The organism is Streptomyces sp. MUM 2J (genome assembly GCF_022414535.1).
Classification (GTDB): domain Bacteria; phylum Actinomycetota; class Actinomycetes; order Streptomycetales; family Streptomycetaceae; genus Streptomyces.
The window spans coordinates 1-57,671 of record NZ_JADWYM010000032.1 but is presented as its reverse complement, the minus strand read 5'-3'; the positions used below and the strand labels follow the sequence as shown (position 1 = coordinate 57,671).

Genomic DNA, 57,671 nt, shown 5'->3' with positions numbered 1-57,671 from the left:
CGTCAGCGCCGAGGTGCGCGTGGAGTCCAAGGACATCGGCGGCGCGGCGGCGGTGGACGGCTCGCTGGCGAAGCCGCTGGTGCCGGGTATCGCGGTGACCTCGGCGAACGAGGACTCAGGTGACGGCAAGCCGGGCTCCGCGGTGCTGTCGGCGATCGACCCCGAGGACGGCTGGTCCTCCGGCTGGTGGACAGACCGCTGGGTGTGGACCGCGATCGGCGGCATGCTGGCCGCGCTCGCGGGCATCGGGGGGTACGTGCTGACACGCGGCTCGGGCAGGCCCTCGCGAGTGCCGCCGGCCGGGTGACACCCCGCCGGGCGGCACCCCTTCGGATGCCACTTCGCCGGATGACAACCCGTTGGACGACGTGACGTCATCAGGGCCCGCTGCACCACCGGGTGCGGCGGGAACCGACGCCACGAGGGCCCGCCGCACCGATGGTGCGGCGGGCTCGTCACGTCTCCCGGAGTTCCTTGGCGGGCGCGCCGTCGCCCTGTACCTCGACCCGCCCGTCGCGCACCGCGCCGGCCAGCCCCAGCTCCCCGCGGGCCAGGGCCGTGCACGTCGCCGAATCCAGGACCAGCCGGGCGTCGGGCTCCCCGGGAGCCGGCCCGTCGCCGTAGACCGGCGTGTCCGGGGCGCCGACATGGAGGTGGAAGACCCCTTCCTCCAGCCGGACCTCGACGAGTCCGGCCCAGCCCGCCCTTCGCTCCAGCTCCCTGAGCAGCGGCAGTGCGAACCAGTGCGCGCGCACCGCGTCGGTGGGCCGCCGCTCCGCCAGCTCGGCCTGCCCCCAGACCCCGAGGGCCTGCAGCACGGGCAGCAGCTCCCTGCCGCGCCCGGTGAGTTCGTAGACGTACACGGCGCCGGGCGGCGGCAGCCGGTGTCGCTCCGCGAGCCCGTCGCGCTCCATGTCCTTCAGCCGCGAGGCGAGGACGTCGGTGCTCACCCCCGGCAGGTCCGCGTGCAGGTCGGTGTAGCGGCGCGGCCCGGCGAGCAGCTCCCGGACGATCAGCAGGGTCCAGCGGTCGCCGACGACGTCGAGGGCGCGTGCTGCGGAACAGTACTGGTCGTAGCTTCGGCGAGGAGACATGCGACGCAGTCTAGACATGTTGTTGGACTTTCCAAGCTCCCACTTGGTAAAACCAAGCAACGTCAGATTCCGGAGGGACGGCGCATGGAGTTCCGGCAGTCGAACAAACTCAGCGAGGTCTGCTACGAGATCCGCGGACCGGTGATCGAGCACGCCGACGCCCTGGAGGAGGCCGGCCACAGCGTGCTGCGCCTCAACACGGGGAACCCGGCCCTCTTCGGCTTCGAGGCGCCGGAGGAGATCCTCCAGGACATGATCCGCATGCTCCCCCGGGCACACGGCTACACCGACTCGCGCGGCATCCTCTCCGCCCGCCGCGCGGTCGCCCAGCGCTACCAGAACCTGGGCCTGGAGGTCGGCGTGGACGACGTCTTCCTCGGCAACGGCGTCAGCGAGCTGGTGTCGATGGCGGTGCAGGCGCTGGTGGAGGACGGCGACGAGATCCTCGTGCCCGCGCCGGACTTCCCCCTCTGGACGGCGGTGACGACACTGGCGGGCGGCAAGGCGGTCCACTACCTGTGCGACGAGCAGGCGGAGTGGTATCCGGACCTGGCCGACATGGCCTCGAAGATCACGGACCGCACCAAGGCCGTCGTGATCATCAACCCCAACAACCCCACGGGAGCGGTGTACCCCAGGGAGATCGTCGAGGGCATCCTCGACCTGGCCCGACGGCACGGCCTGATGGTCCTCGCCGACGAGATCTACGACCAGATCCTCTACGACGACGCCGTGCACCACTCGGCCGCCGCCCTCGCCCCCGACCTCGTCGTCCTCACCTTCTGCGGCTTGTCCAAGACGTACCGGGTGGCGGGCTTCCGCTCGGGCTGGCTGGTGGTGACGGGCCCCAAGCAGCACGCGCGCGACTACCTGGAGGGCCTGACCATGCTGGCCTCCATGCGCCTGTGCGCCAACGCGCCCGCCCAGTACGCCATCCAGGCAGCCCTCGGCGGGCGCCAGTCCGTCCGCGAGCTGACCGCGCCCGGCGGCCGGCTGCGCGAACAGCGCGACGTCGCCTGGGAGAAGCTCAACGAGATCCCCGGCGTGTCCTGCGTGAAGCCGAAGGGCGCGCTGTACGCCTTCCCCCGTCTGGACCCCGCCGTCCACCGGATCCACGACGATGAGAGGTTCGTCCTGGACCTGCTGCTGCGCGAGAAGATCCAGGTCGTCCAGGGCACCGGCTTCAACTGGCCGGCCCCCGACCACTTCCGCATCCTGACGCTCCCCCACGCCGACGACCTGGAGGCGGCCATCGGGAGGATCGGGAGATTCCTGGGCGGGTACCGGCAGTAGCGGTCCGCGCGGTCACCTGCGGAGGCCTGGCCGGTACCGCCGGCAGCGGCCGGGCGGGAGCAGTCCGCGGCCCGGCCCGGCGCCCCCGGGCCGTCCCCACCCGGACCCGGCGCGGCGGTGCGATCCGCGGGGTCGTGCACGTGCGCCCCGCCGGCCGCGGTCGGCACCCACCGCCCTTCCTCCGTCCCCCGGTCGCCGGTGCCCGGGCGGTACGTGCCGCGTCGCCGGCCGCGCGCGTGCCGCTCGATCCGTCCGGCACCGACGGGACCCCCACACGGGTGCGACACCGCGAAGCCGGAGGTCAGGACTCGTAGCCTGGGTTCATGAGCGATCTCTTTCTGGTCCGGCACGGCGAGACGGAGTGGTCGCGGTCGGGGCGGCACACCGGCCGGACCGACGTGCCGCTGACCGAGCACGGACGCCAGGAGGCGCGGGGGCTCGTGCCGCTCGTCCGGTCGCACCGGATCGGTGCCGTGTTCGTCAGCCCGCTGCAGCGGGCCCGGGAGACGGCCGAGCTGATCGGGCTGCACGACGTCCGCGTCGACGCGGATCTGCGGGAATGGGACTACGGCGGGTACGAGGGCGTCACCACCGTCGAGATCCAGCGGGAGCGGCCGGACTGGTTCCTCTTCAGGGACGGCGTGGTGCCGGGCCCGCCGGACCGTCCGGGGGAGAGCGTCGAGCAGGTCGGGGAACGGGCCGACCGGATACTGGCGAAGGTCGACGCGGCGTTCGCCAACACCGAGGGGTGCGTGGTGCTCGTCGCCCACGGGCACTTCCTGCGGGTGCTGACCGCGCGGCGACTGGGCCTGCGCCCGTCCGCGGGAGCGCTGTTCCAGCTGGCGACGGGGACACTGTGCCGGCTCGGCACCGAGCACGCGCGGCCGGTGATCGCCGCGTGGAATGTCAGACCCCCGGCGTAGCCTGCGAAGGCAGGGGGAAGCGGGGAGAGCACACCGGGAGGGAGCGCGTCGTGACCCGTCCGCCGACCGCCGCGCAGCGGCGTGTGATCGATGCCGCCGACCCCGTCACCGGACGGGTGCGGGGGACACCGGCGCAGCTCGCCGCGCTGGTGAAGCGGGGGCTGGCCTTCAGGCATCCGCGACCGCCGCACGACCACTTCCTGACCCCGGCCGGACACCGGACCCGGGAGTCCGGTCCGGAGCCGCCCGCACCCGCGGACGGCTCGGACGGCGCCGTGTTCGCCGCGCGCGTCGGTGGGGAGACGGACGCGCCGGCAGCCGCGCCGGCCCGGCTGCGTGAGGTCCACAGCGCCTGGCAGGGGCTGCTGGAGCTGCGCCGGATGACCAACCCGGACGGGGCGACGGACCGGCCGTGCGGCTGGGAGCGCGCGCATCTGGTGCGGGCGGCCGCGCTGGCCCTGGAGTCGGCCGGGCACCGGCCCGCGGGGCCGGAGGGCCCCGGCTACCGGGTGCGGGCGACCGCGCAGCCGGAGGCAGTCGCCGTCCACGACGAGGACACCGCCGCCCTGGGCGCCTGCGCGGCGACGCTCGAACGGGCCGGCTGGCAGACCGGCGAGCACACCGAGCCCCGCTCCCGGGCCCGCTACCTGCTGGCCTCACCGCGCCGGGTGTGAACGGCGTGCCAGGATCGGGGACGACGGGGCCGGTGGCCGCACAGGCCACCGCGTGGAACGAAGGGGAACCAGTGAGCGAGCCGTTTTCCGTCCGGGTCACCGTGCGCGGCTACGAGACCGACGTGCAGGGCCATCTCAATCAGAGCGTCTACCTCAACTACGCCGAGCACGCCCGGTGGTCGCTGCTCCAGGCCGCCGGTATCACCCAGGCCGGACTGATCGCGACCGGGGTCGGTCCGGTCGCCCTGGAGACCACCATCCGCTACCGCCGCGAGCTCCTCGCCGGTGACGAGGTCGACGTGTCGTGCGTCTTCGAGTGGGGCGAGGGCAGGACGTTCCGCATCCGGCAGACCATCAGCAGGACGGACGGAACGGTGTCCGCCGAGATCACCGCGGTCGCCGGCCTGCTCGACCTGGGGGAGCGCAGACTGGTCGCCAACCCGCGGGAGCGGTTCAAGGAACTGGCGCGGGATCCGGGCCTGTTCGGCCTGTAGCCGACGCCGGGCGGATCCCGGTGCCGCCGCCCGCCCGGAGGTGGCACGGAACGTCGGCGGCGCCGCGGCCCGCCGTATGGGCCGCCCGGGTGATACGGCCGCGGGGAGAGACGGCCGGGGAAGGACGGTGTCGCACGGCCGTCCTCCCCCGGGTCAGTCCGCCCGTGCGTCAGTGTGCGGCGGCGATCTCCTCCCCCGCCTCCATCGGATGGGTGACGTCCTGGGCCCCGCTGCTCCTGCCCGGGTGGTTGAAGACCAGGTTGAGCAGGACGGCCGTCACACAGCCGGTCGAGATGCCCGAGTCCAGGATGATCCTCGCGGTCGCGGGGAAGGCGTGGTAGAAGTCCGGCGCGGTGATCGGGATGATCCCGACGGCGAGGGCGACGGCCACGATCAGGACGTTGTTGTCCCGGTCGAGCCCGGCCCGCACCAGGGTCTGGATGCCGCTCGCCGCGACCGAGCCGAACAGGACGACGCCGGCGCCGCCGAGGACGGGGCGCGGCACGACCACGATCAGCGAGGCGGCCATCGGGCACAGGCCCATCAGGACGAGGAAACCGCCACCGGTCGCGACGACGTACCGGCTGCGGATCCTCGTCATCGCCACGAGGCCGATGTTCTGCGCGAAGGCACTGCACATGAAGCCGTTGAACAGCGGGCTGATCGCCGAGCCGAGGGCGTCGGCGCGCAGTCCGGCGGCGATGGTCCGCTCGCCGGAGGGGCGTTCGACGATCTCACCGAGCGCCAGCATGTCCGCAGTCGACTCGGTCATCGAGACCACCATGACCACGCACAGCGAAAGGACGGCGGCGAGCTGGAACTGCGGGGCGCCGAAGTGGAACGGAGTCGGGAAGCCGATCACGTCGGCATCGGTCACCGGGCCGAAGTCGGTGACACCGAACGGGATCGCGATGAGGGTGCCGGCGCCCAGGCCGAGCAGCACGGCGATCTGCTTGACGAAGCCGCGGGTGAAGCGGCGCAGCAGCAGGACGATCACCAGGGTGAGACCGGCCAGGGTGAGGTACGTCGCCGAACCGTAGTCCTCGGCAGCGGGGTCGGGGCCCTGGGCCCAGCCGAAGGCGACCGGGAGCAGGGACACGCCGATGAGGGTGATCACGGATCCGGTGACGACCGGCGGGAAGAAGCGGACCGCCTTGCCGAAGAAGGGTGCGGCGACGAAGCCGAGCACACCGGCGACGATCACCGCCCCGAAGATGATCGGCAGGGCGTCGGTCGGGTCGTCGGTGGAGGCGACGACCGCGGTCATCGGGGCGACGCCGGCGAAGGTGACCCCGTTGACGAACGGCAGCCGTGCACCGATCTTCCAGATGCCCAGGGTCTGCAGCAGGGTGGCGAGACCCGCCGTGAACAGGCAGGCGCCGGTGAGGAAGGTGAGTTCGGCCGCGGACAGGCCCACGGCCGCGCCGACGATCAGGGGTGGGGCGACGACACCGGCGTACATGGCGGCCACGTGCTGCAGGCCGCTGGTCGCCATCTTCAGGGCGGGGAGTTTCTCGTCCACGGGGTGGGTGGCCACGGCGGCTCCTCCGGTCGGTTAGCACGTCGCCGTCGACATGGGTTCAGGGAGGTGGTGCGGGTGGTCATGGGGGGGGACCTCCCCGCCCGGGCGCTGGCCGCCGCGAGCGTGGGGGAGGGACCGTGACGGGGGTGGCACGGGTGAACGGTGGACGGTGACCGTTCCGGGGCGCGCGCGTCCACGCGCGCCCCGGAGACGGCTACCGTGAATCCCGCTCGGATCCACGGGCCCCGGCCGGGAGCCGTCCCTCACGGCCGGAGTTCTCGTCCGGGCCCGCGCTCGGCGGGCCCGGGGACGCGGCGTTCCGCCGCGGATCAGCCCTGGGCGGCGATCCTGGCCAGGCGCTGGGCCTCGGCGCGGGTGGAGCGGGCGACGGCGTCCTCGTCGGCGGTCAGCAGACGGCCGTTCTCGACGATCTGCCGGCCGTTGACGAAGGAGGCGGTGACCGGTGCCGCGGCGCCGAGGACGAGGGCGGTCACCGGGTCGGCGATGGAGGCGTGGGCGAGCGTGTCCATCCTCCAGAGCACCACGTCGGCCAGCTTGCCCGGCTCCAGCGAGCCGATCTGGTCCGCCCGGCCGAGGACCCGCGCGCCGCCGTGGGTGCCGAGCCGCAGCGCCTGGCGGGCGTTCAGCGCGGCCTCGCGGTGGGCACCGAGGCGGTTGATGAGCAGGGCGTTGCGCAGCTCGGTGTGGAGTTCACCGGACTCGTTGGAGGCGGTGCCGTCGACGCCGAGGCCCACGGGCACGCCCGCCGCGAGCATGTCGGGTACGCGGGCGATGCCGGCCGCGAGGCGGGCGTTGGACGACGGGCAGTGGGCGACGCCGGTCCCGGTACGGGCGAACGCGGCGATGTCGGAGTCGGTCATGTGGACGCAGTGCGCCATCCACACGTCCTCTCCGAGCCAGCCGGTCGACTCGAAGTAGTCCGTCGGGCCCATGCCGAACAGCTCGTGGCAGAACTTCTCCTCCTCCACGGTCTCCGAGCCGTGGGTGTGCAGTCGTACACCCAGGCGCCGGGCCAGCTCGGCGCCCTGCCGCATGAGTTCGGTGGATACGGAGAACGGTGAGCAGGGGGCGACGGCCACCTGGGTCATGGCGTCGAAGGAGGCGTCGTGGTGCTCGGCGACGGTGTCCTCGGTCGCGGCGAGCGCGCCCTCCAGCGTCTCGACGGCGAAGTCCGGCGGCAGACCGCCGTCCTTGACGCTGCGGTCCATCGAACCGCGGGCCAGGGTGAAGCGGACGCCCATCTCGGAGGCGGCCCGGATGATGGCGCCGGACAGGTCGCCGGATCCGTGCGGGAAGACGTAGTGGTGGTCCATGGCGGTGGTGACACCGCCGCGCGCCATCATGGCGAGCGATCCCTGCGCCGCCGCGTAGCACATCTGCTCGTCGATGCGGGCCCAGGTCGGATAGAGGGCGACCAGCCAGTCGAACAGGTTGTGGTCGGTGGCCAGGCCGCGGGTGATCCACTGGTAGAAGTGGTGGTGGGTGTTGACCAGACCGGGCGTGGCCAGGTGGCCGCTGGCGTCGATCCGGCGCTCCACGTTCTCCAGGCCCTCGGGGGCGCTGCCCGCGCCGACCGACTCGATCCTGTTGCCGGCGAGGACGATGTACCCCGACGCGTACTCGGTGTCGTTCGCGTCCACGGTCGCGACCGCACAGTTCTCGATGACGGTGCGCTGGGCTGCCGATGGTGCCATGAGGCTTCCTTGTCTTTCAGTGGCGGCCCGTGGACGGGGCGCCGTCCACGGGGAGGGCACGGCAGGACCCTAGGAGGATTTGAGTGCCGGAACCGTGTGCCGGCTCCGGGTGCCGAGATGGTGGAAGAACGGGTTGGTCCCGGCGCTGGTCCCGGTGGTGGCGCGTCCCCGGTCCGGGCGCGGGGGCCGGGGACGCGCGTCCCGCGTCAGAGGTTGGTCATGTCGACCGGGATACGGGCCTCACAGCCGTCCCGCAGCACGGTTCCCTCGATGAGGCCGTAGGGGCGGTCGGCGGCGAAGTAGACTGCTCCGTCGGCGGTTTCGTTCTTCAGTCCGAAGGGCTCCATGTCGACGAGGAAGTGGTGCTTGTTGGGCAGGGAGAAGCGGACCTCGTCGATCTCGCTGCGGTTGTTGATGATGCGCGAGCCCATCTGGTACAGCGTCTGCTGCAGCGAGAGGGAGTACGTCTCGGCGAAGGCCTGGAGCATGTGCTTCCTGACCTGCTCGTAGGACTTCTCCCACTGCGGCATCTTCTGCTCGTCGTCGGTCCAGTTGAAGCGCCACCGGGCCGCGACCGACGTGGCCAGGATGCGGTCGTAGGCCTCCTGGAGCGTGGTGTACTTGTCCTTGATGTAGCCCCAGAACTCGGAGTTGGTCGAGTTCATCACCGTCAGGTCCTTCAGGCCCGAGACGACCTCCCACTTCTCACCGTCGTAGGTGATCTGGGTGAGGCGGGTCTCCTGGCCCTTGCGGACGAAGGAGTGCTTGACCTCGTCGGAGCCGATGAACCGGGAGTTGGCGTCGGAGCTCTCGATCCGTTCCCAGGCGTACTCCTCGATGCGGATGCGCGCCCGGTGGATCACCTCCTGCGAGGTGACGAAGTGGCGTGCGAGGTGGATGCCGAACTGCTCGGCGGACTCGATGCCGTGTTCCTTGGCCTTGGCGAACACCGTGTTCTTGGTGGTGTCGGTGGGCAGGACGTGGGCGTTGGAGCCGGAGTAGTGGACGTCGTCCATGTCGCCGCTCAGCGCGACGGAGACGTTGAGGTCCTTGATGTGGTGGGTGGCGCCGTCCCGCGTGATCTTGACGACTCGGTTCTCGGCCTTGCCGTACTGGTTCTGTCCCAGGATCACAGGGCGGGCAGGGCGGGAATTGACGGTCATTTAGCTAGCTCCCTCGGTAAACGGAGTAGCCGAACGGGTTGAGCAGCAGCGGTACGTGGTAGTGCTCGCCCGGCACGACGGCGAACGTGATCGCCACCTCGGGGAAGAACACGCCCGGTCCGCTGTCCCGATTCGCGGGGGCGTCCTGCTGCGCATCGGCTTGCTTCTTCGCGGTTCTGTCTTCGAAGTACGCCTCGACGGCGAAGTCGAGCCGTACGTGGGTGGTCCCCTCCGGCAGTGCCGGCAGGTCCTTGCACCGCCCGTCCGCGTCGGTCGCCGAACCGCCGAGCGCCTCCCAGTCCGCCTCCCGCCCGCCACGGGCGCTGAGGTGGACGGCGACACCCTCGGCAGGGCGGCCGAGCGAGGTGTCCAGGATGTGCGTGGACACGGAGGCGGTGGTGCTCGTGCTCATGCTGCTGTCAGTCCTCTTCGACGAGTCGTGCCAGACGAATGCGGTTGATCTTGCCGAGCTCGGTGCGGACGATCTCCCGCTCCTGCTCCGGCGAGTTCCCGATCCGCTCCTCGACCGCGTCCCGCATCTGCTCGGCGGTCCTGCCGGTGGCACAGATGAGGAAGACGTGGCCGAACTTCTCCTGGTAGGCCAGGTTCAGTTCCAGCATCCGGGACCTGAGCTCCTCGGAGGCGCCCGCCATGCCGCGCTGTTCGCGCGCCGAGGTCGGGTCGCCCGGCTTGGGGCGGCCGATCGGCGGGTGGCCGGCCATCGCCTCCTCCAGGTCCTGAGCGGTCAGCTCGGCCGTGGCGGCGTCACCGGCGGCGTACAACGCGTCCGCCGTGGCATAGGGGCGGGCCGCCAGCAGCCGCTTCGCCCAGGTGGTGGAGGCGCACACCTCGTGGAGGGCGGCGAGTGCCGCGGGCTCCTCAAGGTCGTTGAGACGGGCCGGGCCCGGGGGTGTGGATGGGGAAGTCACGGGAGCCTCCGTTGCCGCGAACGGCCTGCGTGCTGAACGGGCTGCCGACAGCTAACGCCCTCCGAAAGTCGACGTCAACACTTTGTTGAAAATTCGGTGTTACGAAAAGCCGCCACCCCGGGACGGCGGCCGGCCACGGCGAGGACCCCCGCGACGACGCCTCGGTCAGGCCCCCTTCTCGCGGTTGAGGTAGTTGTAGACGGTGAAGCGACTGACACCGAGCGCGCTCGCCACGGTCTCCACGCCGTGCCGCACGGAGAAGGCACCCCGCGCCTCCAGTATCCGCACGACCTCCTGCTTGGACCTGCGGTCCAGGTCCGCCAGCGGCTCGCCCCTCCTGCGCTCCATGGCGGCCAGGATGTGGTCGAGGGAGTCGGCGAGCTGAGGCAGGCGCACGGCGACCGCGTCGACGCCCTCCCAGGCGAGCACCACGTCCTCGGGCCCGGCCTCGTCGGGCGGCAGCATCTCGCCACCCATGGCATCGACCAGCGGCTTCACGGCGGCGATGAACGGCTCGTCCGCGGCCCCGGTCACGCGCCCTCCTCGACCACGTTGACCTGCAGCGACACCCGGGTGGCACCGGCCTGCAGAGCCTTGCGCAGCAGGGCGTCGACCGCCGTGAGCACCTGATCGGCGCCTCCCTCCGCGGTATTGCCGAAGGGGCCGACGTCCACAGCGTCCAGCCGGGCCGCCTCGACGACCTCGCGGGCCACGAGCGCGTGCGCAGGCGCCTCGTCGAGATCGAAGGGTTCGGTCGTGAACTCCACTCTCAATCGCACGCGGACAACCTAACGCGCGGGACCGCGTTACGCCGACCCCTCTTGACAAGCTCCGACACCCGACGGCAATCTTCCAATAAGCAGAAACTAACTTCCGCAATACGGAATCTCGACACGGAAGGGAGCGCGGCACCCGATGGGATTCGCAGACCAGCGCTTCAACGTCAACCTGTCGATCCTCTTCACGGAACTCCCGCTCCTGGAGCGCCCCGCCGCCGCGGCGGCGGCCGGCTTCACCGCGGTCGAGCTGTGGTGGCCCTGGATCGACACCCCGACGCCCGCGCAGTCCGAACTCGACGACCTGAGGAAGGCGATCGAGGACGCGGGCGTACAGCTGACAGGCCTGAACTTCTACGCCGGGCAGCTGCCCGGCCCGGACCGCGGGGCCCTGTCGGTGCCCGGCGAGGAGTCGGAGCGGTTCCGCGCCAACATCGACGTGGCCGCGGACCTCGCGGCCTCACTCGGCTGCGCGGCGCTCAACGCGCTGTACGGCAACCGCATCGAGGGCGTCGAGCCGGCCGAGCAGGACGCACTCGCGCTGGAGAACCTGGTCCTCGCGGCCCGGGCCGCGAGCCGGATCGGCGCGACCCTGCTGATCGAGGCGCTGAACCAGCCCGAGTCCCCGCGGTACCCGCTGGTGAGCGCCCCGGCAGCGGTCGGCGTCGTGGACCGGGTGAACGAGGCGACCGGCCTCGGGAACGCCGCGTTCCTCATGGACCTCTACCACTTGTCCATGAACGGCGAGGACCTGCCGTCCGTGATCGAGCGGTACGGCGCGAGGACCGGCCACGTCCAGATCGCCGACAACCCCGGCCGCGGCGCCCCGGGCACGGGCTCCCTCCCCCTGGCGGACCTGCTCGACCTGCTCGGGAAGTCCGGCTACGACGGCTGGGTCGGCCTGGAGTACAAGCCCGGCGACCGCCCGAGCGCCGAGGCCTTCGACTGGCTGCCCGTCCGGGCCCGCGCCGCCCGCTGAACACCCCCGCACCGAGAGGCACCCCATCATGAGCAAGACGCTTCCCAAGATCGCCTGGATCGGCCTCGGCATCATGGGCTCCCCCATGTCCGAGAACCTCCTCAAGGCGGGCTACCGGGTCACCGGCTACACCCTGGAGCAGGAGAAGCTGGACCGCCTGACCGCCGCCGGCGGCACCGCGGCCTCCTCCCTCGCCGAGGCGGTGCGCGACGCCGACGTCGTCATCACGATGGTCCCGGCATCCCCGCAGGTCGAGGCCATCGCGTACGGCCCGGACGGCATCCTGGAGAACGCCCGGTCCGGCGCGCTGCTGATCGACATGTCGTCGATCACCCCGCAGACCTCGATCGACCTGGCCAGGGCCGCCGAGGGCAAGGGCATCCGCGTCCTGGACGCCCCCGTCTCCGGCGGTGAGGCGGGCGCCGTGGAGGCCGTGCTGTCCATCATGGCCGGCGGCGCGCAGGCCGACTTCGACGAGGCCGAGCCGATCTTCGAGGCCCTCGGCAAGACCATCGTGCTGTGCGGGCCGCACGGTTCGGGCCAGACGGTGAAGGCGGCCAACCAGCTCATCGTCGCCGTCAACATCCAGGCGTGCGCCGAAGCCGTGGTCTTCCTGGAGAAGTCCGGCGTCGACCTGAAGGCTGCGCTGGACGTCCTCAACGGCGGCCTGGCCGGCTCGACCGTGCTGACGCGGAAGAAGGACAACTTCCTCGCGCGCGACTTCAAGCCCGGCTTCCGCATCGACCTGCACCACAAGGACATGGGCATCGTCACCGACGCCGCCCGCAGCGTCGGCGCCGCCCTGCCCGTCGGCGCCGTGGTCGCCCAGCTGGTCGCCTCCCTGCGCGCGCAGGGCGACGGAGGCCTGGACCACTCGGCACTGCTGCGCGCGGTCGAGCGCCTCTCGGGCGCCCGGCTCTGAGATCCCGCCGAGGCGGGACCCCGTCGAGCCCCGGACCGCCGCCGGTCCCCGGCTGCGGCTCGGCACCGGGCCCCCGCCCGGTTCCCGACTTCCGGGTCGCGGTGCCGCTGACACCTGTCCCGTCGCGCCCCTTGCGGTGCCGTGACCCGGAATCCACTTCAACAAACTGTTGACGCTCAGATCACCCCACTTCTAGGCTCCACGAAGCGGAAACAGGTTTCCGCTGACACCCGCACGGAAGGTCCACATGTCGAAGCGCGTGCTCACCACCGAGTCCGGCGCCCCGGTCGCCGACAACCAGAATTCCGCTTCCGCCGGCGTCGGCGGCCCGCTCCTGATCCAGGACCAGCACCTCCTGGAGAAGCTCGCGCGCTTCAACCGCGAGCGCATCCCGGAGCGCGTGGTGCACGCGCGGGGCTCCGGCGCGTACGGCCACTTCGAGGTGACCGACGACGTCACCGGCCTCACCCGTGCCGGCTTCCTGAGCACGGTGGGCCGCCGCACCGAGGTGTTCGTGCGCTTCTCCACGGTCGCCGACTCGCTCGGCGGCGCGGACGCCGTGCGCGACCCGCGCGGCTTCGCGGTGAAGTTCTACACCGAGGAGGGCAACTACGACCTCGTCGGCAACAACACCCCGGTGTTCTTCATCAAGGACCCGATCAAGTTCCCGGACTTCATCCACTCGCAGAAGCGCGACCCGTTCACCGGCAAGCAGGAACCCGACAACGTCTGGGACTTCTGGGCCCACTCCCCCGAGGCCACCCACCAGGTCACCTGGCTCATGGGCGACCGCGGCATCCCGGCGTCGTACCGCCACATGAACGGCTACGGCTCGCACACCTACCAGTGGACCAACGGTCGGGGCGAGGCCTTCTTCGTCAAGTACCACTTCAAGACGAACCAGGGCGTCCGCTGCCTGTCCACCGAGCAGGCCCAGGAGGCCGCGGGCCAGGACCCCAACACCCACCAGACGGACCTGCTGCAGGCCATCGAACGCGGGGTGCACCCGTCCTGGACCCTGTACGTCCAGGTCATGCCGGCGGCCGAGGCGGCCGACTACCGCTTCAACCCGTTCGACCTGACCAAGGTGTGGCCGCACAAGGACTACCCGCTGCAGCGCGTGGGCCGCCTGGTGCTCGACCGCAACCCCGACAACGTCTTCGCCGAGGTGGAGCAGGCCGCGTTCTCGCCGAACAACTTCGTGCCCGGCATCGGCCCCTCGCCCGACAAGATGCTCCAGGGCCGGCTGTTCGCCTACGCCGACGCCCACCGCTACCGCCTGGGCGTCAACCACACCCAGCTCGCGGTGAACGCGCCGAAGGCCGTGCCGGGCGGGGCGGACAACTACGGCCGGGACGGCGTCATGGCCGGCAACGGCCAGGGCCGCCACGCCAAGAACTACGAGCCGAACTCCTACGACGGCCCGGCCGAGACCGGCCGCCCGCTGTCGGCCCCGCTGGCGGTGACGGGCTGGTCCGGCACCCACGCGGCGCCGCAGCACACCAAGGACGACGACTTCTTCCAGGCCGGCGAGCTGTTCCGGCTGATGTCGCCGGAGGAGCGGTCCCGTCTGGTCGCGAACATCGCCGGCGGCCTGTCCCAGGTCTCCCGCGACGACGTCGTCGAGAAGAACCTGGCCCACTTCCACGCCGCCGACCCGGAGTACGGCCGGCTGGTGGAGGAGGCGGTCCGCGCCCTGCGCGAGGACTGAGCCCCCGGGCTGCGTCCGGGCCCGGCGGGGAGGCCGGACCCGGACGCACACGACCCGCCGCCGAGCGATCCGGATGAGGGGTGATCGACGGTACGGCGGGCAGGGCGAGGACCGCGGCGGGGTGCGAGCCAGTGCGGTGGTGAAGGACCGGGAACCCCTTCCCGACGTGAGGGGAGGGCTCCCGGATCCGTCGTATCCGCCGCGGTCCCAGCCACAGGCCCCGAGAGGGGAGCAACAGACTCCGTCCGGCGGCGCGAACGTCCTGTCGCGCCCAGCCTCGCGCCGTCGGACGGCCATCAGGCCCCGGCCCCATGGGCCGGCGAGCGCCGGGTACGGACGGTCCCGTACCCGGCGCTCTCCCTTTGCCGCAGGCGCCCCGCCCGGCGCACCGCACCCCTCGGTGCACGCACCCCACCTGCCGCAGGCACCCCGCCCCTGTCCGGTGGAATCCCGCAGGGCGGCGGCCCCCACGGCAGGGCTCCAGCGGTCCCCGCCTTCGGCGCAGGCGCCCCCGCCGACCCCCGCGGCGGGGGCGCCTGCGGTTCTCTGCGGTCGCGAGAAGCGAAGCCGGAACCGTCCGGGGTGCGGATCCGCTGCGCACGCCGCAGCCTGAAGGCATGGCACACCGGACCGGGCATCAGCACGTGGTGGTGCACGCCCCGGCGCTGGACGGCTCGCGGCGCGTCACCGCGGGCACGGAGACGCTCGGGATCGCCACACACGTGGACGACGTGAGCGAGATCCTGCGGCTGGCGGACCTGTACGTGACGGACGTGGCCGCCAGCGACCTCATCGAATGGCAGGGCGGCGGCCCGGACGACTGGCCCGGCCTGTCGGAGCACCACGAACACGGCACGAACGCACCCGGGGGGACGTAGGGACCCAGCCGCCGGCGAGACCCCGCACGGGCATCCGGGCTCCGCCCCGGACACGGCTCCGGCGCGGATACAACCCCGCCCCGGACAGTGCCCCGGCTCGGTCGCGCACGAGGGCGAGGCGCGTGCCCGCGCCCCGTTCCGGTCGCACGGGGCGAGGGCACGGCAACGGGGGCGGTCCCGTACGTCGTACGGGACCGCCCCCTGGGCTGATCGGCGGGTCAGACCTTCAGCGGCCTGATCGCGGTGGGCGCGTGGCCGGGCTCGGTGGCCAGGTCCTCGAACTCGGAGATGTCGCTGATGTCCATGGTGCGGCTCATCGAGATGTTGGTGATCCGCTCCAGGATCGCCTCGACGACGACCGGCACCCGGTACTCGGCGGCCAGCTTCTTCGCCTGTTCGAAGGCAGCCCCCAGCTGCTCCGGCTCGGTGACCCGGATCGCCTTGCAGCCAAGGCCCTCGGCGACCTTGACGTGGTCGACACCGTAGACGCCGATCTCCGGGGAGTTGATGTTCTCGAACTCCAGGTTGACCTGGAAGTTGATGTCGAGGCCGATCTGCGCCTGGCGGATCAGGCCGAGGTAGGCGTTGTTGACCAGGACGTGGACGTAGGGGATCCGGTGCTGCGCGGCCACCGTCAGCTCCTCGATGAGGAACTGGAAGTCGTAGTCGCCGGAGAGCGCGACGACCGGGGCCTCGGGGTCGGCCCTGGCGACCCCGATCGCCGCGGGGATCGTCCAGCCGAGCGGGCCGGCCTGACCGCAGTTGATCCAGTGGCGCGGCTTGTAGACGTGCAGCATCTGAGCGCCGGCGATCTGGGAGAGGCCGATGGTGGTGACGTACCGGGTCTCGGGACCGAAGGCCCTGTTCATCTCCTCGTACACGCGCTGCGGCTTCATCGGCACGTCGTCGAAGTGGGTGCGGCGCAGCAGGGTGGCCTTGCGCTCCTGGGTGGAGGCGACCCACGCGGACCGGTCCGGGAGCCGGCCCGCCGCCTTGAGTTCCCGGGCCACCTCGACGAGGAGTTCCAGGGCGGCCCCGGCGTCGGAGACGACGCCGTAGTCCGGCGGGAAGATCTTGCCGATCTGCGTGGGCTCGATGTCGACGTGCACGAACTTGCGGCCCTGCCGGTAGACGTCCAGCTTGTAGCCGGTGTGGCGGTTGGCCCAGCGGTTGCCGATGCCGAGGACGACGTCGGACTCCAGGAAGTTGGCGTTGCCGTACCGGTGCGAGGTCTGCACGCCGACCATGCCGGCGTTCAGCTCGTGGTCGTCCGGCAGGGTGCCCCAGCCCATCAGGGTGGGGACGACGGGCGTCTGGGTCAGCTCCGCGAACTCGACCAGCAGGTCCGAGGCGTCGGCACTGACGATGCCGCCCCCGGCGACGATGACCGGGCGCTCGGCGGCCAGCAGGAAGGAGAGTGCCTTCTCGATCTGCGCGCGGGTCGCGGCCGGCTTGTAGACGGGCAGCGGCTCGTACGTCTCCGGGTCGAACTCGATCTCGGTGAGCTGGACGTCGATCGGCAGGTCGATCAGGACGGGGCCGGGACGTCCGGAGCGCATCAGGTGGAAGGCCTGCTGGAACACCCCGGGCACCTGTGCGGCCTCCAGCACGGTGACCGCCATCTTGGTGACCGGCTTGGCGATCGACGCGATGTCGACGGCCTGGAAGTCCTCCTTGTGGATGACGTGGGTGGGCGCCTGGCCCGTGATGCACAGGATCGGGATCGAGTCGCCGATGGCCGAGTACAGGCCGGTGATCATGTCGGTGCCGGCAGGACCGGAGGTGCCGATGCAGACCCCGATGTTGCCCGGCGCGGTGCGGGTGTAGCCCTCGGCCATGTGCGAGGCGCCCTCGACGTGGCGGGCGAGGGTGTGCGCGATGCCACCACCCTCCTTCAGCGCCTTGTAGAAGGGGTTGATCGCGGCGCCCGGCACACCGAAGGCGTCCGTGACGCCCTCTCGCTTGAGGATCTCAACTGCCGCGCGGGCAGCGGTCATACGAGCCATCGAGTACTCCTGCTTCGGCTGTCGGATTCGCACTCCCGTCGCGCCCTGCGGTGAGTCCAGATTCCGTATAGCGGAAAGTATCTTCTACTATCTGGAAGCAATGTAGGCGGATGGGCGAACGGCCGTCAAGAGACGGACAAGCGGGGGGCGCGTGGAGCACCATGGGGGGCGCTGACCCGACGCGAAGCCGTCCTGGAGTGGGCCATGACCAAGAGCGTGCCGGTGCGCTGCCCCGCCTGCCGCCGCGAGCACCTGTACGCGGCGCCCGCCTATCCCTGCGCCTGCGGCGCCCCGGTCGCCCCGCCGCTGGACGCAGAAACGGCCCCGACGGCCGTCACCCACCGCGTCTGGGACGAGCAGTGGATCGCGGTGAACTGCCCGGCCTGCGGCCGGCGGGGGCAGTGGCCGCAGCCGGAGCTGGACTGCCCGTGCGGGACGGTGCTCAGGCTTCCGGTCGCCCGCGGGGACGCCGAGCCGGAGGCAGAGACCGTGACGGCGGCGGGCGCGCAGGGCTGGGCCGATGCAGGGCCCGCGGCGCCGGCGCGGCGACCGGAGGCGCGTCCGGACGCCGCGCCGAGGGCCGAGGCGGAGGCAGCCCCGGACCGGATCCCGCGGCCGGCCGGCGCGGCCGCGGGAGCGCCCGGCGCCCCGGCACGAGGGAGCGGCGCGTTCCGGCCGGTGGCGATCCGCACCGCACGGGACGCCGTCCTGGTCGCCGCGCTGTATCTGCGCTGGCTCGGCTACCCGGACGTGCGCCGGGCCGACCAGCGGCCTCCGAACGGCATCGGCCTGGCCGCCCGCGGCATGCTCGCCCAGGTCGACCCGACGGCGTGCCGGGCCTCCCTGCGGGACGTGGAGTGCCTCTGGCTGACGGCGATGACGGAGTCGGCGGGTTGCGTCTACTTCTCGCTGACCGGCTACACCCCCGACGCCCGCGACCGCGCCGACTCGCTGGGCGTCCCACTGTTCGTCCTGGGCCCGGCGGGAACCCCGCTGCCCGTCAACGGCCCGGCCCGCGAGCTGGCCGGCACGGACCCGCACTGATCGGCCGTGCGGCCGGTACCCGCCCGCGACCGGCCGCACGGCGGGGGCGGCCGCCCCGTCCCGCCGAGGCGGATCAGACCGTGTACCTCTCCCGCAGCTCCACCTTGCGCACCTTCCCCGACACCGTCATCGGGAAGGAGTCCAGCACCTGGATCCGGCTGGGGACCTTGTAGTGCGCCAGGCGCCCCGCGCAGTGGTCGCGCACCTCCTCCAGCGTCGGCGGGTCCGCCGGGTCGCGCGGGATGACGCAGGCGAGCACCTCCTCGCCGTACGTCTCGTGCGGCACGCCGACCACCTGTACGTCCTGGATCTTCGGGTGACCGTAGAGGAACTCCTCGACCTCACGGGGGTAGATGTTCTCGCCGCCCCGGATGATCATGTCCTTGATGCGGCCGACGATCTCGACGTAGCCGTCCTCCCGCATCACCGCCAGGTCCCCGGTGTGCATCCATCGCCCGGCGTCGACGGCCTCGGCGGTCTTCCCGGGCTCGTCCCAGTAGCCCAGCATGACGCTGTAGCCGCGGGTGCACAGCTCCCCCGCGCCGCCGCGCGGCAGGGTCACGCCGGTGGCCGGGTCGACGACCTTCACCTCGATGTGCGGCAGGACGCGGCCGACGGTGCCGGTGCGGTGCTCCAGGTCGTCGTCCATCCGTGTCTGCAGCGACACCGGGGACGTCTCCGTCATGCCGTAGCAGATGGAGACCTCCCGCATGTGCATCTCGGCGACCACCCGCTTCATGACCTCCACGGGGCACGGGGAGCCCGCCATGATGCCCGTCCGCAGCGAGGAGAGGTCGTAGGAGGCGAAGTCCGGCAGGTTCAGCTCGGCGATGAACATGGTCGGGACGCCGTACAGCGAGGTGCAGCGCTCCTGCTGGACGGCCTCCAGGGTGGCCTTCGGGTCGAAGGAGGGGGCGGGGACGACGATGCAGGCGCCGTGTGAGGTGGCGGCCAGGTTCCCCATCACCATGCCGAAGCAGTGGTAGAAGGGCACCGGAACGCAGACCCGGTCCTGCTCCGAGTAGCCGATCAGCTCGCCGACGAAGTAGCCGTTGTTGAGGATGTTGTGGTGGGAGAGCGTGGCCCCCTTGGGGAAGCCGGTCGTGCCCGACGTGTACTGGATGTTGATCGGGTCGTCGCAGGACAGCTCCGGGAACGGGGCGGGGGTCCCGCGGGCGACCAGCGCGTCCCAGGTCGGGTCCCCGATGTAGACCGTCTCGCGCAGCGCCCGGCAGCGGGGCCGCACCTGCTCCACCATCGCCCGGTAGTCGCTGCCCTTGTGCCGCAGGGAGGCGAAGAGCAGCGAGACCCCGGCCTGGTTGAGGACGTACTCGACCTCGTGGGTCCGGTAGGCCGGATTGATGTTCACCATGACGGCGCCGATACGGGCCGTGGCGTACTGGACCAGGACCCACTCGGGGCAGTTGACGGCCCAGACGCCCACCCGGTCGCCCTTGGTGATCCCGGCCGCGATCAGCGCGTACGCCAGCCTCTCGACGTCCGCGGCGAACTCGGCGTAGGTCCAGCGCCGCCCGGACGGCACGTCGACCAGCGCCTCGCGGTCCGGCCAGGCGTCCACCGCCCGGTCGAGGTCGGCGCCGATCGTGCCGCCGAGCAGGGCGGTCCCGCTCGTCCCGTGGGTGTACGACAGGTCGCTCACCGGAAGTCCTCCTCGCGGTACTCGGCGCCGGATCCGGCGGCCGTGGCCTCACGCAGCTCGATCCGGCGGATCTTGCCGGAGACGGTCTTGGGCAGCGTGCCGAACTCCAGACGCCGGATGCGCTTGTAGGGGGCGAGGACCTCACGGCTGTGCTCGAAGATCACCTTGGCGGTGTCCGGTCCGGGCTCCCAGCCCTGCGCCAGCACCACGTAGGCCTTCGGCACCGCCAGGCGCAGCTCGTCCGGGGCGGGGACGACGGCGGCCTCGGCGACCGCCCCGTGCTCCAGCAGGGCGCTCTCCAGCTCGAACGGGCTGATCTTGTAGTCGGAGGCCTTGAAGACGTCGTCGGCGCGGCCGACGTAGGTGATGTAGCCGTCCGCGTCACGGGAGCCGATGTCGCCGGTGCGGTAGTAACCGCCGGCCATCGCCTCCGCGGTGCGGTCGGCGTCGCCGTGGTAGCCCGTCATCAGGCCGACCGGGTGGCCGGACAGGTCGAGGGCGATCTCCCCCTCGACCGCGCCCGGCGCGCCGGTGACCGGGTCGAGCAGCTCGACCCGGTAGCCGGGGCTGGGGCGGCCCATGGACCCCGTCTTCAGCGGCTGGCCGGGGCTGTTGGCGACCTGCACGGCCGTCTCCGTCTGCCCGAAACCGTCCCGGATGGTGACCCCCCAGGCCCGCCGGACCTGCTCGATGACCTCCGGGTTGAGCGGCTCACCGGCGGCCACCACCTCCCGCGGCGGTGTGGCGAGCTGCGTGAGGTCAGCCTGGATGAGCATGCGCCAGACGGTCGGCGGTGCGCAGAAGGTGGTCACCCCGGCGCGGTCCATCTCCGCCATGAGCCGGGCGGCGTCGAAGCGGGTGTAGTTGTGGATGAAGACCGTCGCCTCGGCGTTCCACGGGGCGAAGAGGTTGGACCAGGCGTGCTTGGCCCAGCCGGGCGAGGAGATGTTCAGGTGCACGTCGCCGGGGACGAGGCCGATCCAGTACATGGTGGCCAGGTGCCCGATCGGGTACGAGGTGTGGGTGTGCTCCACCAGCTTGGGCCGGGCGGTGGTGCCCGAGGTGAAGTAGAGCATCAGCGGGTCGTCGGCGCGGGTCGGCCCGTCCGGGGTGAAACCGGCCGGGGCGTCGTACGCCTCCTCGTAGGGCTGCCAGTCCCCGCCCGCGCCGCCGACGGCGATACGGGTGTAGGTGCCGGGCACCTCGTCGAACTTGCCGGTGTCGGCCGCCCGCACGACCACGTGCCGCACCCGGCCGCGTTCGACACGGTCACGCAGGTCGGCGGGGCCCAGCAGCGGAGTGGCGGGGATGACGACGGCGCGCAGCTTCATCGCCGCGAGCGCGGTCTCCCACAGTTCGGCCTGGTTGCCGAGCATCACCAGCACCCGGTCCTCGGCGGCCACCCCGCGTTCGCGCAGCCGGTTCGCCACCCGGTCCGAGCGGTCGGACAACTCGGCGAAGGACAGCCGGGTCTCGGTGCCGTCCTCCTCCACGATGTGCAGGGCGGTGCGGTCGTTGCCCTCCGCGATGACGTCGAACCAGTCGAGGGCCCAGTTGAACCGCTCGGGCCGGGGCCAGGCGAAGCCCTCGTGTGCCGCGGTGTAGTCCTCGCGGTGCTGCAGCAGGAAGTCCCTCGCCCTGCGGAAGTCCTCCGTCGCCGTCACAGCCGTCGTCATCCGTCCTCCCTGTTTCTCGGTCCCGCCGCCGGGCGTTCCGGCCGGCGGCGGCCCCCGGGGGCCCCGTCACGGCCGGCCCTCCGGCGCCGGTGCGCCCCTCGGTGCGTTCCGGCGGTTCCGGACCATTGCCGGGCGGCTCTGAGACATCGTGTAATCCGTGATGCAGGTCTCACTACCCCCGAACGGGGGTGGGGGCCGCACAGGAGCCGCGGCAGAGGGGTCGAGCAGGTGACAGCGGACGTGCCCGGGGTGATGGAGATCAGCGGTGCGCTGGCCCGGCTGCGACGGGCGACCGGGCTGCCCGTCGCCTTCGGCGGCCTCGTCGACCCCGGTCGGCGGCAGATGCGCATCAGCGAACTGAGCGGCAACGTCACCGCGGCGCTCCGGGCGCTGGCGGTGGCCTCGGGCAGCGGCCTGGGCGGCAAGGCGGTGGCGCTGGCGCGCCCCTACGCGGTGACGGACTACTCCTCGTCGCGCCAGATCAGCCACGAGTACGACGCGGCCGTGGCCGAGGAGGGGCTGCGGTCGGTGCTGGCGGTGCCGGTGGTGGTGCGGCGCCGGGTGCGCGGCGTGCTCTACGGCGCCCTGCGCACCGCTCAGCCGCTCGGCGACCGCACCCTGAGCGAGGCCGTGGCGGCGGCCAGGGACGTGGAGCAGGCGCTGGTGGCACGGGAGGAGGCGGGCGCCCTGCTCGCGGCGGCGCGTCCCGCCCTCGTCGCGCGGTCCGGGTCGTCCGCCGCCTGGGAGCAGGTCCGGGAGGCCCACGCGGCCTTGCGCGCCCTGGCCCCGCGCATCACCGACCCGTACCTGCGCTCGGAGCTGCTGACCGCCTGCGACCTGCTGACCCCGGCGTCCGGAGCCCCCGCCGTGGCGCTGGCGCCGCGCGAACTGGACGTGCTGTCGTGCGTGGCGGCCGGCGCGACCAACGCGACGACCGCCGAGCGGCTGCGGCTGCGGCCGGAGACGGTCAAGTCCTATCTGCGCTCGGCCATGCGCAAGCTCGGCGCACACACCCGTGGAGAAGCGGTGGCGGAGGCGCGGCGGGCGGGCCTCCTGCCGTAACCTCCGGCTGACAGGGCCTTGCCGGCCGATGACCATTCAGTGGACAGTGGCTTGAATTTTTCTATGCGTCTCGTTGTTATATCCCTCACCACACCGTCCGCCCGAATTGCAGGACCCGTTGCCTAGAATTTGGCCCGAACACGACACTCGGAGGGAGCGGTGACCGTGCCACGGGACTTCCAGGAGCCTGCGAGGTACCGCCCCGACCTGGTCATCGGCAGGGAGGAGCTGTTCACCGCCGCACGGGAGCAGCTCGCCTCGGGCGGCAGCGTGCTGCTCCACGGACCCGCCGGAATTGGAAAGTCGACCGTGCTGCGGGCATTGGCCGCGGATTACGGCCAGGCGGCCCGCACCGTGTTGCGCTGCTCGGCCACCGAGTCCGAATCCCACCTCCCCTTCCTCGCCCTGGCCGACCTCTTCGGCCTGGTCCTCCCGGACATCGCCGACCAGCTCCCCGCAGCCCAGCGCGACGCCCTGGAGTCCGCTCTCACCGGCCGCGGCGAACCCACCCTGCGCCGCGACGGCCTCGCCCTGCGACTGGCGGTGCTCTCCGCCCTGCGCGTGCTCGCCGCCGACGGCCCCGTCCTGATCGTCGCCGACGACCTGCAGTGGCTGGACGCGGCCAGCGCCGAACTACTCGGCTTCGCCGCCCGCCGCCTCGGCGACACCCCCGTGCAGATGGTCTGTGCCGCCCGCACCGAGGACCAGGAGTACGACCGGCACCTGAACGCCTCCCCGCCCGACACCCTCGCCGTCCGGCTCGGCCCCTTCACCCGCACCCAGGTCTCCGCTCTCCTGGACGCCCGCGGCTACACCGGTCTGTCCCGCTCCACGCTCCGCGACATCCACCGCACCAGCGGCGGCAACCCCCTCTTCGCCCTGGAGCTGGGCCGCGCGCTCGGCGAGAACCCCACCCCGCCCCGCCCGGGCGAGCCCCTGCCGGTACCCACCTCGCTGCGGGCACTCGTCCTCAGCCGCCTCGACATGCTCTCCGAAGAAGCCCGGCGCACCCTGCTCGTGGCCAGCGCCGGCGCCCGCCCCACACCGGCCCTCCTGCACGCGGCCGGCCGCGAGAACGCCGAGGCCGAATGCGCCCAGGCCGCAGCACTCGGCCTGCTCACCACCGACCCGGAGGGCCCGACCGTTCGGTTCGCCCATCCCCTGATCTCCGCCGCCCTCTACGCGGAGGCCCCCGCACAGGAACGGCGGGCCGCCCACGCCACACTGTCCACGGCCGCCTCGGACCCCATCGAACGGGCCCGGCACCTCGCCCTCGCCACCATCGGCACCGACCCGAACGTCGCCGCACGGCTCGCCGAGGCCGCCGCCCTCGCCCGCGACCGCGGCGCCCCCTCCGTGGCCGCTGCCCTGGGTCTGCTCGCCGCCCGGCACACCCCCGGCGGAAGCGTGCCCAGCGCGGACGAGCGGCGCCTGCAGGCCGCGGAGGACGCCATCACCGCCGGCGAGGTCGACCTGGCCCGGGACATCGCCCGCGAGGTCCTCACCCGGGCCGCCGCACCCGCCCAGCGGGTACGCGCGTGGATGGTCGTGATCGAGTCCGCCGGACAGGCCCTCGCCGACGTCGACGCCGTCTTCCCGCAGGCCCTCGCGGACGCGGGCGACGACCCGCGCCTGCTCGCCCTCGTCCACTACCAGCTGGCCTGGCGCGGCCTGGTCGTCGAGGGGGACTTCGCCGAAGCCCGCCAGGAGGCCGCCCACGCCGCCGAACTGGCCGCACGCGGCGCTGACCGGCGCACCGAGCTGATGGCACTCGCCCTGCAGGCCTCCACCGAGACCCTGATGGGCCACCCGGACGCCCCCACGACCGTCAGGCAAGCCCTGCGGGAACCGCAGGACCCCTATGTGAGCTGCCACCACAACGGCCCCCGCGCCGCCCGCTTCCGCTGGCTCGTGATGAGCGACCAACTGCCCGAGGCCCGCACCACGATCAGCGGACTGCTCCGCGAGGTCCGCCAGCGCGGCATGGTCGAGAGCGAGGTGCACTTCCTGCGGGCCCTCGCCGAGACCGAACTGCTCACCGGCCACTGCGGACGGGCCCTGGACCTGTCCCGCGAGAGCCTGCGGCTGGCCCGCGACTCCGGCATCGGCGAAGGCGCCTCCGCGATGCTGGCCTCGCTCGCCGAGGCGTCCGGCGGCGACGTCGACCGGGCACTGGCGCTCGCCCGGGAGGCCGCGCGACACGCCGAGGAGGACGGCGACCAGATGTACCTCTCCCGCGCCCTCGCCGCGCTCGGCTACGCCCACCTCGTGGCCGGCGACGCACAGGCGGCGATCGTCGCCCTGCGCCGCGTGCGGGAGCTGGAACAGGGCCTGGGCGTCACCGACCCCGCCCGCGGCCGCTGGCACGGTGACCTGGCCGAGGCACTGGTCGCCGTCGGAGAGGTCGGCGAGGCGCAGGAACTCGTCGACGTCACCCGCGAACACGCCATGCGGCTGGGCCGTGAGAGCGTGCTCGCCGTCCTGGACCGGGCGGAGGCCCTCGTGCGCGCCGCGCGCGGCGACCTGGACGCCGCCGTCGCCCGGCTGACGTCCGTTCAGGACCGGCTGAGCAAACTGGGATACGGCCTGGAGGAGGCCCGGACCGCCTTCGCGACGGCCCGGCTGCGCACCCGGCCCCGCCCCCTCGGCGCCACCCGGACGGCCACCGCTCCGGCACCGGGCCCGACGTCGTACGACGAGGCGGCCCGGCTGTTCCGGCGCTGCCGCGCGGTGCCGTGGGTCCGGCAGGTCGAGGCGGCAGCCACGGCGGGGCCCGCCGCACCGCAGGCACCGGCGCCGGGGAAGGCGTCGGCCCTGGAGGGGCTGGCGTCGATGGAACGTCAGGTCGCCGCACTGGTGATGGAGGGCGCCACCAATCGCGAGATCGCCTCCCGGCTCTTCATCAGCGTCAAGACCGTCGAGGCGACACTGACCCGGGTCTACCGCAAGCTCGGGATCCGGTCACGGGTGGACATCGTCCGGCTGGCTGCGGGACGCCACGCCAAGTGAGACCGGGGGCGGGGCGCCGTGCCCGGCGAGACCGGTCGGGGGGTGACCGCTGCGCCGGTTCCGCACGGCTGCGGTGCGGGCGGGCGGGGAGGTGACCGAGGGTTTTCCCTGCCCAACTCCGTTAGGGGGTTCCCTCATTGGGCGGGGACCGACGCCGCCCTAGTGTAAGGGTGTGCCGCTCGCCGGGGCACACGGGGGCAGGTCCGATCCCCCCGGCTCGAAGCAGCCGGAGGAACCCGAACCCGCCACCGCGACACCCCGTCGAACCCCCCACCGGCAACACCCAGAGGAGACGCATGTCCGGGCCCACCCGCGCACGACGGAATGCAGCGACGGCATTCCTCGGCACCCTGCGCGCAGTGGCCGCCCCCGCCCCCCGGTCGAGCGGCACGCACGTCACCGCGGGCGCGCTCGCCCGCATCCCGGCCCGGGCCGCCGCGCCGGAGCCTTCCCTCTCCTCCCGGATGCGACCGCGACCGTCCCCGTCGTGTCCGACCCCGGTTCCAACAACTCGTACGGCTCCGCCCTCGCGGCGGACGACACGGTGTGCGCCGGACGCCCGTCCGGCGACCTGGACACCTGCCAGGACGACAGCGGCGGTCCCCTGTTCATCGGGGGCGTCCTGGCAGGAATCACTTCCTGGGGGGAGGAGCGTGCGAGGGACGGTCAGCCGGGTGTCCTCACCCGGCTGACCACCCGCCGCGCCTCCGTGACCGCGCAGACGTACCGGTCGCCCCAGAAGGCTCCTGAGTACCCCTCAGGTGAATGCCAGGGGGGCGTTGCGGGCTTCCACGAGCAGCCCGCAACGCCCCCCTCTCCATCCCCGGGAACCCGCCCGGCCCTCCGGGGCTCCGGCGGGGAGGGACCACCGCGGCGCCCGGCGCCCGCTTCCCCGCCCCTCCCCGCCGGGGCGTGACTCCGCTCACGCGGAGGTGTCCCGCCCCCGCTCGGGTGCGCCTGGCCGGGGGGCGAGCCGGATCCGCGCGAGCGGAGGTGCCCCCTCCACATCCACGACCGTCAAACCGGCGTCGCCGTGCGCCCGGGCCCACGACGCCCTCCCCCTCACGGTCCGATCCTCACCGTCCTCTCGACCGTGACCTGGTCGATGTCGGAGGTGCGGACCGTGGCCCGCATCGTCCAGGTCCCGGCGACGGGCAGTTCCAGGGTGTCGCTGCCCCAGTAGCCGCCCTCGTCGGCGAGGTGCGCGTCCAGCGGGCCGACGCGGCGGTCCCGGAGGGTGAGGGTCAGGCGCAGTTCGGGGGCGGTGACGGGGCTGCCGTCGGCGCCGTAGACGACGGCTTCGACGACGTTCCGGCCCACCCGGCCGGGCTCCAGGGTGATCTGGACCCTGCCGTGTCCGGCGAGCGCGGTGCTGCCGGTGTTGAACGGGATCATGGTCAGGTTCACGTCCGGCTGCCCGGGCACCACGGGGCGTACCGCCGCGGCCTCGGTGGCGGCACGTCCCGGTTGACTGCCCGTCAGGACGGTGCTCAGGGCGAGTACCACCACGCCCACGGCCGCCTCGGCCAGTACGCAGCGGCGCAGGCGCCGCCGGTACGTGTGCGGCCCGGGTGCGGGGTTCGGCGCCTCGCCCTCCGGGAGGGGGACGCCGCCGGCTCCGCGGTCCGGTGGCGCGGCCGGTGCGCCGCCGCCCACCGTGACCGGGGTCCTCTCCCGCCCGGGGACGCGAAGCAGACGGCCGGTGTGACGGCGGGAGTGCCACGCGACCGCGAGCATCAGCAGCACCGCCCAGGCCTTGAACGCGAGGATCCGGCCGTAGCCGGTGGTGAACAGCGCCTCGACGGACCCCAGGCCGCGCCAGGACTGGTAGACGCCGGTGACGGCCAGGACGGCCACCGCCGTCATGGCGAGCCGGGAGAAGCGGGCGACGGCGGTGGGCGGGAGCGGTTCCGCGGCGGGTGCCCGGTACAACGCCGTCAGCAGTGCGGCCAGGCCGCCCAGCCACACGGCCATCGCCCCCAGGTGCAGCATCGAGGCGGCCACGGCGACCGGGACCTGGATGCCGACGGCCGCGTGGTCGGCCGCGGCCCAGGTCGCGGCCAGGGCGAGTGCCCACAGGGCGGCTGCGGCGGCCGACCGCCGGGTGAGTGCGGTGACCGGCTGCCGGTTCCGCGCCGGGAGGGCCACCGCGAGCAACAGGGCCAGCCGGGCCAGCAGCGCGATGCCGGGTCTGCTGCTCGCCGTGTGCCCCAACAGGCCGGGGTCCAGTGCCCCGCTCGCGCCGTCGCCGCTGTCGTACGGCCCGCGCAGGAGGAGGAGCAGTGCCGTGGACGCGAGCAGGATCCACCAGCCGGCCGTGGCGAGGCGGTGCGCCGTCCGTGCGGCCGTGGGCGCGGGCCGGCAGGCGAGGACGAACACGGTGGCGCCGATCAGCAGGGCCAGGCCGGCGTAGGCCGCGTAGCGTGCGGTGCCGTGGAGCGCGCGGACGACGGGGTCGACGGCGGGGGTGGTCGCGGAGGCGCGGGTTCCCGAGGGTTCGCCGTAGGAGAAGGTGAACGCGCCCGAGACGGCGTGACCGTCGGCGGACACCACTCGCCAGGACACGGTGTACGTGCCCCGGCCCAGGCCGTCGGTGAGGCGCACGCGGGCGGTGTCGCCCTTGCCGTCCGCGTGGATCGGGTCGCCGGCGGTCACCGGGCGGTTGTCGGGGTCGAGCACGCGCAGCGAGCTCTCGACGAGGGCCACGGGTTCGTCGAACGTCACCGTGACCTGCCGCGGCGCCGTCCTGAGGACCGTGCCCTCGCGGGGGTCGCTGCCCGTCATCACCGCGTGGGCGGCTGCCGGGGCGCCTCCGCCGAGGAGGAACAGGGCGACGAACGCGGCCACCGTCAGCAGCGCGGCGGGGGTGCGTGTCGCGCCGCGGGCCAGTCGTCGTAGCAGCGGTCGTACCGGTCGTCGTCGTACCACTCGTCGTGTCTCCGGGGTCCTGGGTCCTGGGTCCTGGCGGTGCGGGTACGGGGCGGGGCGGGCCGTGGGGGCGGTCAGCCGGTGCCGGAGGACCGGCGGCGGGCGAGCCACCAGCCGCCGCCCAGCGCGGCGAGCACGGCGGCGGCCGAGCCGGCGATGACGGCGGTGGAGGGGCCGCCGTCCTCCGCGGCGGCCTTCCCCTGCGCGGGTGTGGCCCCGGCGGCGGGGACGTTCCGGTCGGCGTCGGTGGAGGGGGCGGTGCCGGGGGCGGAGGCGGTGTCCGCGGACGGGCCGGGCGTGAGCGGGGTCGCGCCGGCGGCCGGGGGCTCCAGTTTCAGCACGGGGGCGGGTTCCTCGGGCTCGGCGCCGCCGGTGGGCAACTCGATCCAGCGGGAGATCTTGCCGTCGGAGTAGGTCTCGACCGTTTTGAACACGAGTAGTTCGGCGTCGGGCAACTGCCGCACCCTGATTCTGTATGCGGCGTCGACCCCGGTCTTCAGGGCGGGGCCGCCGATGGTGTAGCCGTCGGCGGACGCCGTGAGTTTCCAGCCCGCCGGGGCGCCGGCGAGGGCGACGTCGCCCGGGGCGATGCCTTCGGGCAGGACGACGCGCACCCGGGTGAAGCCGCCGCTGTCGGACTCGGCTTCGGAGACGAAGGTCAGGGTGACGTTCTCGGCCAGTGCCCGCGGGGTGTCTGCCTCGACCTCGGCGTGGGCGGCGGCGGGACCGGCGAGGGCGAGAACGGCCGCGGGCGCGCCGGCACCGGCTGCCGCCGCCCGGAGCGCTGCGCGGGCGGTGTGGTGGACGGGCAAGGGTTGCTCCTCACTGGGCGGGCGGGGCGGCCCACAGGGGCCGTCCGGGCGCGGGACGGGTCGGGGCGCGGAGGCGGGGTCCCCCTCGGGGTGTCTGTGCGCCGGTGCAGGTCCGGCGGGCCGTTGGGGCCCGCGCGGGAGGGGCGCAGCATACGGTGCCCGGTGTCGCGGACGGGAGGTGGGGCCGTGCGGGGGTCCGGGGCACCGGGCAGACGTGGGGACGGCGGCGACACGGGCCGGTTCGCCGCGCGTGTGCGGCGGCGTCGGCGACCGTGACGGTGTGGCCGCGCGGCCGGGCCTGCCGGGGACTGGGGATCCGGGGGGGGCCGTGGGGCTTGGGGGTTTGGGGCGCGGCCCCTGAGCCGGCGTCGGCTGCGGGGGCGCGGTGCGGGGGCCGGGCGCGTTCGCGCGCCGGGTGCGCCGCCGGGCGGCGACGGATCCGCCCACCCGGGTAGTGGCCACGGCACGGTCCCGGGGAGTGACCAGGGCACAGCTCGGCCTCGGCCTGCCGGGGTTGGGCGGTCACCGGAGGGAATCGCCTCGTCGCCCCCATCGTTCGCCGTGCCTCCCGCTGTTCGTGCCGTTCGAGCGCGGGCCCCGCGGCCCCGACCGTCGTGGCACACGGCTACCCGCACCGGCCGACGGGGACCGCCGCGGGCGCACTCCGCAAGGGGATACGGCGCGGCTCGCTGCGGTGTTCAACCTGGCTGCGGGTGCCGGCGCCGGCACGGCCGCGCGGTGGACCGGCGCCGCCCCGGACGGAACCTGCGCCCGCCGGGCCGCGCAGGGCCCGGCGGAACGGCCGGGGACGCGTGGCGCACCCGGAACGGTCACGCGGATCGACGCCCGGCCGAACCGCCACGGTGCGTCGTGACAGCGGAAGGGTGCCGCACCGGGTGCGGCACCCCTCGTCGTTTCCGGCGCCGTGCCGCCGGGGGCGGACGGCGTCAGCCGGTGCGGGTCGTGTGGCGGCGGGCCGCGCGTGCCCTGCCGCTGGCGAGGGCGAGGGCCGCCGCCGTCAGGAGTGCGGGAACGGCTGCCACGGTCCAGCCCGGCCAGGTGCCGGGCGTGCCGGTCGCGAGGAGGAGCGCGGTCACCGCCGCGGCGGTCAGGCCGGTGCCGAGGAGGACGGCGAAGCGGGTCCGGGCGTCGTGGGTGCCGCCGCGCGGAGGGGTCCGGCGGAGCTCCGCCCAGTGGCGGGCGGACTCCCGGGCCTCACGCCGGCTCCGCACGGCCGCGCGGATCCGGAGCGCGGCGGTGAGGGCGCTGCCCGTCGCGGCCAGCGCGACCAGGAGCCGCCAGTTCTCCGTCAGGAGCAGGGCCACGGCCAGGCAGGCGAGGGTGGCCCAGCCGCTCAGGCAGGCCGCCGCCGCGCTGCGGCGGGAGTCGGGCCGGTCCGCTCCCGCGCGCACGTCCGCGAGGGCCGGCAGGTACCAGACGCTGCCGGCGAAGGTGAGCAGGGCCGTGCCCAGGGCCAGAGCGGGCTGTGCCACGGCTACACCGCCGCCTTCGCCGCGATCTCCGGGTGGTGCAGGTCGAACGCCGGCGACTCGGAGCGGATCCGCGGCAGCGAGGTGAAGTTGTGCCGCGGGGGCGGGCACGAGGTGGCCCACTCCAGCGAACGGCCGTAGCCCCAGGGGTCGTCGGCATCGACCGGCTTGCCGTACCTGGCGGTCTTCCAGACGTTGTAGCAGAACGGCAGGATCGACAGCCCGAGCAGGAACGACCCGATCGTGGAGAGGGTGTTGAGCGCGGTGAAGCCGTCGGCGGCGAGGTAGTCGGCGTAGCGGCGCGGCATGCCCTCGGCGCCCAGCCAGTGCTGGACCAGGAAGGTGAGGTGGAAGCCGACCGTGAGGGTCCAGAAGGTGATCTTCCCGAGGCGTTCGTCCAGGAGCTTGCCGGTGAACTTCGGCCACCAGAAGTGGAATCCGGCGAACATCGCGTACACGACCGTGCCGAACACCGTGTAGTGGAAGTGCGCGACGACGAAGTACGAGTCGGAGAGGTGGAAGTCCATGGGCGGAGCGGCCAGGATGACGCCGGTCAGACCGCCGAAGACGAACGTCACCAGGAAGCCCGTGGTCCACAGCATCGGCGTCTCGAAGGAGAGGCTCCCCTTCCACATGGTGCCGATCCAGTTGAAGAACTTCACGCCCGTGGGGACGGCGATCAGGAAGGTCATGAAGGAGAAGAAGGGCAGGAGGACGCCGCCGGTGACGTACATGTGGTGCGCCCAGACGGTCACCGACAGGCCGGCGATCGCGATCGTCGCGCCGATGAGGCCCATGTAGCCGAACATGGGCTTGCGGGCGAAGACCGGGACGACCTCGGAGACGATCCCGAAGAACGGCAGGGCCAGGATGTAGACCTCGGGATGGCCGAAGAACCAGAACAGGTGCTGCCACAGCAGCGCACCGCCGTTCGCGGCGTCGAAGACGTGGCTGCCGAACTTGCGGTCGCACTCCAGCGCGAACAGGGCCGCCGCCAGCACCGGGAAGACGATGAGGACCAGCACCGCGGTCAGCAGCACGTTCCAGGTGAAGATCGGCATGCGGAACATGGTCATGCCCGGGGCGCGCATGCAGATGATGGTGGTGATGAAGTTGACGGCGCCGAGGATCGAACCGAAGCCGGACAGGGCCACGCCCATGATCCACAGGTCGGCGCCGAGCCCCGGCGAGTGGACGGCGTCGGACAGCGGCGCGTAGAGGAACCAGCCGAAGTCGGCGGCACCGCCCGGGGTGAGGAATCCGAACGCGGCGATCGAGGAGCCGAACAGGAAGAGCCAGTAGGCCAGCATGTTCAGCCGCGGGAACGCGACGTCCGGGGCGCCGATCTGCAACGGCATGATCCAGTTGGCGAAGCCGGTGAACAGCGGCATGGCGAACATGAGCAGCATGATCGAGCCGTGCATCGTGAACGCCTGGTTGAACTGCTCGTTCGACATGATCTGCAGCCCGGGGCGGGCGAGCTCGGCCCGCATCAGCAGTGCCATGACGCCGCCGACCAGGAAGAACACGAAGGCGGTGACCAGGTACATCGTCCCGATCTTCTTGTGGTCGGTGGTGGTCAGCCACTCCGTCCACGAGGGCCGCGGGGCGCGGCCGGTCGTGGTCCGTCCGGCCACGGCGGCCCCGGTCGCGGCGGCCCCTGCCGCGGTGATCTCGGCGCCGGGCCGTGCGGTGCCCGTCTGCTGTTGTATCTGTGCCTCGTCCACCGGACGGTGCCCTCCCCAGCTGTTCGTGTCGTGACCAGGCCACATGATCAATGGGGCGCCCCGTCCCGACAGGGCCGAACGTCCTTCGGACCGTCCCGGGGTGGGGCCGAACGTCCCTTCTTCGGCAGGGGTGGGACCGGCGGGTTCTTACCGATCCGTGACGGGTGCGGCGTGCTCCTCGGCCGGAGCGGGCCGGGCGGCCTAGCCTGCGGCGTATGCGTGTACTGGTCACCGGCGGTGCCGGGTTCATCGGGTCCCATGTGGTCGAGGCGCTCGCCGAGCGCGGGCACGAGCCGATCGTGTTCGACGTGCGCGAGGATCCGGCGGCGGACGTGCGGAACGAGGCGTCCGTCGCACGGGCGCTGGCGGGCGTGGACGCGGTGTGCCACCAGGCGGCGATGGTCGGCCTCGGCAACGGGGTGGACGACGCGCCGGAGTACGTCTCGCGCAACGACCTGGGTACGGCCGTGCTGCTCTCCGCGATGGCCGCGGCGGACGTGCGGCGGCTGGTGCTGGCCGGGTCGATGGTGGTGTACGGGGAGGGCCGTTACGCGTGCCCGCGCCACGGCGTCGTGCGGCCGGGGCCGCGGGCGGTCGGCGATCTGGACGGCGGCCGCTTCGAGCCGGTGTGCCCGGAGTGCGGTGCGGAGCTGGCGCCCGGGCTGGTCGGCGAGGACGCTCCGCTCGATCCTCGCAATGTGTACGCGGCGACCAAGCTCGCCCAGGAGCACCTGGCGGCGGCGTGGGCGCGGTCCACCGGCGGGACGGCGGTGTCGCTGCGCTACCACAACGTGTACGGCCCGAGGATGCCCCGCGACACGCCGTACGCCGGGGTGGCCTCGTTCTTCCGGTCGGCGCTGGCGCGCGGGGAGTCTCCGCGGGTCTTCGAGGACGGGCGGCAGCGGCGGGACTTCGTGCACGTGCGGGACGTGGCCGCGGCCAACGCGGTGGCCCTGGAGGCGGAGGGCCGCCCCGGTGTGCTCGCCGCCTACAACACCGGCAGCGGCGAGCCGCACACGGTGGGCGAGATGGCCCAGGCCCTGGCCGACGCCCACGGTGGCCCCGTTCCGGTCGTGACCGGCGAGTACCGGCTCGGCGACGTGCGGCACATCACCGCCGACTCGTCCCGGCTGAGGGCGGAGCTGGGCTGGAAGCCGGAGGTGGCGTTCGCCGAGGGGATGCGGGAGTTCGCCGGGGCGCCGCTGCGCGGGCGGTGAGCAGTACGGCCGCCCACCGGGACACGGGAGTCGACGCGTGCGCCCCGGGAGTCGTGGGGCGGCCGGGTTCCTGCCGCGGAGCGGCCGGGGGCTGCCGGTGGTCGTGGGCGGCCGGGGCTCTCGCCCGCTCGCCCGGGCGGGAGCGCCCGGGCGGGGGACGACCGGGCCCCGTCAGCCGGCGGCCGTGGGGAGGGTCACCTCGAAACGGCAGCCGCCTGGAATGTTGCGGACGGCGGTGTGGCCCTGGTGGGCCTCGACGATGCCGCGGACGATGGCCAGACCGAGGCCCGCACCCGCGGGCGGTGTCCGGGCGTGGCTGCCGCGCCAGCCGGTGTCGAAGACGCGGGGCAGGTCCTCCTCGGGGATGCCTCCGCAGCCGTCGGTCACCGACAGCACCACGCCCTCCGCCGAGCGCTCGGCTGCGACGGCGACCGTGCCGTCGGCGGGGGTGCGGCGGATGGCGTTGACGAGGAGGTTGCCCAGGACACGGCTCATCTCCTTGCCGTCGACCTCGACCGGCACCTGCTCGATGCGGGCGCCGACGAGTTTCACACCCAGTTCCCGGGCGAGCGGGTCGGCGCCCGCGAGGGCGTCGCCGACCAGGTCGTACAGGGAGATCCGGGCGGGGGCGAGAGCGAGCGAGCCGGCGTGGATGCGGGACAGCTCGAACAGGTCGCCGACCATGTCGTTGAGGCGTTCGACCTCGGTGCGGATCTGGCGCAGGTAGCGGTCGGGATCGGCGGCGACGCCGTCCTCCAGGGCCTCGGCCATGGCGCGCAGACCGGCCAGCGGCGTGCGCAGGTCGTGCGAGATCCAGGCGACGAGTTCACGGCGGGACGACTCCAGGGCGCGTTCCCGCTCCCGGGAGTCGGCCAGTTTGGCACTGGTGGCCGCCAGCTCGTGGCTGAGCGCGGCGAGTTCGGCGGTGGCCGGGCCGTCGGGAGCGGCGAAGGCTCCGTCGTCGCCGAGCGCGCGGGCGGCGCGGGCGAGGTCGCGGCTGCGGGCGACGACCCAGCGGCCCAGCAGCAGCGCGGTGGCCAGGGAGACCACGGCGGCCATGGCGACGACGGTGGTGACGACGGTCAGGTCGTGGGGCGAGAGGAACATCGCCCAGGCGACGGCCAGCGTGCCCGCGAGCATCGCGGTCACCGCGACGACGGCGACGACGCTGAGCGACGCGGTCAGGGAACGGCGGCGGATCAGCATCAGGACGGCCGCGCCGAGCAGGCCGGCCGCGGTGGCGCCGAGGAAGGCGTAGAAGGCGATGAGCAGGATGTCGTGCACGGTCAGCTCCCGTCCCCGGGGACCTCGAAGCGGTAGCCGACGCCCCACACGGTCTGGATGAGGCGGGGGCGGGCCGGGTCGTCCTCGACCTTGCCGCGCAGCCGGCGGACGTGGACGGTGACCGTGGACAGGTCGCCGAAGTCCCAGCCCCACACCTCGCGCATCAGCTCCTCCCGGCCGAACGCCCGGCCCGGGTGGCGCAGGAGGAACGCGAGCAGGTCGAACTCGCGGATCGTGAGCGCGAGTTCGGTGCCGTTCTTGGCGGCGCGGCGGGCCGCGGGGTCCACCTCGATGCCCGCGGCGCGCAGGTGGCCCGGCGTCGCCCCGGGGCGGGAGCGGCGCAGCACGGACTCGACGCGCAGGACGAGTTCACGGGGGCTGAAGGGCTTGGTGACGTAGTCGTCGGCGCCGACCTCCAGGCCCAGGATGCGGTCGTCCTCGTCGCCGCGCGCGGTGAGCATGATGACCGGGACGGGGCCCCGGCCGCGCATCCGGCGGCACACCTCCAGGCCGTCCATGCCCGGCAGCATCAGGTCGAGGACGACCAGGTCGGGCCAGTGCGCGGCGGCGCGGGCGAGGGCGGCCGGACCGTCGCCGGCGCGGTCGACGACGTATCCGGCGCGGTCGAGGTAGCCCGAGACGACCTCGGCGACGGTGGGGTCGTCGTCGACGACCAGGACCCGGGCGCCCGGGTCCCGCGGGGTACCGGGGGCTTCGTGCGGCTGGTGCATGCCCCCAGCGTCGCACTGCGGCGTCCGACACGGGGACGCCCGGCCCGGACGTCCGCGTTTCGTAAGACGCCTGCGCCCGTTATATACCTTTCGTATCCGTAGGGTGAGAGCCGTGACTGCCCCATTGCCAACCTCCCCGACGCCGGACGTCGACGTCGTACTGCCCTGTCTGAACGAGGCCGAGGCCCTGCCCTGGGTGCTGGCCCGCATTCCCGCCGGGTGGCGGGCGCTGGTGGTGGACAACGGGTCCACCGACGGCTCCGCGGACCTCGCCCGCAGCCTCGGCGCGACCGTCGTGCACGAGTCGCGGCGCGGTTTCGGCGCGGCCTGCCACGCGGGCCTGACCGCCGCCACCGCCGACGTCGTCTGCTTCTGCGACTGCGACGCCTCGCTGGACCCCTCCCTGCTCGCGCCGTTCGTGCGCGAGGTGCGCGAGGACGGAGCCGACCTGGTCCTCGGGCGGCGGCGCCCGCAGGGCCGGGGCGCCTGGCCCGCGCACGCCCGGGCCGGGAACCTCGCCCTCGCCCGGATGCTGCGCCGCCGCACCGGACTGCGCCTGCACGACCTGGGCCCGTTGCGGGCCGCCCGCCGCGACGCGTTGCTCGGACTCGGGCTGACCGACCGGCGCAGCGGCTATCCCCTGGAGATGGTCGTGCGCGCCGCGGATGCCGGCTGGGACGTCCGCGAGCACGACGTGCCGTACCTGCCGCGCACCGGCGCCTCGAAGGTGACCGGCACCTGGCGCGGCACCTGGCAGGCGGTACGCGACATGAGCCGGGTGCTGGCCGAGCCCGCCGGCGCATCCCTGACGGAAGGAGCCTCCAGGTGATCACCCTGCTCGTCATCGCCAAGGAGCCGCAGCCAGGGCGGGTGAAGACCCGGCTCACCCCGCCGTACACGCCCGCGCAGGCCGCGGAACTGGCCGCGGCGGCCCTCGCGGACACCCTGCGCACGGTGGCGGAGACGCCCGCCTCCCGGCGCGTCCTCGTGCTGGACGGGCGTCCCGGTCCCTGGCTGCCGCCGGGCTTCGACGTCGTGCCGCAGTGCGGCGGCGGTCTGGACGAGCGGCTCGCCGCGGCCTTCGCGGCGTGCACCGGTCCCGCTCTGCTCATCGGCATGGACACCCCTCAGGTGTCACCGGAGTTGCTCACCGTCGACTTCGCGGACTGCGACGCCTGCTTCGGGCCCGCGCACGACGGCGGCTTCTGGGCGCTGGGACTGGCCGCGCCCGACCCGGAGCTGCTGCGCGGGGTGCCGATGTCACGGGACGACACCGGCGCGGTGCAGCGGGGCCGACTGGTCGGGGCCGGGCTGCGGGTACGGGACCTGCCGCCGCTGCGGGACGTCGACACGGCCGCCGACGCCGACGCGGTCGCCGCGCAGGCACCGCACGGCCGGTTCGCCGCCGAACTGGCCCGCGTGCGGGTGGCGGCGCAGGGCGGGGCCGTCCGTGGACAGGCGGTCCCGGGACGATGAGCACTGCACACCACCTGGTGGCGACGGAGGCCACGGCAGGAATCCGATCCGTCCCCGGCACCTCCGACCGCTCCTGGTCCGCCGACCCCTACACCGACGCCGTGCGCTCCGGGCGCGGTCCTCTGTTCCTCAGCCGGGGAGACGGCTGGCTGCTGCCGCTGGAGGTGGAGCGGTGGTGCGCGCGGGCCGACGAGGCCGACCTGGACGTGCTGCGCCGGTGCGAGGGCACCGTCCTGGACGTGGGCTGCGGTCCGGGGCGCCTGGTGGCGGAGCTGGCCGAGCGGGGCGTCAACGCGCTCGGCATCGATGTCAGCGAGGTCGCCGTCGCCCGCACCGTGGGGCTGGGCGGGCGGGCGCTGCACCGCTCGGTGTTCGAGCCGGTGCCGGACGAGGGCCGGTGGGGCACCGCCCTGCTGGTCGACGGCAACCTCGGCATCGGCGGTGACCCGCACGCCCTGCTGGCCCGGATGCACGGGCTGCTGGTACCGGGCGGTCTGCTGATCGCCGAGACGGTCCCGGTGGACGTCGACGAACGCGTCCACGTCCGGGTGACCGACGCCCGAGGCGGCACCAGCGCACCCTTCCCCTGGGCCCGCCTGGGCACGGCGGCACTGCTGCGGCACGCCCGCCCGCTGGGCTGGCGTGCCGTCGATCAGTGGGTGGCGGGCGGACGCTGCTTCGTCGCGCTGCGCAGTCGCCGCAGCCGGCGCAGCCGCAGCAGGAGCAGAAGCGCCGAGCCCCCGAACAGTACGGCGCTGATCAGCAGCCAGCGGGCGAGGAAGCCGTCGGGCGACAGCCCGGTCACCGCCCGGTAGCGGTCCGCGACCCGGCCGCTGATCAGCGGGAACCACAGGAGCAGCAGCAGCCCGGACAGCATCGCCGGCACCCGCACGTACACGGCCAGTTCCCGGGAGCCCGACGCACCGAACGCCTGCACGACGGCGCGGTCCGCCACCGAGTACAGCGGCAGCAGCACCAGGTCGTGCAGGAGTGCGGCACCCACGAACCACAGCAGGATGCCGAACCAGTCACCTTCCAGCAGCCGCACGCCGGCGTATCCGGCGAGGGCGAAGGAGCAGGCCAGCAACAGCAGGTGCAGGGGGCTGCCGAGCGGCGGGAGCCGTCGCATCAGTTCCGGTCGCCGGGTCATCACAGGACTCCGAACGTCATCCGGGCCACCCACTTGGTGTTCATCACGCCGGGCGCCCCGGGCACGATGACACGGGCCGGGTGGCCGTGGTCGGGGGTGAGGGGCTCACCGTTGGCGTAGAGGGCGAGCAGGGAGCGCGCGTCGCCGACCTGGTTGTCGCGCAGGGCCGCGTGCCGGAAGGCGCCGCGCCGCTGGAGCGACTCCACGAGCACGTCCGGCGGATCGCTCTCGTGACCCACGAGCGCGGCGAGGTCGCGCAGCCGCACCCCGCGCCACCACTGGTCGTCGGTGGACCACCCCTCCACGCAGGCGATGGGCAGCGCCACGCTGTACAGCGGCATCCGCAGCAGGTCGGCGCGGGACAGGCGGACGGTCCCGGTGCGGCCGGTGACGACGAGCCGCCACGCCTCGTCGCCGGTCTCCCGCGGGTCGATGCCCGCGTACGAGGCGGTCTTGTTGACCTGGAACCCGCCGGGCCCACTGCCCGGATCGGCGCCGCCGTGCGGCGCGAGCAGCGCGGTGCGCCGCCAGGCTCCGCCGAGGCTCTGGCCCACGGTCGTGCCGAACAGCAGCAGCGAGGCGCCGCCGACCGTCCACAGGGCTCCGCGGCGGGAGACGGTCGGCGGGTCGGGCTGCGGTGAGACGAGTTCCTCGCCCTCCCGCTCCCGCCCGCTCCTGAGGTGCCGCAGATTGCGCAGCGCCGCGGGCAGCCGCAGCGCCACGTGCAGGGCGAACGCGGCGAAGAACACCCAGGCGCCGTAGAAGTGCAGGGGGTAGAACGACCCCGGGAAGATGTAGTCCAGCTGGATGTTGAGCGCACCGGTGGTGAACTCGAACAGGACGCCGCCGACGAGCAGCAGCAGGGAGATCCGCTCCAGGGCGTGCGAGAGGGAGCGGGCCGGCGGCAGGGCGAACAGTTTCGGCACCACCGACCACAGCTTGGCCAGCACCACCGGGATGAGGGTGATGCCGAGGGTGACGTGGACGCCCTGGGTGAGCCGGTACAGCCAGTACGGACTCGTCGGCCACGCGAACAGGTAGAAGCCGAGCAGGCCCTTCCCGGGCGTCATGTCGTTGACCGACGACACGTCCGGATTGTAGGCGGCGTACGACAGCAGTCCGGTCACGAACAGCAGCGTGATCCCGGCGAGCAGGACGACACCGAGGACCGACGTGAGCCACGGGCCGCGCAGCGGGCTGCGCCAGAAGCCGGGTGAGGAGGGGAGGCGTTGGTCGCGCATGAGACGACGGTAGGCCCGGAAGGGGCTGCCAACCGGTGCACGACCGATGACGAAACGCTGACGTCCCTGCCGGTCATCCCCCGCTCGCGGTCCGCACACCCTAGCGTTCGACGATGTGATCCGTTCCCGTTACCGCGACCTCGCCGCCGTCCTGGCGGCCGTCCTGCTCGTCGTGGCCGCCGTCGTCGTCGGCCGCCGCATCGAGGACTCCGACCACACCCTCTTCGTGGGCTGGCCCCCGCTGGTGGGTGCCTGGGACCCGCACGTCGGGCCGGGCACGCCGGCCGCGGTGGCGCTCGCCGTCGCCGTCGTGGCGTACGGCCCCGGCGTCGCCGCCCGGCTGCCCTGGCAGGCGTTGCTGTGGGCGGCCTACGGCACCGCACTGGCCTGGATCTGGTCGCTGGCGCTGATCGACGGCTGGCAGCGCGGTGTGGTGGAGCGGCTGACCACCCGCTTCGAGTACGTGCCGGCCGTCGGCCGCTTCCACGACATCCACGCCGCGCTGCAGGACTTCACCCACCACATCCTGCTCCACTCCCCCGACAACTGGCCCGCGCACGTCGCCGGCCACCCGCCGGGCGCCGTCCTCACCTTCGTCCTGCTGGACCGGATCGGCCTCGGCGGCGGCGGCTGGGCGGGGGCCTGGTGCATCACCGCCGGCGCGTCGGCGTGCGTGGCCGTCCTCGTCGCGGTGCGCGCGCTGAGCGGGGAGGGCCTGGCGCGGCGGGCGGCGCCGTTCCTGGTGCTCGCACCGGCCGCGGTCTGGATGGGCGCCGCGCCCGACGCCTACTTCGCGGCCGTGGCCGCCTGGTCGGTGGCCATGCTGGCGCTGGCGGTGACCGGGAGGCCGGCGGTGTGGGCGGCGGGCTCGGGCCTGCTGTTCGGGCTGACGTGCTACCTGTCGTACGGTCTGACGCTCTTCGCGCTGATCGGCGGGGCGGTGCTGCTGCTGGGGCGGGGCCGGCTGCGGGCGCTGCCCTGGCTGGTGGCCGGGGCGGCCGTCGTACCGACCGCGTTCACCCTCGCCGGATTCGACTGGTGGGAGGCCTACCACCTGCTGGTGCGCCGCTACTACCAGGGAGCCGGCGGCATCCGGCCCTACGCCTACTGGGTGTGGGCCAATCTCGCGTGCACGGTGCTGCTCATCGGGCTTGCGACCGTGGCGGGCCTGCGCCGGGCCGGGGGCACGCTGCTGCGCACGCGGGGCCGCGGGCTGCTGGACGACGACGCCGGTGAGGCACGGCTCGCCGTCCTCGTCGGGGCGGCGGCGCTCGCCCTGCTGACGGCCGACCTGTCGGGGATGAGCAAGGCGGAGACGGAGCGGATCTGGCTGCCGTTCGTGATGTGGCTGCTGCCGGCGGGAGCGTTCCTGACCGGCCCACGCGCGTGGCCGGTGCCGCGACAGGCGGCGTTCGCCCCGTCGCGACGCCCGGCGCGCTCCCCCGCCGCCCCGAGGGCGTGGGAGGCGGCGCCATCCGCAGCACCGGCCGAAAGCCCCGGTACGCCCGGTACGACGACTTCCGGCCGGCACACCGGGAGCACGCACCGGACGCCGCTCCTTGACGTGCGAACGCTGCCTGCCGCGGCACTGGCGGCCCAGGCGGCACTCGCGCTGCTCGCCAACCACCTGCTGCTGACCGGCTGGTGACCCGCGGGTGCCCCGGGAGACGGCCCCGGCCTGGCACGGGGGGCACCGGGACCCCGCCACCGAGCGACGGCGGCGGCGTCCCGGCGGGGGGTGTGTGCCTTTTCCCGTTGGCGCGTATGACCTGGTGAGGACCGTCACATTCGGCGAAAGGGCAGCGATCGGAGACTATACGTAGCGCGTATACACGCTACGTATAGTCGCTCCATGCCTTCACTGACCAGGAAGATGCACAGAACGGGGAATGCGTTCCGGACCGCGGCGGCCCTCTCGGCCGCCGCCGGCCTGATCCTGACGCTGAGCGGGTGCGCCCGCCTGAACACCACGGCACCCAGCGCTGCCCGCGCCCACCCCGCCGCCACCGTCCAGGGCGCCCGGTTCGGAACCGTCGACTGCCGCGAGGCCAAGTGCATCGCGCTCACCTTCGACGCCGGGCCCAGCGAGAACTCCCCGCGGCTGCTGGACATCCTGAAGGAGAGACAGGTCCCGGCGACCTTCTTCCTCCTGGGCGCACGGCACATCGAGAAGTACCCCGAACTGGTGAAGCGGATGGCCGCCGAGGGCCACGAGGTCGCCAGCCACACCTGGGACCACAAGATACTGACGCGGATCGGGCCGGAGGAGATACGCGAGGAACTCCGCCGCCCCGACGAGGCGATAGAACGCCTGACCGGGCACCGGCCGACGCTGATGCGCCCACCTCAGGGCCGCACCAACGACACCGTGCACCGGATCTGCAGGGAGATGGGCCTGGCCGAGGTGCTGTGGAGCGTCACCGCCAAGGACTACCAGACCGAGGACTCCGCACTGATCACCCGGCGGGTCCTCGACCAGGCGTCCCGGGACGGCATCATCCTGCTGCACGACATCTACCCGGGCACGGTCCCCGCCGTGCCCGGCATCATCGACGCCCTGAAGGAACGCGGCTACGTCTTCGTGACGGTCCCCCAACTGCTGGCCCCGGGCACGGCGGAGCCGGGCACGGTGTACCGGCCCTGACGGGGCGTACGGTCCATATGATCAAGGCGTGGTCGACTTCCGCCTCCAACGCACGGCACCGCTCCCCCTGCGGGAGACCTGGCGCCGGCTCACCGACTGGCCCCGGCACGGGGACGCGGTCCCCCTGACCCGCGTCAGCGTGCACCCACCGCAGCCCACCGCCCTCGGAACCCTCGTGGTGGCCCGCACCGCCCTCGGGCCGATCGGCTTCGACGACCGGATGGAGGTCACCGTCTGGCAGCCGCCGGACGAGGACACCCCCGGGCGCTGCCGCCTGGAGAAGCGGGGGCGGGTGGTCCGCGGCTGGGCCGAGATCGAGGTACGGCCCGGCCCCGGCGGCCGGACCCGGGTGGAGTGGCGCGAGGAGCTGCGTCTGCCCTTCCTGCCGGGCTTCTTCGACCCGGTCGTGCGGGCGACCTCGCGCGCCGTGTTCGGCCGGGCGGTGAACCACCTGCTCAGGGCCGGGTGAGCCCGGACCCGCCGGACCCGGACCCGCCGGGCCGGGCTGGTACCGGCCGGTGCGGATCGCCGGCCGGTACCAGCCCGGCCCGCCTCGGCCACCCGGCCGAAGCCCGCCCGGCAGGCACCGGCACCGCACTCCGCGCCCCGGACGCATCACCCCCGAGGGGACCGGGTCCGAGACGTCAGGCCACCGCCCCGGTCCGTTGCGCTGCTTGCGCCGCCGTGTCGTGGTGGATCGGGGTGGGCGCTCCGGTCAGTGACACCCCACTGCCGCCGCGCCGGTCGGCGACGATCTCCGCGGCGATCGACAGGGCCGTCTCCTCCGGGGTGCGGGCCCCGAGGTCGAGGCCGATCGGGGAACGCAGCCGGGCCAGTTCCAGATCCGTCACCCCGACCTCGCGCAGCCGCCGGTTGCGGTCCAGGTGGGTACGGCGTGAGCCCATCGCACCGACGTAGGCCACCGGCAGCCGCAGCGCCAGCTTCAGCAGCGGCACGTCGAACTTGGCGTCGTGGGTGAGCACGCACAGGACGGTGCGGGCGTCGACGTCCGTGCGCCGGAGGTACTTGTGGGGCCACTCGACGACGACCTCGTCGGCGTCGGGGAAGCGGGCGCGGGTGGCGAAGACGGGGCGGGCGTCGCACACCGTCACACGGTGGCCGAGGAACTTCCCGACGCGGACCAGGGCCGAGGCGAAGTCGACGGCACCGAAGACGATCATCCGGGGCGGGGGAACGGAGGACTCGACGAGCAGGGTCAGCGGCGCCCCGCAGCGCGAACCCCGCTCGCCGATCTCCAGGACACCGGTGCGGCCGGCGTCGAGGAAGGCGCGGGCCTCGGCGGCCACGGTGCGGTCCAGCTCGGGGTGGGCGCCGAGACCGCCCGTGCCGGAGCCGTCGGGGCGGACCAGCAGGGCCCGGCCCATCAGGTCGGCCGGGCCCCGCACGACCCGCGCGAGGGCCGCCGCCCGCCCTCCCGCGGCCGCGGCGAGGGCCTCGGCGGCCGCCGGGCGGGCCGGGTCGCCGGCCCGCACCGGGGTGACGAGGATGTCGATGGCGCCGCCGCAGGTCAGGCCGACGGCGAAGGCGTCATCGTCGCTGTAGCCGAAGCGCTCCAGGACGGTCTCGCCGTCCGTCAGCGCCTGCCGGCACAGCTCGTACACCGCGCCCTCCACGCAACCACCGGAGACCGACCCGATCGCCGTGCCATCGGCGTCCACCGCGAGTGCGGCGCCGGGCTGGCGGGGTGCGCTGCCGCCGACGGCCACCACGGTGGCGACGGCGAAGTCGCGTCCCTGCTCGACCCACCGGTTCAGCTCGTCGGCGATGTCCAGCATCTGTCGGTCTCCTTAAGGCGGTGGTGTGGCGGGCTCTCGGAGAGCTCGGCCAGGGGGTGTTCCGAACGTCCGGTGCGGTGCGGGACGTTCGCAACACCCCTAGTGCACGCCCAGCCAGCTCTCGATCGGGTTGAGGGCGAAGTAGACCAGGAAGATCGCGGTCAGGCCCCACATGAAGGCACCGATCTCACGGGCCTTGCCCTGGGCGGCCTTGATGGCGACGTACGAGACGACGCCGGCGGCCACACCCGTGGTGATGGTGTAGGTGAACGGCATCAGCACGACCGTCAGGAACACCGGGATCGCGGTGGCGCGGTCGGCCCAGTCGACGTGGCGGGCGTTCATCAGCATCATCGCTCCGATGACCACCAGGGCGGCGGAGGCGACCTCCTGCGGCACGATCGCCGTCAGCGGGGTGAAGAAGAGGCAGGCCGCGAAGAACAGGCCCGTGACGACGGAGGCGAGACCCGTGCGGGCGCCCTCGCCGACCCCGGTCGCCGACTCGATGAAGACCGTCTGGCCCGAGCCACCCGCGACGCCGCCGATCGCGCCACCGGCGCCGTCGATGAACAGCGCCTTCGACAGGCCCGGCATACGGCCCTTGTCGTCGGCGAGCTTGGCCTCGGTGCCGACGCCGATGATGGTGGCCATGGCGTCGAAGAACCCGGCGAGGACCAGGGTGAAGACGATCATGCCGACGGTCATGGCACCGACCTCGCCCCAGCCGCCGAACTCGACGTGGCCGAAGAGCGAGAAGTCGGGCATCGACACCGCGCTGCCGTGGAGTTCGGGGGCGCCGTTGGACCAGGCACCGGCCTTGACGACGCCGGCGCCGTTGAGGATCGCGGCGACGACGGTGCCGGAGACGATGCCGATGAGGATGGCGCCGGGGACCTTGCGGGCCTGCAGCATGAAGATCAGCAGGAGGGTGCCGGCGAAGAGCAGGACCGGCCAGCCGGCCAGCTCACCGGCGGGGCCGAGGGAGAGCGGGGTGGCCTTGCCCTGGTGGACGAAACCGGCCTTGTAGAAGCCGATGAGGGCGATGAACAGACCGATGCCCATCGTGATGCCGTGCTTGAGCGCGAGCGGGATCGCGTTCATGATCAACTCGCGCAGGCCGGTGACGACCAGCAGCATGATGACGACTCCGTACATCACGCACATGCCCATCGCCTGCGGCCAGGTCATCTGCGGGGCGACCTGGGAGGAGAGGACTCCGGAGACCGACAGGCCGGCGGCGAGGGCGAGCGGCACCTTGCCGACGAAGCCCATCAGGAGCGTGGTGGCGGCCGCGGCGAACGCGGTCGCGGTGATCAGGGACTTCTGGCCGAGCGTGTCCCCGGCCGCGTCCTTGCCGGACAGGATCAGGGGGTTGAGCAGCAGGATGTACGCCATCGCCATGAAGGTGGTGACGCCGCCGCGCACTTCGGTCGCGACGGTGGATCCCCGCTGGGATATGTGGAAGTACCGGTCGAGCCAGGACCGGCCGGCCGGGACGCGGCTGCCCGCGCCCGCGTCCTCGGCGGTGGTTCTGGGCTCCACTGACTGCTGGGTCATGGTGCCATCTCCCAAGGTTCAAAGGGGCACCCGCATCCTGGCCGCGGCGGTCGTGGGTGCCGCGGCTGCGGGATTTGGGAATGGACGACCCGGGGGACGGCCCGAGACGAACGGAACTGCTGGTGCTTCGAGGACCGCGAGCGGAGCGGAACCTGAAGGGGGTTCCTCCGGGCGGCGCGTGGAGTGTGTGACGTTCCCTGCGCCGCCCGGGGAGTCCGGGTGCTACGCCGTGCCGGTCAGGTGCTCGGGCCGCACCGGGGTGCGGTCGAGCGCCAGGCCGGTGGCGTCGCGGACGGCCGCGAGGACGGCCGGCGTCGACGACAGGGTCGGCGCCTCGCCGATGCCGCGCAGGCCGTAGGGGGCGTGCTCGTCGGCGAGTTCGAGGACGTCGACCGGGATGGTCGGCGTGTCGAGGATGGTGGGGATCAGGTAGTCGGTGAAGGAGGGGTTGCGCACCTTCGCCGTCTTCGGGTCGACGATGATCTCCTCCATCACCGCCACGCCCAGGCCCTGGGTCGTGCCGCCCTGGATCTGGCCGACGACGGACAGCGGGTTGAGCGCCTTGCCGACGTCCTGGGCACAGGCCAGTTCGATCACCTTGACCAGGCCGAGTTCGGTGTCGACCTCGACCACGGCGCGGTGCGCGGCGAAGGAGTACTGCACATGGCCGTTGCCCTGGCCGGTGCGCAGGTCGAAGGCCTCGGTCGGGCGGTGCCGCCACTCCCGTTCGACCTCGACGGCCTCGCCCTCCAGGACGTCGACGAGGTCGGCGAGCACCTCGCCGGCGTCGGTGACCACCTTGCCGCCCTCCAGCAGCAGTTCGGCGGTCGCCCAGGCGGGGTGGTAGGAGCCGAACCTGCGGCGCCCGATCTCCAGGACCTTCTCCCGGACCAGTTCGCACGCGTTCTTCACGGCGCCACCGGTGACGTACGTCTGGCGGGAGGCGGACGTCGAACCGGCCGAGCCCACCTGGGTGTCGGCCGGCTGGATGGTCACCCGGGTGATGCCGAGCTCGGTGCGGGCGATCTGCGCGTGCACGGTGACGCCGCCCTGGCCGACCTCCGCCATCGCGGTGTGCACGGTGGCGACCGGCTCGCCGGCGACGACCTCCATGCGCACGCGCGCCGTGGAGTAGTCGTCGAACCCTTCGGAGAAGCCGACGTTCTTGATGCCGACCGCGTAGCCGACGCCGCGTACGACGCCCTCGCCGTGCGTGGTGTTGGACAGACCGCCGGGCAGCTGCCGGATGTCGGCACCCTCGCTGGACTCCCACTGGCGCTCGGGCGGCATCGGCATCGCCTTGACGCGGCGCAGGAGTTCGGCGACGGGAGCCGGGGAGTCGACGGGCTGGCCGGTCGGCATGATCGTGCCCTGCTCCATCGCGTTCAGGCGGCGGAACTCCACCGGGTCGATGCCCAGCTCCTCGGCCAGCTTGTCCATCTGCGCCTCGTAGGCGAAGCACGCCTGGACCGCGCCGAAGCCGCGCATGGCGCCGCAGGGCGGGTTGTTGGTGTAGAGGGCGATGGCCTCGATGTCGACGTCGTCCACCACGTACGGGCCGACCGACAGGGAGGCGGCGTTGCCGACGACCGCCGGGGAGGCGGAGGCGTAGGCGCCGCCGTCCAGGACGATCCGGCACCTGACGTGCGTGAGCTTGCCGTCCTTGGTGGCGCCGTGCTCGTAGTACAGCTTCGCCGGGTGACGGTGGACGTGTCCGAAGAAGGACTCGAAGCGGTTGTAGACGATCTTCACAGGCTTGCCGGTGCGCAGCGCCAGGAGGCAGGCGTGGATCTGCATCGACAGGTCCTCGCGGCCGCCGAACGCGCCGCCGACGCCGGCCAGCGTCATCCGCACCCGGTCCTCGGGCAGGCCGAGGACGGGCGCGATCTGGCGCAGGTCGGAGTGGAGCCACTGGGTGGCGACGTAGAGGTGGACGCCGCCGTCCTCCTCCGGCACGGCCAGGCCGGACTCGGGACCGAGGAAGGCCTGGTCCTGCATGCCGAAGGTGTACTCGCCGGTGACGACGGCGTCGGCGCGCCGCGCGGCCTCGGCGGCGTCGCCGCGGACGATGGGCTGGCGGTGGACGATGTTGGGGTGCGGGACGTGCCCCACGTGGTGGTCGTCGCGGCCCTCGTGGACGAGGAGCGCGTCGGGGGCGACCGCCGACGCCTCGTCGGTGATGACGGGGAGTTCGCGGTACTCCACGTGGATCTTGGCGGCGGCGCGGCGGGCGGTCTCGGGGTGGTCGGCGGCGACGATCGCGACGGGCTCGCCGTGGTGGCGGACCTTGCCGTGGGCCAGGACCGGGGTGTCCTGGATCTCCAGGCCGTAGTTCTTCACCTCGGCGGGCAGGTCGTCGTAGGTCATGACGGCGTACACGCCCGGCATCGCCAGGGCCTGGGACGTGTCGATCGACACGATCTCGGCGTGGGCGACGGTGGAGCGCAGGATCTGGCCCCAGAGCATGTCCTCGTGCCACATGTCGGACGAGTACGCGAACTCGCCGGTGACCTTCAGGGTGCCGTCCGGGCGGAGCGTGGACTCCCCGATGCCGCCCTTGGTGTGCGAGCCCTGCGTGATCTTGGCGGGAACGCCGGTGGGGGCGTCGCCCTGCTCGGACGTCGTCGAACGCTTGGGGAACGGCATGGTCAGACCCCCTCGGACTGGCGGGCGGCGGCCAGGCGGACCGCGTCCATGATCTTCTCGTAGCCCGTGCAGCGGCACAGGTTGCCCGACAGCGCCTCGCGGATGTCCGCGTCGGTCGGGTTCGGGGTGCGCTCCAGCATCTCGTCGGCGGCGACGAGGAGGCCGGGGGTGCAGAAGCCGCACTGGACGGCACCGGCGTCGATGAACGCCTGCTGGATCGGGGACAGCTCGTTGCCCTCGCCGGTCTGCGAGTCGGCGCCCTCGGCCTGCCACGCCTTCGCCGCATCGAGCGGGGTGCCGCAGGCCCCGCTCGCGCAGCCGCCCTCGGCGCGCTGCTTGGCGTAGTCCGCCAGACCCTCCACGGTGACGACCTCGCGGCCCTCCACCTGGCCCGCGGCGACCAGGCAGGAGCAGACCGGCACGCCGTCCAGGCGCACGGTGCAGGAGCCGCACTCGCCCTGTTCGCAGGCGTTCTTGGAGCCGGGCAGGCCGAGGCGCTCGCGCAGGACGTACAGCAGGGACTCGCCCTCCCACACGTCGTCGGCCTCCTGGGGGCGTCCGTTGACGGTGAAGTTGACGCGCATTACGCAGCTCCCTTTGAGGCGCGGCGGGTGTCGCGGTACGACTCCCAGGTCCAGGTCAGTGTGCGTCGGGCCATGACGCCGACCGCGTGGCGGCGGTAGCTCGCGGTGCCCCGGACGTCGTCGATCGGGTTGCAGGCGGCCGAGCACAGCTCGGCGAACTGCTTGGCGACCGAGGGGGTGATGATCTTTCCGTTGTCCCAGAAGCCGCCCTCGTCGAGCGCGGCGTCGAGGAACTCCTCGGCCGCCTTCGCCCGGACCGGGGTGGGCGCGGCAGAGCCGATGCCGGTGCGCACGGTGCGGGTCGCGGGGTGCAGGGCGAGCCCGAACGCGCACACGGCGATGACCATGGCGTTGCGGGTGCCGACCTTGGAGTACTGCTGCGGGCCGTCGGCCTTGGCGATGTGCACGGCGCGGATCAGCTCGTCGGGCTGGAGCGCGTTGCGCTTGACGCCGGTGTAGAAGTCGTCGATCGGGATCAGTCGGGTGCCACGGGCCGCCGACTCGACCTCGACCTCGGCGCCGGCCGCCAGCAGGGCGGGGTGGGCGTCCCCGGCCGGGGAGGCGGTGCCGAGATTGCCGCCGACGCCGCCGCGGTTGCGGATCTGCGGGGAGGCGACCGTGTGCGAGGCGAGGGCCAGCCCCGGCAGCTCGGCGCGCAGATTCTCCATGATCCGCGTGTACGGCACGGAGGCGCCCAGCCGTACGCTCTCCTCGCCGACCTCCCACTCCTGGAGGTCACCGATGCGGTTGAGGTCCAAGAGGTACTCGGGCCGACGGTGGTCGAAGTTGATCTCGACCATCACGTCGGTGCCACCCGCAATCGGCACAGCGGTGGGGTGCTCTGCCTTGGCGGCGAGCGCCTCCCCCCAGCTGGCGGGGCGAAGGAAGTCCATGACCGGCTCTCTTCTTCCGTCTCGTGAGTCGTACAGATTGAGCCAATCCGTGTGCGGCGGGCCCGGCTCGTTCATGTGCTGTTTACGCGGAGTGGGGTCAGTACACCGCTCCGTGCTCCACCGGGGTCAGTCACGGAAACCATGAAGGAGTTGGCTGGCCAGGGAGGTCATCTTGTAGATTCGTATGAACGGAGGCCATCCGTAACCTCTGCGTTTTCCCGTGGAAACGTGAGACGTGGCCGGTCACGGCCGCGCAGACATCCTCCGCCCGGCGGTCACCCGCCGGGCCGGCCCGATCGCCTCAGGGCCCCATCCCGATCGTAGATTTCGAGACAGAGAACGGCGGCGACGAGAATGCGGCTGCGCGCACTGCTGGACACCGACGCGCTGGGCCTCAGGCTGCTCGGCGGCGAGGACGAGCTGGACCGCACCGTGCGGGGCGTGATGACCACCGATCTGCGGGACCCGAGCCGCTACCTCTCGGGCGGCGAGCTGGTCCTCACCGGCCTGGCCTGGCGACGGGACGCCGCCGACTCCGAGCCCTTCGTCCGGATCCTGGTGCAGGCCGGCGTGGCCGCGCTGGCGGCCGGCGAGGCGGAGCTCGGGGACGTCCCGGACGACCTGGTGGCGGCGTGCGCCAGACACCGCCTGCCGCTGTTCGCCGTCCACGAGTCGGTGGCGTTCGCCACGATCACCGAGCATGTCGTCCGGCAGGTCAGCGGCGAGCGTGCCGGGGACCTGGCGGCGGTCGTCGACCGGCACCGGCGGATGATGACCTCCGGTCCGGCGGGCGGCGGCCCGGACGTGGTCCTGGACCTGCTCGGCTCCGACCTGGACCTGCGGGCCTGGGTGCTGTCCCCCACCGGCCGGCTGATCGCGGGCCCGAAGGTGGAGGGCCCGGCACTGCCCGGCGAGACGTGCGCTCAGCTCGCGGCCGAGCACCTGGCGGCGTCCCGCAGCGGGCGCCGCGGCCCGCACCGGGTCACCCTGGGCACGACCGCGTACTCGCTCTTCCCGATCCGCAGCGGCGGGCGCGCCCCGCAGGCCGCCCGCGACACCCGGGGGACGGTCCTGTCGGACTGGCTGCTGGCCGTCGAGGCCGACGCCTCGGACTGGCCCGAGGAGCGGCTCGACCTGCTCCAGGGCGTCACCCAGCTGATCGCGGTCGAACGGGACCGGCGGGACGCCGCCCGCACCGTGCGCCGGCGGCTCGCGCAGGAGGTGCTGGAACTGGTGCAGACGGGCGCCGCGCCCGCGGAGATCGCCGCCCGGCTCCGGGTCGCCGCACCGGTGCTGCTGCCCGGCCTCGGCGCGGCCCCGCACTGGCAGGTGGTCGTGGCCCGCGTCGACTGGGACGGCGGGGAGGCCGACGGCGGCCCGGTGGCCCAGTCGCTGCTGGAGGAGGTCCTCGTCGACCCGCTGTCCACCGGCCCCGAGCCCTCCGACCGGATCGCGGTGGCGCACACCGGCGACGAGGCCATCGCCCTGGTGCCGCTGCCGGCCGTCTCCGCCGAGCACGACGGCTCGGAGACCGGGGTCCTCGCCGATCAGCTGCTGCGGTCCGTACGGGATCCGCTGTCGGCCGGCCTGGACGGCGACGGGCGGCTCACCCTCGGCGTCAGCGCGGCCGTGCACTCGGCGGAGGGCCTGCGCGGCGCGCTGGAGGAGGCCCGGCACGCCCGCCGGGTGGCGGCGGCGCGCCCGGGCCGCGTCTGCGCCGCGGGCCACCAGGAGCTCGCCTCGCACGTGCTGCTGCTGCCGTTCGTCCCCGACGACGTCCGGCGGGCCTTCACCGCCCGCCTGCTGGACCCGCTGCGCGACTACGACCGCCGCCACCGCGCCGAGCTCATCCCGACCCTCGAAGCCTTCCTGGACTGCGACGGCTCCTGGACGCGCTGCGCCTCCCGGCTCCACCTGCACGTCAACACGCTGCGCTACCGGGTCGGGCGAATCGAGCAGTTGACGGGTCGTGACCTCTCGCGGCTGGAGGACAAGCTGGACTTCTTCCTGGCACTGCGCATGAGCTGAAACCCGAAGCGCCCCGAAGCCCCACGACTTTGTGAAATCCTTCACCCACCCCCTTGGCCGGGCGCCATCATTGGTGCTGGAATGCCGCCACCACTCAAAGCTCGATGGCGTGCTCGGGGAGGGCAACGTGGCGTACACCGCCATGTCTGGTTCGGGAACGACCGCCGGTGACGATCCGCTCCAGACCGCGGTGTGGCGGCTGCGCTCACGCGCCTGCTGGGTCGATGCGGCAGCTCTGCTGACACCGGCCACGCCGGCCGCGGCGCTGCAGCGGGCCGCACTGCTGACGGAACGGTGCCTGTACACCGAGCAGGGCTGGGAGGACGCCGAGGACGCTCTGCGCACCGCCGAGGCCCTCGCCCACAGCGACGAGGAACGCGGCGCCGCGGCATGTGAACGCGGATACGTGGCCTATGCGGCCACGCTGCTCGGCGTGCGCGACCGGGATGACGAGGCGCGGGCCGCTCTGGGCCGGGCGGCGGCGCTGATCCCCCCGGGGGCTCCGGGGCGGGCCCTGCTGGACTTCCGGCGCGGTCTGCTCGCCGAGAACCTGGCGCGCTCCCCGCAGGCCGCGCTCGCCGCCTACCGCCGGGCCCACGCGGGCGCCACCGAGGGTTCCGACCCCCTCCTGCTGTCCTTCACCTGGCGCCATCTGGCCGGACTCGCCTTGCGTGAAGGTGAGTTGGCGGAGGCCCGGCACGGCTTCGCCGAGTCGCTGCGGATCCGCGAGGAACTGGGCTACCTGGTGGGAACGGCCCCGGCGCTGGTGTCCCTGGCGGACACGGAGACGGAGCCCGAGGCATCCCGCCTCCGGGAGGAGGCCCGCCGGCTGTTCCGTCTGCTCGGCGGCGTGCCGACCTGGCTGGCCCGGCAGCTGGCCCCACCGGCGACGGGGACGACGTCGGCGACGGCGTGACATGCCGGCGGCGGCGCGGCCGCGCGATGACGGCCGGACACGGTCGCGTGCGGCGTGCGGGGCCAGGTCGCGTGTTGCGTGCGGCGCGAGTGGCGTGTGCCGCGTGCCCCGTGTACGCGGTGAGCCGCGCGTCGCGTGTGCCGCTGTGCGCGCGGGGCGCGCGGGGCGCCCCGACGGGATCCGGCGTGGACGCTCCGGTGTCGGCGCCGTTGCCGGGCGGAGGCGCCGGGCAGCCGGCGCGTCCCGGCGTCCGGGTGAAGGTGCTCAGGCCACGCCGGCGAAGTGCTCCCCGACCAGTACCCGCACCACGTCCAGGTCCCCGGCGGTCAGCGCGTCCAGCAGGGCCGTGTGCTCCGCCGCGTCCGCCAGCAGGGCGGCGCGCCCGTTGCGCACCGGCCCGCCCACCAGGGGCCACTGCGCCCGCCGGTGCAGATCGTCGGCGATGCGGACCAGCTGTTCGTTGCCCGCGAGGGCCAGCAGCGCCCGGTGGAAGGCCCGGTCGGACTCGGCGTACGCGGCCCGGCACCCGGAGGACGCGGCGCGCACGGTCGCCTCGGCGAGCGGGCGCAGGTCGGCCCAGCGCTCGACCGGCACGGTCCGCGCCAGCCGCAGCATCACCGGCACCTCGATCAGCGCCCGCACCTCCGCCAGCTCGGCCAGCTCCCGCGCGTCGCGCTCGACGACCCGGAAGCCGCGGTTGGGCACGACCTCGACGGCACCTTCGAGGGCCAGCTGCTGCATGGCCTCCCGGACCGGCGTCGCCGAGACGCCGAAGCGCTCGCCGAGCGCGGGCGCGGAGTACACCTCGCCGGGCCGCAGCTCCCCCGCCACGAGCGCGGTGCGCAGCGCGTCGAGGATCTGCCCGCGGACCGACGACCGCTGCACGGCCGGCCGCGGAACCGGCTGCTCACTGTGCGTGTGCTCACCTCGGGCGCCGTCGGCGTCCACCGCCCGCTGCCGGCCGCCCACGGTGTCGGCGTCCGCGGCGCACGGCTGCACCGGCACCTGTGCGGGACGCTCACGCGCAGCGGGGATCCCCGTTCCGGTGGAGCCCTGCGCCCCCTGTCTCACGGGTCCTCCTCCGGCTTGTCAGTACTTGGGGTCATTACGACGGGTTGTCACTCGGCCGTCAAGCACGATAGGCGGAGAACCGCCCGGTTCAAACCCCACCCCAGCCAGATAAGGCAAGGTTTACCTTATCGAGGACTCCCCGGGGGCCGTCCGGCAGGCCCCGCGCGCCCGGCCGTGCGCGAACCGGGCCGCACACCCAAGCCGCGTGAGCACCGATGCACTTGAGACAACCTCAGAATCCGTACGAAGGAGCCCGATCGGGCCCGTCCACGGGCAGACGTCCCGTAAGATCGTCGTGGACAGGACAGCCGACAGGTCACAGCCGTTTCACATTTTCCTCACCCGCCGCAGGAACTTTCCGTGGAACCACCCCTGCGGGTATTCTTATTCGAACTCAACTCCCGCCCCTCAAGCGGCAGTTCGAGCAGAACGCTGCCCTGGGCATCCCCTTGCACCTCCTTGGCGGCCTCTTGCCCCGAAACCCCCTGAGGGCCGGTGGGATTGGGCCACTATGGCGGGCGTTACGCCCTATCCCAATGCAAGGGACCCCAGATGAGACTGACCGACATATCGCTGAACTGGCTGCTTCCGGGCGCCGTACTGCTCCTGGGCATGCTGGCGGCGGTGGCGGTGCTCGCGCGCGGCAAGCGCTCCTCCGGGGAGCACGCGAAGACGGAGGACTCGTGGGAGCGCGCGGAGGAACGCCGCAGGCGCAAGGAGGCCATCTACGGCACCGCCTCCTACGTCCTGCTGTTCTGCTGTGCGGCGGTGGCAGCGGCACTGTCCTTCCACGGTCTGGTCGGCTTCGGCCAGCAGAACCTGAACCTGACCGGCGGCTGGGAGTACCTGGTGCCGTTCGGCCTGGACGGCGCGGCGATGTTCTGCTCCGTGCTCGCCGTGCGTGAGGCCAGCCACGGTGACGCCGCACTCGGCTCGCGCATACTCGTGTGGACGTTCGCGGGCGCCGCGGCCTGGTTCAACTGGGTCCACGCGCCGCGCGGCCTCGGGCACGCGGGCGCCCCGCACTTCTTCGCGGGCATGTCGCTGTCGGCCGCGGTGCTGTTCGACCGGGCGCTGAAGCAGACCCGCCGGGCGGCACTGCGTGAGCAGGGCCTGATCCCGCGTCCGCTGCCGCAGATCCGCATCGTGCGCTGGCTGAGGGCGCCGCGCGAGACCTACAGGGCCTGGTCCCTGATGCTCCTGGAGGGCGTGCGCAGCCTGGACGAGGCCGTGGACGAGGTACGCGAGGACAAGCGTCAGAAGGAGGAGACACGCCGCCTGCGCCGCGAGAAGGAGCGCGTGGAGCGGGCCCAGCTCAAGGCGATCAGCCGCGGCCACCGCGGCTTCGTCGGCCGGGGCACCGGCCGCGAGGTGGAGGTGCACTCGGTGGAGCGGGACTCGGAACGGGTCTCAGCGGAGCCCGCCATATCCTCGCCGGAACAGCTGCCCGTACGCTCACGTCCCTCCCTCCAGCCCGTACGGAGGGGTTCTGACGCGGTCACCGTGGACCTCACCGCGGAGGACGACACCCAGGCACTGCCGCGCCTCGACTCCCTGGAGCGCAAGCTCAAGGATCTGGAGCAGCAGTTCGGTTAGAACTCCGGGGCAAGGGCGGGACGGGACCGGCCGTCATGGGAAGGGGGCGCGGCGCGCACGACTGCCGCGCCCCCTTCCCGTTGCCGCGGGCCCCGATCATCCGGGTCCGGCGGCCATCTCGAACCAGACCACCTTGCCCGTCCCGTGCGCCGTCACGCCCCAGGCGTCCGCGAGGCACTGCACCAGCAGCAGACCCCGGCCGTGCGTACCGTCGTCGGGGACCGGTACGCGCAGCCGGGGTCTGCGCGCCGTGAAGTCCCGCACCTCCACCCGCAGGGTGCCGGGGCCGACGACGGCGGTCAGGACCGCGTCGCGGTCGGTGTGCACCAGGGCGTTGGTGACCAGTTCGCTGGTGAGCAGTTCCGCCGTCTCCGAGCGCCCCGGCCTCCCCCAGTGCCGCAGCAGCTCGCGCAGCGCCCGGCGCACCTCGGGCACCCCCTTCAGGTCGGCCCGCGCGATCCGGCGCTCCAGCCGGGGCGACCCCGGCCGGTCGGGGGCCGGCCCTGTCCCGCCCACCGCCGTCTGCGCCTGCGTCTGTGTCGAGGTGGCCCCGAACATGATCGGCCCGCTTCCTCGTGCCTGCCTCTTCATGACCCCCGCCCGCGTGCCGATGTCGGTCCCCTCCTGCTCGAACACGTTCACGGGGATGCTTGCCCCGTCACCCCGGCGGCAGTCATGTCGAACCGTCAACGACCAGGTGTTCGGCCACGTGCGGGACGCCCGCGACAGCGCTGCGAACAGGTGTCCGCGAGGTTCCGCGCAGATGTCCGCACGGCCTCCGCGGCCGGAACGCGCCGCAGGAGAGGCCGCCGGGGCCGCCACGGTCCGAAGGGGCCACGCGGGAAGCCGAACGGCCCCGGAGGGGACGATCGGCGCCGCGGCTGCCGCACCCGGCGGACAACCCGCCCTCCCCGTCCATGGGGCGCCTAGGCGCCCCGGACCGCCCCGGCCGCCGGAAATGGGGCGAACGGCCGACCCCGCCCTGACGAAACCGCCGTACGCGCCCGCCCCTCCGGCAGCCGCCCGCGGACGCGGGTGCGTGGCCGCCGGCGCCGGGCCGCGGCCACGTACGGTCACCCCCTGTCGTCGGAGCAACACCACTCGGGCTCGACGACCCCGGCGCCCAAGGCGAAGTTGGCCGGAATTCGCCCCCAGGCGGACCGTGTGCATCCGTCAGCCCACGGCGGGCGCGGTCACGCCTCCCACAGGGCGGCGGCCGTGCGGTCGTCGGCGTACCCCTTCACCCGGACCTGGGCGTCCGAGAGATAGGCGGCGAGGCCGGGCGGGGCGGGCGCCGACCACCGTGCCGCCAGGTACCGGCACAGCTCGGACTCGCCGCGCAGGGGTTCGGCGAGACCCGCCGTGCACATCAGCAGCACATCACCCGGACGGGCCACGGAGGCGCGGAACCGGAACGGCTCGCGCGGTGGCTCCGGGGCCGGCTCGTACGGACTCGGGGGCGTCGGGACGCCGAGGTCCATGGTGAGGCGGTCGCCCTCGGGGGTCTCCGCCGGTGGTGAGCCGAAGCCGACGACCGGCTCGCCGGCGACCTCACCGACCGGCGGTTCGATGTCCCGCCAGGCGCCGTCCCGCAGGCGGAACAGGCCGCCGGCGCCGACACCGAAGAAGACCCGCACCCGGCACTCAGGGTCGGCGGGCAGCAGCAGGCAGCGCAGGGTGGCCGCGTACTCCTCCGGATTCAGCCCCTGCTCGGCGGCGCTGGCGCGGAGCCGTTTGAGGCTGCGGTCGGTGAGGCGGTGCAGCCCCGACTTGAGGTCGCCGCGACGGGCGGCCCGGACGTCCTCGGCGAGCCGGGCGTGGCTGCGCCCCACGGCCCGGCCGATCCACCGGCACGCCTCCGCGGCCGCGCGGTGCGCCCCGGCGGTCGCCCGCGCGCCGGTCGCCATCGCGACCAGCACCAGTGCCTGCTCCCCCGTCCCGAACCGGGCGGTCAGCAGCGAGTCCCGGCGCAGCTCACCCCGGTAGCGCGCGGAATCGCCCCGCACCGACACCGCCCGCAGCGCGCAGGCCCCGTACCGCGCCCCGTCCAGCACGGTGTCCGCCACCAGCTCGCCCAGTTCGTCGGGGTCGGCGGCGGGCAGGGCGGTGGGCTCGGCGTCATAGGTGGGGGGACGCGAACCGACGAAGGGCAGGGGTGCCGGCGGCTGGGCGGGGAGGTCGACCCGGGTCGCGGTGCGAAGGGCCTGCGGGGCGGAACCGGAACCGGAGTCCGAGCCCGGGGTGGGAGCGGGGTCGGGGGCGGAGGCGGGGACATCGGCCGTGGGGGGCGGCCCGCGAGACCGGTGCCGCCTGCGCCGCCGGAGCCGCCGCCGCACCCGCGACCGCCACCCCCG

48 protein-coding genes and 2 pseudogenes (1 of these 50 running past the window's edge) are annotated in these 57,671 nt (G+C 73.4%); 23 read left to right on the top strand and 27 right to left on the bottom strand.

Annotation, left to right across the window (positions count from 1 at the left end):
• Positions 1 to 307: the final stretch of a hypothetical protein gene (locus I3F54_RS23195; RefSeq protein ID WP_240120780.1), read on the top strand. It extends 506 nt beyond the left edge of the window; the window shows 307 of its 813 coding nt (coding positions 507–813); its start codon lies beyond the left edge, outside the window; its stop codon occupies positions 305 to 307.
• Positions 308 to 455: 148 nt separating this feature from the next.
• On the opposite strand, the gene I3F54_RS23190 is transcribed toward I3F54_RS23195, so the two are convergent.
• Entirely contained in the window at positions 456 to 1,094 is a 639-nt protein-coding gene (locus tag I3F54_RS23190) for a winged helix-turn-helix transcriptional regulator (protein ID WP_240120779.1), read from the bottom strand.
• 84 nt (positions 1,095 to 1,178) lie between these two features.
• On the opposite strand from I3F54_RS23190, the gene I3F54_RS23185 reads away from it, so the two are divergent.
• From I3F54_RS23185 to I3F54_RS23170, 4 genes are all read left to right on the top strand, one after another.
• Positions 1,179 to 2,387 carry a pyridoxal phosphate-dependent aminotransferase gene (locus tag I3F54_RS23185; RefSeq protein WP_240120778.1) on the top strand — a complete coding sequence of 403 codons (1,209 nt, stop codon included), beginning with the start codon at positions 1,179 to 1,181 and terminating at the stop codon, positions 2,385 to 2,387.
• Positions 2,388 to 2,710: 323 nt separating this feature from the next.
• Positions 2,711 to 3,310 carry a histidine phosphatase family protein gene (locus I3F54_RS23180; protein WP_240120777.1) on the top strand — a complete coding sequence of 200 codons (600 nt, stop codon included), beginning with the start codon at positions 2,711 to 2,713 and terminating at the stop codon, positions 3,308 to 3,310.
• A gap of 50 nt (positions 3,311 to 3,360) precedes the next feature.
• Entirely contained in the window at positions 3,361 to 3,984 is a 624-nt protein-coding gene (locus tag I3F54_RS23175) for a hypothetical protein (RefSeq protein WP_240120776.1), read from the top strand.
• 71 nt (positions 3,985 to 4,055) lie between these two features.
• Positions 4,056 to 4,478 (top strand): thioesterase family protein, encoded by a 423-nt coding sequence (locus tag I3F54_RS23170; protein WP_240120775.1) that lies wholly within the window; start codon positions 4,056 to 4,058, stop codon positions 4,476 to 4,478.
• Positions 4,479 to 4,647: 169 nt separating this feature from the next.
• Here I3F54_RS23170 and I3F54_RS23165 read toward each other — a convergent pair whose 3' ends face one another.
• From I3F54_RS23165 to I3F54_RS23135, 7 genes are all read right to left on the bottom strand, one after another.
• On the bottom strand, positions 4,648 to 6,015 hold the full coding sequence (locus I3F54_RS23165; RefSeq protein ID WP_240120774.1) for a nucleobase:cation symporter-2 family protein: 1,368 nt from the start codon (positions 6,013 to 6,015) through the stop codon (positions 4,648 to 4,650).
• 314 nt (positions 6,016 to 6,329) lie between these two features.
• Complete coding sequence (locus I3F54_RS23160; protein WP_240120773.1) at positions 6,330 to 7,715, bottom strand: 8-oxoguanine deaminase; 1,386 nt, start codon at positions 7,713 to 7,715, stop codon at positions 6,330 to 6,332.
• A gap of 206 nt (positions 7,716 to 7,921) precedes the next feature.
• Positions 7,922 to 8,878, bottom strand: a complete 957-nt coding sequence (pucL, locus tag I3F54_RS23155) for a factor-independent urate hydroxylase (RefSeq protein WP_240120772.1) — start codon at positions 8,876 to 8,878, stop codon at positions 7,922 to 7,924.
• A gap of 4 nt (positions 8,879 to 8,882) precedes the next feature.
• Entirely contained in the window at positions 8,883 to 9,290 is a 408-nt protein-coding gene (uraH, locus tag I3F54_RS23150) for a hydroxyisourate hydrolase (RefSeq protein ID WP_240120771.1), read from the bottom strand.
• Positions 9,291 to 9,297: 7 nt separating this feature from the next.
• A complete protein-coding gene (gene uraD, locus I3F54_RS23145) occupies positions 9,298 to 9,807 on the bottom strand; it encodes a 2-oxo-4-hydroxy-4-carboxy-5-ureidoimidazoline decarboxylase (protein ID WP_240120770.1) in 510 nt (169 codons plus the stop codon).
• 165 nt (positions 9,808 to 9,972) lie between these two features.
• Positions 9,973 to 10,341: a helix-turn-helix domain-containing protein gene (locus I3F54_RS23140; protein WP_240120769.1), complete on the bottom strand. Its 369-nt coding sequence runs from the start codon at positions 10,339 to 10,341 to the stop codon at positions 9,973 to 9,975.
• Complete coding sequence (locus tag I3F54_RS23135) at positions 10,338 to 10,586, bottom strand: thiamine-binding protein (RefSeq protein WP_240120768.1); 249 nt, start codon at positions 10,584 to 10,586, stop codon at positions 10,338 to 10,340. Before I3F54_RS23135 ends, I3F54_RS23140 begins: the two co-directional genes overlap by 4 nt.
• 136 nt (positions 10,587 to 10,722) lie before the next feature.
• Here I3F54_RS23135 and I3F54_RS23130 point away from each other — a divergent pair, with 136 nt between their 5' ends.
• The 4 genes from I3F54_RS23130 (at position 10,723) to I3F54_RS23115 (ending at position 15,073) form a co-directional block, all read left to right on the top strand.
• Positions 10,723 to 11,562, top strand: coding sequence for a TIM barrel protein (locus tag I3F54_RS23130; protein ID WP_240120767.1), 840 nt, complete (start codon positions 10,723 to 10,725; stop codon positions 11,560 to 11,562).
• A 28-nt stretch (positions 11,563 to 11,590) separates the two neighbouring features.
• Positions 11,591 to 12,484 carry a 2-hydroxy-3-oxopropionate reductase gene (locus tag I3F54_RS23125; protein WP_240120766.1) on the top strand — a complete coding sequence of 298 codons (894 nt, stop codon included), beginning with the start codon at positions 11,591 to 11,593 and terminating at the stop codon, positions 12,482 to 12,484.
• A 247-nt stretch (positions 12,485 to 12,731) separates the two neighbouring features.
• Positions 12,732 to 14,195, top strand: coding sequence for a catalase (locus tag I3F54_RS23120; protein WP_240120765.1), 1,464 nt, complete (start codon positions 12,732 to 12,734; stop codon positions 14,193 to 14,195).
• Positions 14,196 to 14,812: 617 nt separating this feature from the next.
• Positions 14,813 to 15,073 (top strand): hypothetical protein, encoded by a 261-nt coding sequence (locus I3F54_RS23115; protein ID WP_240120764.1) that lies wholly within the window; start codon positions 14,813 to 14,815, stop codon positions 15,071 to 15,073.
• Positions 15,074 to 15,291: 218 nt separating this feature from the next.
• Here I3F54_RS23115 and gcl read toward each other — a convergent pair whose 3' ends face one another.
• Positions 15,292 to 17,079, bottom strand: a complete 1,788-nt coding sequence (gene gcl, locus I3F54_RS23110) for a glyoxylate carboligase (protein ID WP_240120763.1) — start codon at positions 17,077 to 17,079, stop codon at positions 15,292 to 15,294.
• Between the two features lie 204 nt (positions 17,080 to 17,283).
• On the opposite strand from gcl, the gene I3F54_RS23105 reads away from it, so the two are divergent.
• A complete protein-coding gene (locus I3F54_RS23105; protein ID WP_240120762.1) occupies positions 17,284 to 18,123 on the top strand; it encodes a hypothetical protein in 840 nt (279 codons plus the stop codon).
• A gap of 73 nt (positions 18,124 to 18,196) precedes the next feature.
• Here the strand turns inward: I3F54_RS23105 and I3F54_RS23100 are convergent, their stop codons facing one another.
• Together I3F54_RS23100 and I3F54_RS23095 are read right to left on the bottom strand one after the other, a co-directional pair.
• On the bottom strand, positions 18,197 to 19,783 hold the full coding sequence (locus I3F54_RS23100) for an AMP-binding protein (protein ID WP_240120761.1): 1,587 nt from the start codon (positions 19,781 to 19,783) through the stop codon (positions 18,197 to 18,199).
• Positions 19,780 to 21,459 carry an AMP-binding protein gene (locus I3F54_RS23095; protein WP_240120760.1) on the bottom strand — a complete coding sequence of 560 codons (1,680 nt, stop codon included), beginning with the start codon at positions 21,457 to 21,459 and terminating at the stop codon, positions 19,780 to 19,782. The genes I3F54_RS23100 and I3F54_RS23095 overlap by 4 nt, the downstream gene beginning before the upstream one ends.
• A 228-nt stretch (positions 21,460 to 21,687) precedes the next feature.
• Here I3F54_RS23095 and I3F54_RS23090 point away from each other — a divergent pair, with 228 nt between their 5' ends.
• From I3F54_RS23090 to I3F54_RS32575, 3 genes and pseudogenes are all read left to right on the top strand, one after another.
• Positions 21,688 to 22,521, top strand: a complete 834-nt coding sequence (locus I3F54_RS23090) for a helix-turn-helix transcriptional regulator (RefSeq protein WP_240120759.1) — start codon at positions 21,688 to 21,690, stop codon at positions 22,519 to 22,521.
• Between the two features lie 159 nt (positions 22,522 to 22,680).
• A complete protein-coding gene (locus I3F54_RS23085; RefSeq protein ID WP_240120758.1) occupies positions 22,681 to 25,530 on the top strand; it encodes a LuxR family transcriptional regulator in 2,850 nt (949 codons plus the stop codon).
• Between the two features lie 469 nt (positions 25,531 to 25,999).
• Positions 26,000 to 26,251 (top strand): annotated as a pseudogene (locus tag I3F54_RS32575) (trypsin-like serine protease); the annotation flags it as partial.
• A 341-nt stretch (positions 26,252 to 26,592) separates the two neighbouring features.
• Here the strand turns inward: I3F54_RS32575 and I3F54_RS23075 are convergent.
• From I3F54_RS23075 to ctaD, 4 genes are all read right to left on the bottom strand, one after another.
• A complete protein-coding gene (locus I3F54_RS23075) occupies positions 26,593 to 28,458 on the bottom strand; it encodes a copper resistance protein CopC (RefSeq protein WP_308373818.1) in 1,866 nt (621 codons plus the stop codon).
• Between the two features lie 74 nt (positions 28,459 to 28,532).
• Positions 28,533 to 29,270: a DUF1775 domain-containing protein gene (locus I3F54_RS23070; protein WP_240120757.1), complete on the bottom strand. Its 738-nt coding sequence runs from the start codon at positions 29,268 to 29,270 to the stop codon at positions 28,533 to 28,535.
• A gap of 947 nt (positions 29,271 to 30,217) precedes the next feature.
• Positions 30,218 to 30,763, bottom strand: coding sequence for a hypothetical protein (locus I3F54_RS23065; protein ID WP_240120756.1), 546 nt, complete (start codon positions 30,761 to 30,763; stop codon positions 30,218 to 30,220).
• Between the two features lie 2 nt (positions 30,764 to 30,765).
• Entirely contained in the window at positions 30,766 to 32,487 is a 1,722-nt protein-coding gene (ctaD, locus tag I3F54_RS23060) for a cytochrome c oxidase subunit I (RefSeq protein WP_240120755.1), read from the bottom strand.
• A gap of 215 nt (positions 32,488 to 32,702) precedes the next feature.
• Between ctaD and I3F54_RS23055 the strand changes: the two genes are divergently transcribed.
• Positions 32,703 to 33,704, top strand: a complete 1,002-nt coding sequence (locus I3F54_RS23055; protein WP_240120754.1) for an NAD(P)-dependent oxidoreductase — start codon at positions 32,703 to 32,705, stop codon at positions 33,702 to 33,704.
• Positions 33,705 to 33,875: 171 nt separating this feature from the next.
• Here I3F54_RS23055 and I3F54_RS23050 read toward each other — a convergent pair whose 3' ends face one another.
• Positions 33,876 to 34,988 (bottom strand): sensor histidine kinase KdpD, encoded by a 1,113-nt coding sequence (locus I3F54_RS23050; protein ID WP_240120753.1) that lies wholly within the window; start codon positions 34,986 to 34,988, stop codon positions 33,876 to 33,878.
• Between the two features lie 2 nt (positions 34,989 to 34,990).
• Positions 34,991 to 35,719 carry a response regulator transcription factor gene (locus I3F54_RS23045; protein WP_240120752.1) on the bottom strand — a complete coding sequence of 243 codons (729 nt, stop codon included), beginning with the start codon at positions 35,717 to 35,719 and terminating at the stop codon, positions 34,991 to 34,993.
• A 112-nt stretch (positions 35,720 to 35,831) separates the two neighbouring features.
• Here I3F54_RS23045 and I3F54_RS23040 point away from each other — a divergent pair, with 112 nt between their 5' ends.
• From I3F54_RS23040 to I3F54_RS32570, 3 genes and pseudogenes are all read left to right on the top strand, one after another.
• On the top strand, positions 35,832 to 36,548 hold the full coding sequence (locus tag I3F54_RS23040; RefSeq protein ID WP_374205955.1) for a glycosyltransferase family 2 protein: 717 nt from the start codon (positions 35,832 to 35,834) through the stop codon (positions 36,546 to 36,548).
• Complete coding sequence (locus tag I3F54_RS23035) at positions 36,545 to 37,195, top strand: DUF2064 domain-containing protein (RefSeq protein WP_240120751.1); 651 nt, start codon at positions 36,545 to 36,547, stop codon at positions 37,193 to 37,195. Before I3F54_RS23040 ends, I3F54_RS23035 begins: the two co-directional genes overlap by 4 nt.
• Positions 37,192 to 37,713 (top strand): annotated as a pseudogene (locus I3F54_RS32570) (class I SAM-dependent methyltransferase); the annotation flags it as partial. The gene I3F54_RS23035 and the pseudogene I3F54_RS32570, both read left to right, overlap by 4 nt.
• A 134-nt stretch (positions 37,714 to 37,847) precedes the next feature.
• Here I3F54_RS32570 and I3F54_RS32565 read toward each other — a convergent pair.
• A complete protein-coding gene (locus I3F54_RS32565) occupies positions 37,848 to 38,345 on the bottom strand; it encodes a hypothetical protein (RefSeq protein WP_240120750.1) in 498 nt (165 codons plus the stop codon).
• Positions 38,345 to 39,586 carry a molybdopterin-dependent oxidoreductase gene (locus I3F54_RS23020; RefSeq protein ID WP_240120749.1) on the bottom strand — a complete coding sequence of 414 codons (1,242 nt, stop codon included), beginning with the start codon at positions 39,584 to 39,586 and terminating at the stop codon, positions 38,345 to 38,347. Before I3F54_RS23020 ends, I3F54_RS32565 begins: the two co-directional genes overlap by 1 nt.
• Before the next feature lie 115 nt (positions 39,587 to 39,701).
• Here I3F54_RS23020 and I3F54_RS23015 point away from each other — a divergent pair, with 115 nt between their 5' ends.
• The 3 genes from I3F54_RS23015 to I3F54_RS23005 all read left to right on the top strand — a co-directional run bounded on the left by I3F54_RS23015 (position 39,702) and on the right by I3F54_RS23005 (position 42,699).
• Positions 39,702 to 41,234 carry a hypothetical protein gene (locus I3F54_RS23015; protein WP_240120748.1) on the top strand — a complete coding sequence of 511 codons (1,533 nt, stop codon included), beginning with the start codon at positions 39,702 to 39,704 and terminating at the stop codon, positions 41,232 to 41,234.
• 282 nt (positions 41,235 to 41,516) lie between these two features.
• Positions 41,517 to 42,230, top strand: a complete 714-nt coding sequence (locus tag I3F54_RS23010; RefSeq protein ID WP_374205956.1) for a polysaccharide deacetylase family protein — start codon at positions 41,517 to 41,519, stop codon at positions 42,228 to 42,230.
• A gap of 28 nt (positions 42,231 to 42,258) precedes the next feature.
• Complete coding sequence (locus I3F54_RS23005) at positions 42,259 to 42,699, top strand: SRPBCC family protein (protein ID WP_240120747.1); 441 nt, start codon at positions 42,259 to 42,261, stop codon at positions 42,697 to 42,699.
• A 175-nt stretch (positions 42,700 to 42,874) separates the two neighbouring features.
• Here the strand turns inward: I3F54_RS23005 and I3F54_RS23000 are convergent, their stop codons facing one another.
• The 5 genes from I3F54_RS23000 to I3F54_RS22980 form a co-directional block, all read right to left on the bottom strand.
• Positions 42,875 to 44,026, bottom strand: coding sequence for an XdhC/CoxI family protein (locus tag I3F54_RS23000; protein ID WP_240120746.1), 1,152 nt, complete (start codon positions 44,024 to 44,026; stop codon positions 42,875 to 42,877).
• 99 nt (positions 44,027 to 44,125) lie between these two features.
• Positions 44,126 to 45,583, bottom strand: coding sequence for an NCS2 family permease (locus I3F54_RS22995; RefSeq protein WP_240120745.1), 1,458 nt, complete (start codon positions 45,581 to 45,583; stop codon positions 44,126 to 44,128).
• 222 nt (positions 45,584 to 45,805) lie between these two features.
• Complete coding sequence (locus tag I3F54_RS22990; protein ID WP_240120744.1) at positions 45,806 to 48,229, bottom strand: xanthine dehydrogenase family protein molybdopterin-binding subunit; 2,424 nt, start codon at positions 48,227 to 48,229, stop codon at positions 45,806 to 45,808.
• 2 nt (positions 48,230 to 48,231) lie between these two features.
• The gene (locus I3F54_RS22985) at positions 48,232 to 48,813 is read right to left on the bottom strand and encodes a (2Fe-2S)-binding protein (RefSeq protein WP_240120743.1); all 582 of its coding nucleotides are present in this window, start codon (positions 48,811 to 48,813) and stop codon (positions 48,232 to 48,234) included.
• Entirely contained in the window at positions 48,813 to 49,706 is an 894-nt protein-coding gene (locus I3F54_RS22980; protein ID WP_240120742.1) for a xanthine dehydrogenase family protein subunit M, read from the bottom strand. Before I3F54_RS22980 ends, I3F54_RS22985 begins: the two co-directional genes overlap by 1 nt.
• Positions 49,707 to 50,060: 354 nt before the next feature.
• On the opposite strand from I3F54_RS22980, the gene I3F54_RS22975 reads away from it, so the two are divergent.
• Together I3F54_RS22975 and I3F54_RS22970 are read left to right on the top strand one after the other, a co-directional pair.
• Positions 50,061 to 51,734, top strand: a complete 1,674-nt coding sequence (locus I3F54_RS22975) for a PucR family transcriptional regulator ligand-binding domain-containing protein (protein WP_240120741.1) — start codon at positions 50,061 to 50,063, stop codon at positions 51,732 to 51,734.
• A 142-nt stretch (positions 51,735 to 51,876) separates the two neighbouring features.
• Entirely contained in the window at positions 51,877 to 52,650 is a 774-nt protein-coding gene (locus tag I3F54_RS22970; protein WP_240120798.1) for a hypothetical protein, read from the top strand.
• A gap of 264 nt (positions 52,651 to 52,914) precedes the next feature.
• Here I3F54_RS22970 and I3F54_RS22965 read toward each other — a convergent pair whose 3' ends face one another.
• Entirely contained in the window at positions 52,915 to 53,721 is an 807-nt protein-coding gene (locus I3F54_RS22965; RefSeq protein ID WP_240120740.1) for a GntR family transcriptional regulator, read from the bottom strand.
• Positions 53,722 to 54,273: 552 nt separating this feature from the next.
• Between I3F54_RS22965 and I3F54_RS22960 the strand changes: the two genes are divergently transcribed.
• The gene (locus tag I3F54_RS22960) at positions 54,274 to 55,317 is read left to right on the top strand and encodes a DUF2637 domain-containing protein (RefSeq protein ID WP_240120739.1); all 1,044 of its coding nucleotides are present in this window, start codon (positions 54,274 to 54,276) and stop codon (positions 55,315 to 55,317) included.
• A gap of 96 nt (positions 55,318 to 55,413) precedes the next feature.
• On the opposite strand, the gene I3F54_RS22955 is transcribed toward I3F54_RS22960, so the two are convergent.
• Positions 55,414 to 55,875: an ATP-binding protein gene (locus I3F54_RS22955; protein ID WP_240120738.1), complete on the bottom strand. Its 462-nt coding sequence runs from the start codon at positions 55,873 to 55,875 to the stop codon at positions 55,414 to 55,416.
• A gap of 635 nt (positions 55,876 to 56,510) precedes the next feature.
• Positions 56,511 to 57,671 (bottom strand): protein phosphatase 2C domain-containing protein (locus I3F54_RS22950; RefSeq protein ID WP_275676665.1); only part of this gene is annotated, 1,161 nt, incomplete at its 5' end.

Excerpts from the sequence above, each read along its gene's own strand:
- I3F54_RS23190 (WP_240120779.1), bottom strand. The coding sequence starts at position 1,094 with ATGTCTCCTCGCCGAAGCTACGACCAGTACTGTTCCGCAGCACGCGCC.
- I3F54_RS23185 (WP_240120778.1), top strand. The coding sequence starts at position 1,179 with ATGGAGTTCCGGCAGTCGAACAAACTCAGCGAGGTCTGCTACGAGATC.
- I3F54_RS23180 (WP_240120777.1), top strand. The coding sequence starts at position 2,711 with ATGAGCGATCTCTTTCTGGTCCGGCACGGCGAGACGGAGTGGTCGCGG.
- I3F54_RS23160 (WP_240120773.1), bottom strand. The coding sequence starts at position 7,715 with ATGGCACCATCGGCAGCCCAGCGCACCGTCATCGAGAACTGTGCGGTC.
- pucL (WP_240120772.1), bottom strand. The coding sequence starts at position 8,878 with ATGACCGTCAATTCCCGCCCTGCCCGCCCTGTGATCCTGGGACAGAAC.
- uraH (WP_240120771.1), bottom strand. The coding sequence starts at position 9,290 with ATGAGCACGAGCACCACCGCCTCCGTGTCCACGCACATCCTGGACACC.
- I3F54_RS23130 (WP_240120767.1), top strand. The coding sequence starts at position 10,723 with ATGGGATTCGCAGACCAGCGCTTCAACGTCAACCTGTCGATCCTCTTC.
- I3F54_RS23125 (WP_240120766.1), top strand. The coding sequence starts at position 11,591 with ATGAGCAAGACGCTTCCCAAGATCGCCTGGATCGGCCTCGGCATCATG.
- I3F54_RS23120 (WP_240120765.1), top strand. The coding sequence starts at position 12,732 with ATGTCGAAGCGCGTGCTCACCACCGAGTCCGGCGCCCCGGTCGCCGAC.
- I3F54_RS23115 (WP_240120764.1), top strand. The coding sequence starts at position 14,813 with ATGGCACACCGGACCGGGCATCAGCACGTGGTGGTGCACGCCCCGGCG.
- gcl (WP_240120763.1), bottom strand. The coding sequence starts at position 17,079 with ATGGCTCGTATGACCGCTGCCCGCGCGGCAGTTGAGATCCTCAAGCGA.
- I3F54_RS23105 (WP_240120762.1), top strand. The coding sequence starts at position 17,284 with ATGACCAAGAGCGTGCCGGTGCGCTGCCCCGCCTGCCGCCGCGAGCAC.
- I3F54_RS23095 (WP_240120760.1), bottom strand. The coding sequence starts at position 21,459 with ATGACGACGGCTGTGACGGCGACGGAGGACTTCCGCAGGGCGAGGGAC.
- I3F54_RS23055 (WP_240120754.1), top strand. The coding sequence starts at position 32,703 with ATGCGTGTACTGGTCACCGGCGGTGCCGGGTTCATCGGGTCCCATGTG.
- I3F54_RS23045 (WP_240120752.1), bottom strand. The coding sequence starts at position 35,719 with ATGCACCAGCCGCACGAAGCCCCCGGTACCCCGCGGGACCCGGGCGCC.
- I3F54_RS32565 (WP_240120750.1), bottom strand. The coding sequence starts at position 38,345 with ATGACCCGGCGACCGGAACTGATGCGACGGCTCCCGCCGCTCGGCAGC.
- I3F54_RS23020 (WP_240120749.1), bottom strand. The coding sequence starts at position 39,586 with ATGCGCGACCAACGCCTCCCCTCCTCACCCGGCTTCTGGCGCAGCCCG.
- I3F54_RS23000 (WP_240120746.1), bottom strand. The coding sequence starts at position 44,026 with ATGCTGGACATCGCCGACGAGCTGAACCGGTGGGTCGAGCAGGGACGC.
- I3F54_RS22995 (WP_240120745.1), bottom strand. The coding sequence starts at position 45,583 with ATGACCCAGCAGTCAGTGGAGCCCAGAACCACCGCCGAGGACGCGGGC.
- I3F54_RS22990 (WP_240120744.1), bottom strand. The coding sequence starts at position 48,229 with ATGCCGTTCCCCAAGCGTTCGACGACGTCCGAGCAGGGCGACGCCCCC.
- I3F54_RS22985 (WP_240120743.1), bottom strand. The coding sequence starts at position 48,813 with ATGCGCGTCAACTTCACCGTCAACGGACGCCCCCAGGAGGCCGACGAC.
- I3F54_RS22980 (WP_240120742.1), bottom strand. The coding sequence starts at position 49,706 with ATGGACTTCCTTCGCCCCGCCAGCTGGGGGGAGGCGCTCGCCGCCAAG.
- I3F54_RS22975 (WP_240120741.1), top strand. The coding sequence starts at position 50,061 with ATGCGGCTGCGCGCACTGCTGGACACCGACGCGCTGGGCCTCAGGCTG.
- I3F54_RS22970 (WP_240120798.1), top strand. The coding sequence starts at position 51,877 with ATGTCTGGTTCGGGAACGACCGCCGGTGACGATCCGCTCCAGACCGCG.
- I3F54_RS22960 (WP_240120739.1), top strand. The coding sequence starts at position 54,274 with ATGAGACTGACCGACATATCGCTGAACTGGCTGCTTCCGGGCGCCGTA.
- I3F54_RS22955 (WP_240120738.1), bottom strand. The coding sequence starts at position 55,875 with ATGTTCGGGGCCACCTCGACACAGACGCAGGCGCAGACGGCGGTGGGC.